48 protein-coding genes are annotated in these 50,795 nt (G+C 66.8%); 17 read left to right on the forward strand and 31 right to left on the reverse strand.

What is annotated here, in order from left to right; all coding sequences use genetic code 11:
* Nucleotides 1-469: 469 nt before the first annotated feature.
* From hglS to AC1DR7_RS15330, 10 genes are all read right to left on the reverse strand, one after another.
* On the reverse strand, nt 470-1,837 hold the full coding sequence (gene hglS, locus AC1DR7_RS15285; RefSeq protein WP_457318861.1) for a 2-oxoadipate dioxygenase/decarboxylase HglS: 1,368 nt from the start codon (nt 1,835-1,837) through the stop codon (nt 470-472).
* A gap of 199 nt (nt 1,838-2,036) precedes the next feature.
* Nucleotides 2,037-2,582 carry a hypothetical protein gene (locus AC1DR7_RS15290; protein ID WP_256775067.1) on the reverse strand — a complete coding sequence of 182 codons (546 nt, stop codon included), beginning with the start codon at nt 2,580-2,582 and terminating at the stop codon, nt 2,037-2,039.
* Nucleotides 2,583-2,613: 31 nt separating this feature from the next.
* Nucleotides 2,614-3,363, reverse strand: a complete 750-nt coding sequence (locus AC1DR7_RS15295; RefSeq protein WP_457318860.1) for an HAD family hydrolase — start codon at nt 3,361-3,363, stop codon at nt 2,614-2,616.
* 48 nt (nt 3,364-3,411) lie between these two features.
* A complete protein-coding gene (locus tag AC1DR7_RS15300; protein WP_457318859.1) occupies nt 3,412-3,825 on the reverse strand; it encodes a hypothetical protein in 414 nt (137 codons plus the stop codon).
* A 104-nt stretch (nt 3,826-3,929) separates the two neighbouring features.
* A complete protein-coding gene (locus AC1DR7_RS15305) occupies nt 3,930-4,349 on the reverse strand; it encodes an EF-hand domain-containing protein (RefSeq protein WP_256775064.1) in 420 nt (139 codons plus the stop codon).
* A 220-nt stretch (nt 4,350-4,569) separates the two neighbouring features.
* On the reverse strand, nt 4,570-4,947 hold the full coding sequence (locus AC1DR7_RS15310; RefSeq protein ID WP_256775063.1) for a hypothetical protein: 378 nt from the start codon (nt 4,945-4,947) through the stop codon (nt 4,570-4,572).
* Between the two features lie 58 nt (nt 4,948-5,005).
* The gene (locus AC1DR7_RS15315; RefSeq protein WP_457318857.1) at nt 5,006-5,740 is read right to left on the reverse strand and encodes a M15 family metallopeptidase; all 735 of its coding nucleotides are present in this window, start codon (nt 5,738-5,740) and stop codon (nt 5,006-5,008) included.
* Nucleotides 5,694-7,241: a serine hydrolase gene (locus AC1DR7_RS15320; RefSeq protein ID WP_457318855.1), complete on the reverse strand. Its 1,548-nt coding sequence runs from the start codon at nt 7,239-7,241 to the stop codon at nt 5,694-5,696. The genes AC1DR7_RS15315 and AC1DR7_RS15320 overlap by 47 nt, the downstream gene beginning before the upstream one ends.
* 13 nt (nt 7,242-7,254) lie before the next feature.
* Nucleotides 7,255-10,254, reverse strand: a complete 3,000-nt coding sequence (locus tag AC1DR7_RS15325; RefSeq protein ID WP_457318853.1) for a TonB-dependent receptor — start codon at nt 10,252-10,254, stop codon at nt 7,255-7,257.
* Nucleotides 10,255-10,297: 43 nt separating this feature from the next.
* Entirely contained in the window at nt 10,298-11,785 is a 1,488-nt protein-coding gene (locus tag AC1DR7_RS15330) for a transglutaminase-like domain-containing protein (protein ID WP_478052774.1), read from the reverse strand.
* A 137-nt stretch (nt 11,786-11,922) separates the two neighbouring features.
* Between AC1DR7_RS15330 and AC1DR7_RS15335 the strand changes: the two genes are divergently transcribed.
* From AC1DR7_RS15335 to AC1DR7_RS15360, 6 genes are all read left to right on the forward strand, one after another.
* Nucleotides 11,923-13,359: a C40 family peptidase gene (locus AC1DR7_RS15335; protein WP_457318055.1), complete on the forward strand. Its 1,437-nt coding sequence runs from the start codon at nt 11,923-11,925 to the stop codon at nt 13,357-13,359.
* On the forward strand, nt 13,356-14,462 hold the full coding sequence (locus tag AC1DR7_RS15340) for a dipeptide epimerase (protein WP_256775060.1): 1,107 nt from the start codon (nt 13,356-13,358) through the stop codon (nt 14,460-14,462). The genes AC1DR7_RS15335 and AC1DR7_RS15340 overlap by 4 nt, the downstream gene beginning before the upstream one ends.
* Before the next feature lie 135 nt (nt 14,463-14,597).
* Complete coding sequence (locus tag AC1DR7_RS15345) at nt 14,598-15,446, forward strand: MurR/RpiR family transcriptional regulator (RefSeq protein ID WP_457318053.1); 849 nt, start codon at nt 14,598-14,600, stop codon at nt 15,444-15,446.
* Between the two features lie 30 nt (nt 15,447-15,476).
* Entirely contained in the window at nt 15,477-16,286 is an 810-nt protein-coding gene (locus tag AC1DR7_RS15350) for a L,D-transpeptidase family protein (protein ID WP_457318052.1), read from the forward strand.
* Nucleotides 16,283-17,581: an APC family permease gene (locus tag AC1DR7_RS15355; protein WP_457318051.1), complete on the forward strand. Its 1,299-nt coding sequence runs from the start codon at nt 16,283-16,285 to the stop codon at nt 17,579-17,581. The genes AC1DR7_RS15350 and AC1DR7_RS15355 overlap by 4 nt, the downstream gene beginning before the upstream one ends.
* A gap of 107 nt (nt 17,582-17,688) precedes the next feature.
* Nucleotides 17,689-18,036 (forward strand): hypothetical protein, encoded by a 348-nt coding sequence (locus AC1DR7_RS15360; RefSeq protein WP_312236904.1) that lies wholly within the window; start codon nt 17,689-17,691, stop codon nt 18,034-18,036.
* 26 nt (nt 18,037-18,062) lie between these two features.
* Here the strand turns inward: AC1DR7_RS15360 and yiaA are convergent, their stop codons facing one another.
* A complete protein-coding gene (yiaA, locus tag AC1DR7_RS15365) occupies nt 18,063-18,500 on the reverse strand; it encodes an inner membrane protein YiaA (RefSeq protein WP_256775055.1) in 438 nt (145 codons plus the stop codon).
* A 176-nt stretch (nt 18,501-18,676) separates the two neighbouring features.
* Here yiaA and AC1DR7_RS15370 point away from each other — a divergent pair, with 176 nt between their 5' ends.
* Nucleotides 18,677-19,825 (forward strand): PQQ-dependent sugar dehydrogenase, encoded by a 1,149-nt coding sequence (locus AC1DR7_RS15370; RefSeq protein WP_457318050.1) that lies wholly within the window; start codon nt 18,677-18,679, stop codon nt 19,823-19,825.
* Nucleotides 19,826-19,879: 54 nt separating this feature from the next.
* On the opposite strand, the gene AC1DR7_RS15375 is transcribed toward AC1DR7_RS15370, so the two are convergent.
* From AC1DR7_RS15375 to folB, 4 genes are all read right to left on the reverse strand, one after another.
* Entirely contained in the window at nt 19,880-20,506 is a 627-nt protein-coding gene (locus AC1DR7_RS15375) for a hypothetical protein (protein WP_457318049.1), read from the reverse strand.
* Between the two features lie 148 nt (nt 20,507-20,654).
* A complete protein-coding gene (bglX, locus tag AC1DR7_RS15380; RefSeq protein WP_478076546.1) occupies nt 20,655-22,811 on the reverse strand; it encodes a beta-glucosidase BglX in 2,157 nt (718 codons plus the stop codon).
* A gap of 137 nt (nt 22,812-22,948) precedes the next feature.
* Nucleotides 22,949-24,223: a mechanosensitive ion channel family protein gene (locus tag AC1DR7_RS15385; RefSeq protein ID WP_457318047.1), complete on the reverse strand. Its 1,275-nt coding sequence runs from the start codon at nt 24,221-24,223 to the stop codon at nt 22,949-22,951.
* A gap of 26 nt (nt 24,224-24,249) precedes the next feature.
* Nucleotides 24,250-24,618, reverse strand: a complete 369-nt coding sequence (folB, locus tag AC1DR7_RS15390) for a dihydroneopterin aldolase (protein WP_457318046.1) — start codon at nt 24,616-24,618, stop codon at nt 24,250-24,252.
* Between the two features lie 399 nt (nt 24,619-25,017).
* Between folB and AC1DR7_RS15395 the strand changes: the two genes are divergently transcribed.
* Nucleotides 25,018-25,674, forward strand: a complete 657-nt coding sequence (locus AC1DR7_RS15395) for a hypothetical protein (RefSeq protein WP_457318045.1) — start codon at nt 25,018-25,020, stop codon at nt 25,672-25,674.
* 12 nt (nt 25,675-25,686) lie between these two features.
* Here AC1DR7_RS15395 and tsaD read toward each other — a convergent pair whose 3' ends face one another.
* On the reverse strand, nt 25,687-26,712 hold the full coding sequence (gene tsaD, locus AC1DR7_RS15400; RefSeq protein ID WP_256775048.1) for a tRNA (adenosine(37)-N6)-threonylcarbamoyltransferase complex transferase subunit TsaD: 1,026 nt from the start codon (nt 26,710-26,712) through the stop codon (nt 25,687-25,689).
* 167 nt (nt 26,713-26,879) lie between these two features.
* Between tsaD and rpsU the strand changes: the two genes are divergently transcribed.
* The 6 genes from rpsU (at nt 26,880) to AC1DR7_RS15430 (ending at nt 32,140) form a co-directional block, all read left to right on the forward strand.
* The gene (gene rpsU / locus AC1DR7_RS15405; protein ID WP_002808376.1) at nt 26,880-27,095 is read left to right on the forward strand and encodes a 30S ribosomal protein S21; all 216 of its coding nucleotides are present in this window, start codon (nt 26,880-26,882) and stop codon (nt 27,093-27,095) included.
* Between the two features lie 136 nt (nt 27,096-27,231).
* Nucleotides 27,232-27,678 carry a GatB/YqeY domain-containing protein gene (locus tag AC1DR7_RS15410; RefSeq protein ID WP_256775047.1) on the forward strand — a complete coding sequence of 149 codons (447 nt, stop codon included), beginning with the start codon at nt 27,232-27,234 and terminating at the stop codon, nt 27,676-27,678.
* 226 nt (nt 27,679-27,904) lie between these two features.
* Nucleotides 27,905-28,750, forward strand: a complete 846-nt coding sequence (locus AC1DR7_RS15415; RefSeq protein ID WP_457318044.1) for a YihY/virulence factor BrkB family protein — start codon at nt 27,905-27,907, stop codon at nt 28,748-28,750.
* Between the two features lie 63 nt (nt 28,751-28,813).
* The gene (dnaG, locus tag AC1DR7_RS15420; RefSeq protein ID WP_478076547.1) at nt 28,814-30,544 is read left to right on the forward strand and encodes a DNA primase; all 1,731 of its coding nucleotides are present in this window, start codon (nt 28,814-28,816) and stop codon (nt 30,542-30,544) included.
* Between the two features lie 50 nt (nt 30,545-30,594).
* Nucleotides 30,595-31,089 (forward strand): protein tyrosine phosphatase family protein, encoded by a 495-nt coding sequence (locus tag AC1DR7_RS15425; RefSeq protein WP_457318054.1) that lies wholly within the window; start codon nt 30,595-30,597, stop codon nt 31,087-31,089.
* 52 nt (nt 31,090-31,141) lie between these two features.
* Nucleotides 31,142-32,140, forward strand: coding sequence for a bile acid:sodium symporter family protein (locus AC1DR7_RS15430; RefSeq protein ID WP_256775045.1), 999 nt, complete (start codon nt 31,142-31,144; stop codon nt 32,138-32,140).
* A gap of 88 nt (nt 32,141-32,228) precedes the next feature.
* Here AC1DR7_RS15430 and AC1DR7_RS15435 read toward each other — a convergent pair whose 3' ends face one another.
* The 5 genes from AC1DR7_RS15435 to AC1DR7_RS15455 form a co-directional block, all read right to left on the reverse strand.
* On the reverse strand, nt 32,229-33,032 hold the full coding sequence (locus AC1DR7_RS15435) for a calcium-binding protein (protein ID WP_478052776.1): 804 nt from the start codon (nt 33,030-33,032) through the stop codon (nt 32,229-32,231).
* Between the two features lie 198 nt (nt 33,033-33,230).
* Nucleotides 33,231-34,121 (reverse strand): heme o synthase, encoded by an 891-nt coding sequence (gene cyoE / locus AC1DR7_RS15440; protein WP_256775043.1) that lies wholly within the window; start codon nt 34,119-34,121, stop codon nt 33,231-33,233.
* A 4-nt stretch (nt 34,122-34,125) separates the two neighbouring features.
* Complete coding sequence (locus AC1DR7_RS15445; RefSeq protein ID WP_478051356.1) at nt 34,126-35,334, reverse strand: COX15/CtaA family protein; 1,209 nt, start codon at nt 35,332-35,334, stop codon at nt 34,126-34,128.
* Between the two features lie 11 nt (nt 35,335-35,345).
* A complete protein-coding gene (locus AC1DR7_RS15450) occupies nt 35,346-35,930 on the reverse strand; it encodes a hypothetical protein (RefSeq protein WP_457318040.1) in 585 nt (194 codons plus the stop codon).
* 18 nt (nt 35,931-35,948) lie between these two features.
* Nucleotides 35,949-36,683, reverse strand: a complete 735-nt coding sequence (locus tag AC1DR7_RS15455; RefSeq protein WP_478051357.1) for an SURF1 family protein — start codon at nt 36,681-36,683, stop codon at nt 35,949-35,951.
* A 57-nt stretch (nt 36,684-36,740) separates the two neighbouring features.
* On the opposite strand from AC1DR7_RS15455, the gene AC1DR7_RS15460 reads away from it, so the two are divergent.
* The gene (locus AC1DR7_RS15460; protein ID WP_070208839.1) at nt 36,741-36,959 is read left to right on the forward strand and encodes a twin transmembrane helix small protein; all 219 of its coding nucleotides are present in this window, start codon (nt 36,741-36,743) and stop codon (nt 36,957-36,959) included.
* 40 nt (nt 36,960-36,999) lie between these two features.
* Here the strand turns inward: AC1DR7_RS15460 and AC1DR7_RS15465 are convergent, their stop codons facing one another.
* From AC1DR7_RS15465 to AC1DR7_RS15490, 6 genes are all read right to left on the reverse strand, one after another.
* Entirely contained in the window at nt 37,000-37,875 is an 876-nt protein-coding gene (locus tag AC1DR7_RS15465; RefSeq protein ID WP_478051358.1) for a cytochrome c oxidase subunit 3, read from the reverse strand.
* A 21-nt stretch (nt 37,876-37,896) separates the two neighbouring features.
* A complete protein-coding gene (locus AC1DR7_RS15470; RefSeq protein ID WP_478051359.1) occupies nt 37,897-38,490 on the reverse strand; it encodes a cytochrome c oxidase assembly protein in 594 nt (197 codons plus the stop codon).
* Complete coding sequence (locus AC1DR7_RS15475) at nt 38,487-38,621, reverse strand: hypothetical protein (protein WP_256775037.1); 135 nt, start codon at nt 38,619-38,621, stop codon at nt 38,487-38,489. The genes AC1DR7_RS15470 and AC1DR7_RS15475 overlap by 4 nt, the downstream gene beginning before the upstream one ends.
* A gap of 7 nt (nt 38,622-38,628) precedes the next feature.
* A complete protein-coding gene (ctaD, locus tag AC1DR7_RS15480; RefSeq protein WP_256775036.1) occupies nt 38,629-40,239 on the reverse strand; it encodes a cytochrome c oxidase subunit I in 1,611 nt (536 codons plus the stop codon).
* A 64-nt stretch (nt 40,240-40,303) separates the two neighbouring features.
* Entirely contained in the window at nt 40,304-41,242 is a 939-nt protein-coding gene (coxB, locus tag AC1DR7_RS15485) for a cytochrome c oxidase subunit II (protein ID WP_256775035.1), read from the reverse strand.
* 11 nt (nt 41,243-41,253) lie between these two features.
* Nucleotides 41,254-41,730 (reverse strand): DUF2244 domain-containing protein, encoded by a 477-nt coding sequence (locus tag AC1DR7_RS15490; RefSeq protein WP_256775034.1) that lies wholly within the window; start codon nt 41,728-41,730, stop codon nt 41,254-41,256.
* 275 nt (nt 41,731-42,005) lie between these two features.
* Between AC1DR7_RS15490 and putA the strand changes: the two genes are divergently transcribed.
* A complete protein-coding gene (gene putA / locus AC1DR7_RS15495; RefSeq protein WP_478052777.1) occupies nt 42,006-45,230 on the forward strand; it encodes a bifunctional proline dehydrogenase/L-glutamate gamma-semialdehyde dehydrogenase PutA in 3,225 nt (1,074 codons plus the stop codon).
* 94 nt (nt 45,231-45,324) lie between these two features.
* Here putA and AC1DR7_RS15500 read toward each other — a convergent pair whose 3' ends face one another.
* Nucleotides 45,325-45,969 carry a hypothetical protein gene (locus AC1DR7_RS15500; RefSeq protein WP_457319559.1) on the reverse strand — a complete coding sequence of 215 codons (645 nt, stop codon included), beginning with the start codon at nt 45,967-45,969 and terminating at the stop codon, nt 45,325-45,327.
* 353 nt (nt 45,970-46,322) lie between these two features.
* Nucleotides 46,323-47,666, reverse strand: coding sequence for an outer membrane protein transport protein (locus AC1DR7_RS15505; protein ID WP_256775031.1), 1,344 nt, complete (start codon nt 47,664-47,666; stop codon nt 46,323-46,325).
* A gap of 225 nt (nt 47,667-47,891) precedes the next feature.
* On the opposite strand from AC1DR7_RS15505, the gene AC1DR7_RS15510 reads away from it, so the two are divergent.
* The gene (locus tag AC1DR7_RS15510; protein ID WP_256775030.1) at nt 47,892-48,584 is read left to right on the forward strand and encodes a rhomboid family intramembrane serine protease; all 693 of its coding nucleotides are present in this window, start codon (nt 47,892-47,894) and stop codon (nt 48,582-48,584) included.
* A gap of 174 nt (nt 48,585-48,758) precedes the next feature.
* On the opposite strand, the gene AC1DR7_RS15515 is transcribed toward AC1DR7_RS15510, so the two are convergent.
* Both AC1DR7_RS15515 and AC1DR7_RS15520 read right to left on the reverse strand, forming a co-directional pair.
* Nucleotides 48,759-50,156 (reverse strand): S41 family peptidase, encoded by a 1,398-nt coding sequence (locus AC1DR7_RS15515; RefSeq protein WP_457319561.1) that lies wholly within the window; start codon nt 50,154-50,156, stop codon nt 48,759-48,761.
* A gap of 124 nt (nt 50,157-50,280) precedes the next feature.
* Nucleotides 50,281-50,795, reverse strand: a 515-nt coding sequence (locus tag AC1DR7_RS15520; RefSeq protein ID WP_478076548.1) for a murein hydrolase activator EnvC family protein, incomplete at its 5' end; no start/stop codon positions are given.

Here is a 50,795-nt window from a genome sequence, read left to right on the forward strand (position 1 = left end):
ATCCAGGTATTTTTTGCACACATCGATCCCGATTCCGCTCATGGGAAATCTCCGCTAGGCTGGATAGGTCGAGAGCTCCCCCGCTTGCCCAGTCTTATCACTTCGAGTGCTACCTCGAGCAACTGTTCGGGCGGACCAAGGGAGATTCCGGCGTGGGCGCCAAGCTACAAGTCGATCGTCGAGATCCAGGCTCCTACGGCGGCCCACGCCGGCTCTCGACGCCTACGCTGCCAGATTCCAAACAGATAAGGCTCCTGGGCAAAATAAAGGAGGAGGCCGCCACGCGGCCGGGGGACATTTGCGCCAGGGGCCTATCGGCCGCCACGGGGGCCTCACGCTCGCGACCAGCCCGATCGGCGACGCCAGCCCATCCAAACGGCCTGCACACCCGGCCACCCGCGTAGCGTCGTGCTCCCCCCTCATCAATCGCGGCGGATGCCACGGCGGTCGATCGGGATGCGCCCCTACCTCAGGCGGCGCGCAGGGTCGCCAACGATTCGGCCTGCAGACTGTCGTAGATGGCGAACTCGTCTTCGACCCGCATGCCCAACGCCTGCTCGAACGCGTCGCGGTTGTCATGCGCGGCATAGGCGCGCTGCTCTTCGCCGCCGAGGTTGGACTGGAAGATGCCTGCGGCGCTGACCGGCAGGAAATCTTCGTAGACGATCGGGTCGGCGCTGGCCAGGCCGGCGGCGATCAGCGCTTCGGCCGGCAGATCGCCGATGGCAGCCAGGTTGCGGCGGCCCGCATCGGTGAGGGCGTAGCGGTAATAGCCGAGGCCTTCGCGGCGCAGGGTGTCGTGGTCGTCCGGGAAGGCGGTGAAGGCGGCCGCCAGGCGCGTCGGGTAGTCCTGGCCGGTGCTGCCGGCGCCTCCGCTGTCGCGTGCCTGGGCCAGCAGCTGGTCGTACAGCGCGCGGCCCTTGGGGGTGAGCGCCAGGCCGCGTTGTTCGATTTCGCCGAAGCGTGCGGTGTGGGTGCCCGCAAAGGCCGCATCACCCGACGGGAAACGCACGGTCTCTTCCAAGGCCTTGAAGCTGGTCTGGCGCAGCAGGATCGGGCAGCGACGCGGCGGCGGGCCTTCGACCACGGCCTTGGCGTCGATACCCCGAGCGAGCATGCCGGCCTGGGCGGCATCGATGTCCAGGGTGCGCGGGGTGAGGTGGTTGATGTGCGGGCCGCGGAAGCTGACCACGTCGGCGATCAGGCGATGCGCGTCATGCAGCGCATGGTAGGTGGCCAGCGACACGGTGGCATCGCCGTGCCAGCGGAAGGTTTCCAGCGATTCGATGACGAAGCGACGGGCGTCGGTTTCGTCCAGGCCTCCATCGCGCTCGGCCTGCGCGATCAACGCCAGCGCGGTGTCGGTGAAGATGCGGCGCTTGGCGAGGATGCGTGCCGATTCGTCGCGCAGTGCGGCGTCGTCGATCAGCTCCAGCCGCAGCAGCGAGGTGAACACGCGGAACGGGTTGTGTGCGAGCGCCTTGGCCGTGCGCGGGCGGAACGCGGTGGAATGCACCGGCACGCCGGCCACCGACAGGTCGTAATAGCCCACCGGGTGCATGCCCATGACCGCGAACAGGCGACCGAGCGTGGCCAGTTCCTCGGCGGTGCCGACGCGGATGGCGCCGTGGCGTTCCTGGTCCAGGCGTGCGCGTTCGTCATTGCGGTCCAGCTGGGCCACCAGCGCCGGATCGGCGGTGAGGACGGCGTCGTTGATCTCGGCCACCAGGTCGACCAGGGTGCCGTAGAGCGGCACTTCGGTGCGGTACATGGTGGACATCGCCTGGGCGAACAGGCTGCGGATATCGTCGGGTGAAACGAAACGGTCGGCGCTCATTACGTACTCGGCAACGGATCACGGGGGAGGTGCAGCAATCGCGCATTGTCGCCGAGGCCGTGGGTAATCGCGATCTGCACAGCAGCAAAGGGGGGCGACGTGGGGCGGGTACGAACGGCAGCCACGCATGGCGTGGCTCTACCCGGGGTTGGGCCACGGGGTGTTGGGGATGCGGGGATGCAGGGGTCTGCGCGGTGGCTCAGGGGCCGGGGTCGGCGGCGGCAGCGTTGCGCTGGCGCTGGGCGCGGTCACCGAGCTGGCGCTGCAGGGTGGCGTCGAGTTTGATCGGGCGGTCCCAGTGGTCGTGGCTGGCGACGATGGCCTGGCGTACGGCGCGCCAGTGCAGGTTGGTCGGCGTGACCGGCAAATCGCTGACCACTGCCTCCCAACGCTTGGGCTCCCCCTCCTCCGGCGTGGCGCGGGTCCAGGCCTGCACGCTGTCGCGGCAGGAACGCGCGATCGCCTTGGCCCAGAAGCAGGCGAAGTAGATGTCGCCGGCCTGCCAGCCATGGGTATACATCAGCGCGGCAATGTAGCCGCGCGACACGCCGCTGTAGCGCGCCACCTCGTCCAGGAAACTGTCCGGGTAGCGCTCGGCGTAATGGTTGATGTCGCGCAACTGGCCATCGACCCAGGCATCGCCGGTGTCCACGACGTAGGCCTCGGACTTTTCGGCGGTCTGCTGCGCCGATGCGGCCAGGGGCAGCACGGCCAGCAGCAGCACCAGCAGCGTGCGCAGGATCATGACCACATACCTTTGCCGCGCTGCATGTCGGTCAGCCCCGGCTGGCTTTGGCTTGGATACTGCGCAGCGCCTGCGGCCAGTCGAAGGCGGTGGGCGCATCGACCATGCGCGGCTCATCGTCGGCTACGCCGTGCTGGGTTTCATGCGCCCAGGTCACCGCGTACGGGGTGTGGATGCCCCAACCGCCCAAGGTGATCACCGGCTCGATATCCGAGCGCAGCGAGTTGCCGACCATGCAGAAGCGCTGGATCGGCAGGTTGAATTCCTCAAGCACGCGCGCGTAGGTTTCCGGGTCCTTCTCGGACACGATCTCGATGCGCGGGAACAGATCGCGCAGGTTGGCCAGCTTGATCTTGGCTTCCTGGTGGAACAGGTCGCCCTTGGTGATCAGCACCACGGGATGATCGCGGGCGATCTCGGTGACCGATTCCCGCACACCGTCGATCAGTTCGACCGGATGGCGCAGGGTGTCATGGCCGATGTCCAGGATCTGCTGCAGGTCGCGCGCGGTGATCATCTGCCGGGTGATCTCGATGGCCGCTTCGACCATGGACAGGGTCATGCCCTTGACCCCATAACCGAACACCCCGAGGTTGCGCTGCTGCACTTCCAGCAGGTGGCGCGCGGTCTGGGTGTCGTGCACGTCGATATAGCGCGACAGGATGTCGAGGTAGTCCTGCTCGGCCTTGCGGTAGTACTCCTCGCTCTTCCACAGCGTGTCGTCACCGTCAAAACCGACCAGGCCGATGGCGCCGGTGGGCGCAGGCGTGGAGGTCATCATCGGGCAAGGATAGCAACAGCGCCCGGTGGACCCAATGACCGTGTCGGCTCAGTGGCCGAAGGGGCGCGGGCCGGCCCAGCCGAGCACGCCCGGGTGTGGCAGATCGATACGGGTGATCAGCCAGTCGCCCGGGCCGCGCCAGCTGAGTTCACGGTAGCTGGCCGCCACGTGGCCGCTTTCCTGCCACCACGCCATCAATGCGGCGGGCGACTCGGGATCGTGCGGCTGGTACTGGAAAGGCAAGCCGTGCGCGTTGAGGTTGGTCAGCGCCGCGCGCAATGCCGGATTGGCCCAGCGCGGGCCGTGGTCATCGAAGGCAACGGTGTCGAAAACGGTGTCGGCCTGTCCGCCCGCGACCAGCACGATCTGGCCGGGCCGCAGATGCGAGACACGCTGCGGCGCCCGTTCGCCCGGCGCAGGGAAATACACATCAAAAGGAAGCCGACGGCCGGGATGTTGCATGCGGCCATCATAAAAGAAGGGCGGCCGTAGCCGCCCTTCCCCCTCACTGCCGTTCACCGGTGTCCAGCGGTGTTGGGCCCTTGCCTGCACGTTGACGCGATGGATCAGTTACCCGGCTGCGCGCCGCTGCCACTGGCGGCCTTGCCCTGCTGGGCGGCCACGTACGACTTGTACTCATCCGGCGAAAGCTCGCCGTCCTTGTTGCTGTCGGCCTGATCGAACACCTGTGCCAGGCCCGCATTGACCTGCGCCTCGGTCTTGCTGATGGTGCCGTTGCCGTCGGTGTCCACGCTGGCCCAGGTCTGGCCACCGCCACCGTTGGCCTGCTGCGACGCCTGCGCCGCAGCGCCCGCTGCCGAATCTGCCGCCTGGCCGGCCTGCGCAGCGGCCTGCTGGGCCTGCGCGGCCTGGTTCTGTGCCTGCGCGGCGCTCTGCTGGGCGGACTGGGCCATCGCCGGAATGGCCAGCACACTGCCTGCGGCGACGATCAGGGCGATCAGGGGCTTGCGGTTGCGAATAGTCATTTGGGTGGTCTCCTTTGGGGATGTCGCACGGTTCGTTGTTTCCGCACGACTTCCACCCTGCCAGCCCGTTTGTGAATCGACATTGCGCCGCAATCGGCACCCGCACACGGTCTTAACCACCTGCGCGCAGGCGTCGATTACCGCAGTGGTTAGGTGTGGGTGAGTGCGGAGTAACACACGCATTCAACCGGCCCGGATTTAACCGGATGCAAACGAATTGTCAGGTGTCGCTGGCGTTTTTTTCGCCTGAGCGCGAACTGAACAGAAGCCACCCTGCCGCAACACCGAACAGCGCACCGGCCACTTCCAGCACCACCCGCGAGCCGAGTTCGTTCGGATCGTGGACGGTGGCCAGGAACAAGCGCGCATACAGCGGCGACTCCAGCCGCATGATGCCCATGTAGAACAGCTTCCACGCGTCGATGCCAGCCGAGGCGATCACCGCGATCACGCACGCCCAGCCGATCGCGTGCCCGGCGTTCCAACCAACGGCGCGGCACAACCGCTGCCACAGCGCATACACCAGCAGGCCGACCAGCAGCGCGATAAGCCCCGCTTCCAGCGTTCCGAGCAATCCAAAGTGCAGCGGCAGGTTCATCGTGATCCGGGCGGTCGGTGAGCGCACAGTGTAGCGGCCCACCTTGCCGCCACGGGGGTCAGCGCACGGGGACGTCGTAGGCGGTGTGCGGGTCCGGCTCGGGCGTGAGGGTGTAGTGCCACCATTCCTGCGGGTAGTTCTCAAAGCCCTGGCGGCCCATCACCTGGCGCAGCTTCTGCCGATTGAGATACTGCTGCGGGGTGACATCGGGCGCATCGGTATGCGCACGCGGACCGAAGAAGTCGAAGTCGGTGCCCATGTCCAGCGCGGTGCAGGTGCCGCTGCGGCAATCCACCAGCGTGAGGTCCACGGTAGCGGCGCGACTGTGCCCGGAGGTCTGGGCGATGTAGCCGCCGAGCAGCGCCGGCTTGTCCAGGCCCGGATACTGCTGGGCCTTCCGCGACTGTTCCAGCGGGTCGTTGGTCCAGTCCACGAAGGCCTGCACCGACTGCGCGGGGCGATAACAGTCGAACAGCCGCAGGCCGTATCCGTCGGCACGCAGGTCCGCTTCAACCTTGGCCAGCGCGGTGGCCGCAGGCTTGAGCAGGTAGCACTTGGCGGCGTCGTAGCCGGGCACGCGGCGGCCGGTGAAATTGTTGGCCCCGGCATAGCGCAGGTCCAGGTCGATATCCGGGGCGAGGCTGCGGATGTCGACCATGCCGGCCTGTTCGGGGGTGCGTACCAGCGCGATCCGCACCGGCTGGGCGGCCGCGCCAAAGGCGACGAACAGGGCGATCAGTGCGGTGCTAGAGGCAATCGCCGATACGGGTGAACTGCAGGTCCTGGTAGTCATAGCTGAAGTCGATATCCGGGTCGATGGCACGCAACGTAAGCGTTGTCGGTGTGCCCGGCTCAACCTGCAGCCAGGGTTCGGCGTCCGACCCGAGGGTATCCCACTGCACCAGCCAGCGGCTACCGAGCTGCATCACCCGGCCCTGGAGCCCGGGCGACTTGTCCACGCTGAAGCGGAGTTGCCCACCCTGCGGGCAAAGGCTGGCCTGCCCCAGCCACGGGTCGCGGTAACGGCCCTGCCAGGCGCGGGGAGCGCCCGGGCCTGCCGGGCGCCGCGCGCGGGTATCGGGCCGCACCTGGCCGGCGTCGGTGCGTTGCTGCTGTTCCTGCCGCAGCAGGCGTGCGTAATCAAGGACACCGCGAGCCTGCGCCGGCGCGGTGTAGTGCTTCAATGCGGCCTGCATCAGCGCGGTGCGTGCATCCTCGGCATCACCGTTGATGAGGATCACCACGCCCACCTTGCGGTCCGGCAGCAGCGCCAGCGAGGAGTACATGCCCGACAGCGTGCCGGTGTGGGCCACCTTCCACTGCCCGTCCATGTCCGACAGGCGCCAACCGTAGCCGTAGGCGTAAAAGTGCGCGTTGTCCCACTGCCGTTGACGCGCACCGAGCGGCATCGGCATGTGCGCGGTCCACAGCGCGCGCCGTTGCGCGGCGCCCAACCAGCCCGGCACCACGGTCGGGTCCAGCAGCACCTGCATCCAGCGGGTCATGTCCTTGAGGCTGCAGCGGATGCCACCGGCGGCCATCGAAGGCAGGTCCGGGCTGGTATCGCCATCGGCCTGGACCACGACGTTGCGCCCGTCGCGACGGGTATGCGGCTGGGCGACGTTGCCGACGTGGGCCACCGACCACGCACCGACCTGGCAGCGGTCCATGCCCAGCGGCACGAACACTTCCTCGCGCAGCAACTGGTCATACGGCTTGCCGCCGGCGGCGGCGGCCACTTCACCGGCCACCACATACATCAGGTTGTCGTAGGCGTAGCCGCTGCGGAAGCTGGTGACCGGCTTGAGGTGCGCCAGCCCGGCGATGATGTCCTGGCGGGTGAAGGTGTTGGGCTCCGGCCACAGCATCAAGTCGCCGGCGCCCAGCCCCAGTCCACTGTTGTGGATGAGCAGATCGCGCACCTGCATCTGCCGGGTGACCCAGGGATCGTGCATGCGGAACTGCGGCAGGTACCTGATCACCGGATCGTCCCAGCGCAAGGCCCCGCGGTCGACCAGCCGCGCCAGCAGTGCGGCGGTCATGGCCTTGCTGTTGGAGGCGATCTTGAACAGGGTGTCGGGGTCGATGGCCTCGCCACTGCCGCTGCGTCGCTCGCCAGCCGTGCGCTGGTAGACCACCTGGCCGTCTTCAACCACCGCCATCGCCAGGCCCGGCAGCGCGTACTGCTGCCGGGCCTGGTCGAACATCGGATCGAACGCGGCCGGTGACGCCGCGACGGTGCCGGTGGCCATTGCCAGCCCCACCAGCACCGCCGTCCACGTCGCCTGCGTCATGCCGGCGATGCCATCAGTAGTTCCAGGTCACCGTGAGCTGCGCATACCGTGGCGACTGGAAGCCGGTGCCATAGCCATACAACGGATTGGGCGTCCCGATGCTGTCCTGCGGCTCATAATCCTGGTCCACCGAGACGATGCGCTGCTGGTTGAGCACGTTGTAGACCGCCAGCTTGACGTTGATATCCAGTGGCACCGGGATCTTGTAGGCCACGCTCATGTCCAGGTCGTAGGTCCAGGGCGTGCGGCCGTCACCGCCACGCGGGGAATGCCCGAACACCCGCTCGGACGGCACCGTGGCCTGGCAGTTGGAGACGCACACGTAGTAGCTGTGGAAGTCGGTGGCGTCGAACGGGTTGCCGGCACCGAAGCGGGTGATCGGGCTGCCGGACTGCACGCCCAGCGTCGCGGCGACCGTGAGGTTCTCGGTCAGCGCATAGCTGCCGCGGAACTTGAACTGGTGGCGGCGATCGTTGGCCAGATAGCCGTAGCCGCGATAGTTGACCCACGGATTGTCGAAGTTTTCGGTGCGACCGGCATCGGCGAAGTCGGTGTCGGAGTTGACCGGTCCTTCGGCGTTGCCGCGGCCATAGGCCAACGTGTAGGACGCATTGAAGCCCCACGTGCCGTCCCATGCACGATCCACCTGCAGCTCCAGCGCTTTGTAATCGCGCTTGGGCGTGACCCACCCGCGCTGGCCGACGTAGTTGCCGTCGTCGTCATACAGCGCCCAGCCTTCGCGGGCCGTGTCGATATCGATCCAGGCATCGTTGCTGCCGTCGCAGTTGCTGTCGCCCCATACGGTGTTGGTGCGGCCGGGATTGCCCATGATCCAGACGCCGTCGATCGCCCCGCACTGGCCGGTCGCGGTGATGTTCATGTCATCGATGGCGTTGTGCAGGCGCCGGTAGGTGACGCTGGCGCCGACCGACCACGATGCACTGAGCATGTGCTGGAAGCCGAGGATGGCTTCATCCTGGTAGACCGGATCCATGTCGCGGTTCACTTCGGCGCGCAGGTCCGGCACGCTGCCGTCGCCCTGCGAGTTGTCCACCGGCCCGATCTGGCCGCCCAGGTTGGGGACGTTGTTGGACGCGCCGCTGTAACCGAGGAATTCATACCAGGTGCGCTCGTCCAGGAAGCCGCCGGCCTGCTTGATGTTGATCACGTTGGCCACGGGCAGGAAATAGCGCCCCAGGTTGCCGAATACCTTGGTGGTGCCATCGCCGCGCACGTCCCACGAGAAGCCCAGCCGGGGCGCGATCATGTCGTCGATCTTGATGTAGCTGTCGCCGTCGCCGCCCTTGTTGTCGAAGCCTTCCAAGCGTGCGCCGATGTTGAGCAGGACGTTCGGCGTGACCTGCCAGTTGTCTTCAAGGTAGTACGCCGAGTTGATGGTCTCGAACGATCCGGCCACTTCGTAGCGGCGGGTGCGCGCGACGAGTCCGCTGGCCGGCACCACGCCGCCGTTGAGGGAGCTGCCCGGGGTGCGGTAATAGATGTCGTAGCGCAGTCCACCGGGGCCGGGGTAGGCACGCTCGTAGTCGGAGGTGTTCTCTTCGCGGTCCAGGCCGAAGCGCAGCAGATGGTTGCCGAGGGTCCATTCGAAATCGGCGCGGGCGGCCTTGCGCGTATCCAGCGCCGATTCCAGCTGCGAGCTGCTGGTGCAGCTGCGGTCGCCCTGCAGGTCGGTGGGCACGCCCTGGCTGGCGGTGCGGTTGTCGAACACGCGGTTGCAGTTCTCATCCATGAGGCTGCTCTGGGTGCGGTTGCGCTTGTTCTCGCCGTACATCAGCTTCATGGTCAGGTCGTTGCTGACCTGCCAGCTGTAGGTACCGGACCAGTTCTTTCCACCCACCGTGTTGTAGACCTGGTTGGTGCGCTCGCCCACGGCCAGGCCGGTGTCGTAGTCGTAGCGGTAGACGTCGGTGACGGTATCGCTTTTGTCGGAGAAGCCGAACAGCGACAGCATCTGGTTGTCGGTAATCTGCCAGTCCAGCTTGCCGCCCCAGAACGGATCGTCGGCGGTGCCACGGTTGAGCACGGTGCCGGCGTCATTGGTGGAGTTGGGGGTGTAGTCGCGCGCTTCGTACATGCCGAAGAAAAACAGCTTGTCCTGCACCAGCGCACCGGAGGCGAACACGTTCAGCGCGCTGCGCGAATAGTCATCGCGGCGGGCGGTGATGTAGCGGCTGCCGTCGCCGTCGTAGCGGTCACGTGCCTGCGACTGCCACGCACGCGGCTCCAGCACCAGTTCCGCGCCGGCCTTGAAGTCGTTGCTGCCCGAGCGCGTCACCGCGTTGATGACCCCGCCGGTGCTGCGCCCGAATTCCACCGAGTAGCCCCCGGTCTTGACCTGGAACTCCTGGTAGAAGGAGAACGGCACCGAGGAGAAGCCGACCCGGTTATAGAAGTCGGTGACGTTCAGGCCGTTGATGTAGACGGTGTTCTCGGCCACCGAGGAGCCGCCGAAGGAAATGCCCTGCCCGCCCAGCGATCCCTTGCCCTTCACCGCCCCCGGCGCCAACAGCGCCACCGCGGTGATGTCGCGGTCCACCGGCAGCCGCGAGAGTTCTTCGCGGGTGATGTTGGTGGCCGATTCGGTCGACTTCACGTCCACCATCGACACCACCTGCGGCGCACGCACCTGCACCGTGCCCAGCGTGCTGACACCGCTGACCGGCACGTTCACCGTGGTGGCGCTACCCAGGCCGACGTTGACCTGGCCAACGCGCGCCGGGGCCCCGCCGGCAACGGCCACTTCCAGCTCGTAAGTGCCCACTGGCAGCAACGGGATGCGGTAGCTGCCATTGGCCTCGGCCCTCACCGAACGCACAAATCCCGTGGACGGATTGCGCACGGTGACCGTCGCGTTGTCCAGGCGTTGTCCCGAATCGGTGACCAGCTTGCCAACCACTGCGCCGTCCTGGGCCATCGCCATGGGCGCGACCGAGCCCAGGCAGGCCCCCAGGGCAACGCAGAGCGCGGCCCGCTTCAATCGATGTGCATTCATTCCCTGCTCTCTCCTGCAGATATGGAATCGTGGGTACCGCCGTTTACCGCGTTGCCCCCAGTGGCACCACGTGCGACTGGGAGTCGTAGTTCCATTGATCGAAGTACAGGTTGCCGCCGGCCCACTCGACCTCACCGCGCTGCGAGTCCACCGTGTCCGAGCGCGGATGGCGCTTTGCCGGTTGCAGCGGCTGCTGGAAATCGTCGTTGAAGGCGATGCGGTAGGCATCGAGCCCGCCGAAGTAGAAATCGCGCAGTGCCGGCTGCGGGCTGTCCAGGCGCCCGGTGGTGACATCCATCGGCACCCAGCCATACGGCGCCAGGTACAGCGCGCCCCAGTCGTGCAGGTTGTTGTAGCCGACCGCGTCATCGGCGTAGACCATGCCCGACTGCCAGCGCGCGGGGATGCCATTGAGGCGCAGCAGCGCGATCAGCAGCAGCGTCTGTTGGCCACAGTCGGCGTGGCCGGCGTGCAGGGCGTAGTCGCTGATGTTGGAGATCGTGGAGTATTCCCGTGCGCCGGCCCAGGGAATCTGGTCCACCGCATCGAACAGTTTCTGCGCGATGCGGTACGGATTGGTTTCAGTACCGACCACGCGCTGCGAGAACGCGCGCAATGCCGGGGTGAACAGCACATGCGGCGCGCGTTCGGCCAGGAACGGCTGCAGTGCCGGGTCCTTCGGCGTGGGCAGAACCTTGGCCGGATCGATCGGGACATGCCGGGCGTACACGGTGACCGCGTAGCGGATCTCGAATGCGGTAGGCGTGCCGGCCACCGCCGTGCGCTCCAGGTAGGCAGTGCGCTGCAGGGCGCTTTCCGGCGCGATGCGCGCTCCGGTCGGGGTACTGGTGAGCCACTGGATATCTTCCTGCTGGCCGGCAATCGCGCGCGGATACGGAATCCAGGCACGGACGGACGCACCCGCAGGCACAGCATCGGCCTTGACCACCAGCGACTGGGTTACCTCCACGCGGCGCGGCACCACGCTGGTGGCACCACTGGCGCGGGCAGCGGCGACGATTTCTTCGTGGTGGGGGCCGAGCATCTCGAAGGGCCCGTCGGTCGGCAGTGGCACATCCGGCGCGCGCCGGGCGCGTGCTTCAGCGCTGATGCGGAACAGGTTGGATGGCGCACGCTTGAAGTAGCGGCGCTGGCCATCGATATCCAGGTGTTCGATCAACCCGGCCGCATCCCAGCGCGCGAACTCGTCATCGCGCAGGTCCGGGATCTGCCGGCGCAGCAGCGCCTTGGCCGCGTCGGCATCCAGGGTGAAGTCCAGTTGCATGCGGCGCATGCGCTCGCGCTGGAAGGTCAAGTCGTGGCGGGTGGCAGCGCTGAGCGTGGTGTCGTGCAGGGCCGCATCGATCTGCGCGGTGGCGGTGGCGAACGCACCGCGGTCGATCTGCGCGATCACCTCCGGCAGCGAAGCGCCGGCCCATGCGCACAGCGGCGGCAGCGCCAACAGCAGACAGGCTGCGGCGCGCCAGCGGGCGAAATGGAGCAAACGCGGTTTGCGTGCAGCGAAATCCACGGCGACACTTCCCAGGTGCGGGTGGTAATCGCTGTGTAACACGGGCCCGATGGGCGGTCAATAATTTATTCTTGCTTTCGATGAAAAAAGGAATAAATATTCCTGACGCTTCCGAGGAGGGTGACCGCTTGAGGATCCTGGCTTCCCCCAACCGCCCTGCGCGGCCGTCCTGGCTGGCCGGCGCACTGCTGGCCGCCCTGCTTGCCACCGGTCATGCCGCTGCCGAGGCGCCACGCCGCGCGGCCGACGCCGACTTCGGCGGCGTCATCGGCCTGCGCGAAGCCTATCTGGCGCCCGGCTTCTGGGCCCAGCGCGCGCCCAACGCCGACCAGCCCATCCTGGACCGCGCCGGCATCGCCGCGCAGAACGCACGGATGCGTGCCGAAGACCGCTCCATCCACGACCTGCGCGCCTTGCCGACACAGCTGCCGCGGGCACAGGTGCTGGCCGCGATCGAAACCCTGTCGACCTGGCCGGCCAAACCGCTGTACGGCGCGGACGGCCAGGGCATCAGCGCCGCCCAGCGCGGCGCCACCGTGGCCAACCTCGCCCTGGACGCGGTTCCGGCCCAGCGTCCGCTGCAGTACGGCCTGGTCACCCACCGCGCCGCCCTGCGCGCGTTCCCGACCACGCTGCGGGTGTTCACCACACAGGGCGATACCGATATCGACCGCTTCCAGGAATCGGCGCTGTTTCCGGGCGATGCGATAGCGGTGCTGCATGAGAGCGCCGATGGCCACTGGCTGTTCATCACCAGCGAGCGCTATTCGGCATGGATCGAGAAGCGCTTCGTCGGCCTCGGCGATGCGGCCACCGTGCTCGGTTACGCCCAGCGCGGTCCGTACCGTGTCATCACCGGCGCTACCGCCTTCACCGCCCCTACCCCGGAGGAGCCCCGCGTGTCGCGCCTACAGTTGGACATGGGCGTGCGCCTGCCGGTGATCGCCGACTGGCCGCAGGACAAGACCGTCAACGGCCAGCAGGCGCATGCCGCTTACGTGGTGCAACTGCCGGTGCGCAACGACGACGGTGGCCTGGCGCTGGTACCGGCGCTGCTGCCGCGCGCGCAGGACAGCGCCGCCGATTACCTGCCCCTGACCCCGCGCAACCTGATCACCCAGGCGTTCAAGTTCCTCGGCGAACGCTACGGCTGGGGCCACGACTACGACACCCGCGACTGCAGCGGCTTCGTCTCGGAGATCTACCGCAGCTTCGGCGTGCTGGTGCCGCGCAACACCAGCGCCCAAGCGGTCAGCCCGGCGCTGGACCGGATCGCCTTCGATCCAAAGGACGGCCAGGCCAAGCGCACCGCGGCGGTGGAACAGCTGCAGGTCGGCGACCTGGTTTACATCCCCGGGCACGTGATGGTCACCCTCGGCCATCTCGACGGCCGCACCTGGATGATCCACGACACCGCCGGGGGCAGCTGGTTCGGCGCCGACGGCACCCGCGTGCAGGCCCATCTCAACGGCGTGTCGGTGACCCCGCTGGAGCCGATGATGGCCAGCGACACCGTCAGCTACATCGACCGTATCACCAACATCCAGCGCATCCGGCCACAGACCCCTGAATGAAGATCACCGACATCGAACTGGGCATGCTGCGCGTGCCGCTGAAAACCCCCTTCAAGACCGCGCTGCGCACCGTGGACACCGTCGAGGACGTGGTGGTGCTGGTGCGCACCGACAGCGGCCACACCGGTTACGGCGAGGCCCCGGCGACGGCGGTGATCACCGGCGACACCCACGGGTCGATCATCGAGGCCATCAACAGCTTCATCAAGCCGCGCCTGATCGGCCAGGACGTGGCCAACCTCAACCGCGTGTGCGCGCTGATCCAATCCTCGCTGGAGCGCAACACCAGCGCCAAGGCCGCAGTGGAAATCGCGGTGTACGACCTGTGGGCGCAGCTGCACAACGCCCCGCTGTACCGCATGCTCGGCGGCGGCGATCCGGTGATCACCACCGACATCACCATCAGCGTGGACTACATCGACAAGATGGTGGCCGACTCGCTGTCGGCCATCGACCGCGGCTTCGAGTCGCTGAAGATCAAGGTCGGCAAGGACATCGGGCTGGACATCGAGCGGGTCAAGGCGATCCATGCGGCGGTGCAGGGCCGGGCATTGCTGCGCCTGGATGCCAACCAGGGCTGGACCGCCAAGCAGGCGGTGCACGCGATGCGCGCACTGGAAGAGGCCGGCGTGGTGCTGGAACTGCTGGAGCAGCCGGTCAAGGCGGCCGACATCAGTGGGCTGAAGTACGTCACCGACCGGGTCAACACGCCGGTGATGGCCGATGAGAGCGTGTTCAATCCCGGCCAGGTGGTCGACCTGATCCAACAGCGCGCGGCGGACATCATCAACATCAAGCTGATGAAGACCGGCGGGCTGTCCAATGCGATCCGCATCGCCGACATCGCCGCGATCTACGGCGTGCCGTGCATGATCGGCTGCATGATCGAGTCGAGCATCAGCGTGGCCGCGGCCGTGCACCTGGCGGTGGCCAAGAGCGATGTGATCACCAAGGTCGACCTGGACGGCCCCTCGCTGGGGCAGTTCAACCCGGTCACCGGCGGGGTCAACTTCAACGAATCGGAGATCACCATCAGCGACGCACCGGGACTGGGCATCACTGAAGTGCGGGGGCTGGAGATGATCACGCCGCCGCGGTGGTGACCGTCTGCATTACTGCGGTAGAGCCACCCCATGGGTGGCTGCTCTTCGCGCGATCCTGTCCTGTGCAGCCGACCAACGGTCGGCTCTACCGGCCGCATTGCGTATGCTCTCCCCAACGGACCTGATGCCCTTTCCATGCCGCCCCTGGTGAAAATCCGCTCCGAGCGTGACCACATGTCGGCGATCGAACGCCGCATCGCCGACTTCATCCTCGACAACGCCCACCTGCTGCGCGATTACTCGTCCCAGCAGCTGGCCAGCGCGTTGGGGATCAGCCAGTCCAGCGTGGTCAAGTTCAGTCAAAAGCTGGGCTTCAAGGGCTATCCGGATCTGAAGTACTCCATCGGCGAGGCGGTCGCCCGCGCCGGTAGCGATCCCCAGTCACGCCCGCCTGCACCGGCCGATGCCAACGATTACGCGCAGATCGCCGAACGGCTGCGGCTGAGCAAGGCCGCCGCCGAACAGGAAACCCGGCTGGCCAATCCGCAGGCCGACGTGGAAACCATCGTGCAGCTGATCGACGCCGCACCCAAGCTGTTCGTCTACGGCCTGGGCGATGACGGCCTGTACGCACGCGAATTCGCCATGCGGCTGTCGCTGCTGGGCATGCTCACCGTGCACCACGCCGACCCGATCCTGATGATGGCCAACCTGTCGGCCGCGCGCGCCAACGATGCGATGCTGGTGTTCTCCGAATTTGGCAAGCTGCCGCAGCTGTTTCAGCTGTCGCGGCAGTTCCAGGACATGGGCGGCAAGGTGATCTCGATCACCCGGCACAGCGCCAACCCGCTGCGCGCGCACGCCGATGCCTCGCTGGTGGTGTGCGCGCACGACCCAGCGCCGCACGTGGCGCAACTGCTGTACCGTGCCTCGTTGCAGTCCCTGCTGGACTTCGTCTTCGTGCTGTTGTGCCACGCCAACCCGGACCGCCACCGCCAGCTCGGGGTGAACCTGGAACGGATCGAACACCTGATCGACACCTGATCGACACCTGGTCTTTTGGAGTCCGCCACGATGCTGCCGTTGTTCCGCTCCGTCTTCGCCGTCGTGCTGGCCGCCAGCGCCCTGCCTGCCACCGCGCTCACCCCGGCGGTGGGCCCACTGCAGGACCACCACCAGATGATCGTGGTCACCACCGAGGGCTGGGACGCCACCCAGGGCCGGTTGCAGGCCTATGTGCGCACGCCCAAGGGTTGGGCGCCCCACGGCGACGCATTCGAGGTGGCCGTGGGCCGCAACGGCAGCGCCTGGGGCGTGGGCGTGCTGCCGGCCCAGGGCGCTGCCGCGCATCCGCCCGGCGACCCGATAAAGCCCGGGGACCCGGTAAAACAGGAAGGCGATGGCCGCAGCCCGGCCGGCATCTTCAGCATCGGTCCGGCCTTCGGCTATGCGCCAAAGATCACCACGGCCCTGCCCTACCAGCCGATGCAGGCCAGCAGCTACTGCATGGACGTCCCCGATTCGCCGTACTACAACCGCATCGTCGATGCCGAGGTGGTGGGCACCGACGCCGTGGAAGGCTCCACCGAACCGATGCGGCTGGACCTGCACAACAAGGGCGATGCGCGCTATCGGGAGGGCTTTGTGATCGAGCACAACCCCAAAGCCGAACCGCGCCGCGGCAGCTGCATCTTCGCCCACCTGTGGCGCACGCCCGGTGAGCCGACCGCCGGCTGTACGGCGATGCAGCCCGAGCACATGCGCAGCCTGCTGGCCTGGCTGGACCCGGCCCAGCGCCCATTGTTCGTGCTGCTGCCGCGCGCGCAGTACCAGCAGCTGCAATACGACTGGAATCTGCCGGCACAACAGGACAACACGCGATGAGCACACCGGCCGATCCGCAACTGGAACGCGCGGTCAGCCGCTGGCAGATCGTCGGGCTGTCGATCAACGATGTGATCGGCAGCGGCATCTACCTGCTGCCGGCCGCCACCGTCGCCCTGCTCGGCCCCTTCAGCCTGTGGGGCGTGGTCGCGGCCGGCATCGTGGTCGCGCTGCTGGTGCTCTGTTATGCCCAGGCCGCCAGCTACTTCGACGAGCCCGGCGGCAGCTACCTGTATGCACGTGAGGCGTTCGGTCGGTTTGCCGGGTTCGAGATCGGCTGGATGATCTGGCTGACCCGGATCAGCTCGGCGGCAGCATTGAGCAATGCGCTGGCCGATGCAGTGGCGCGGTTCTGGCCGTGGGCCGGGCATGACCTGGGCCGGGTGGCGATCATCGTGGTGTCGCTGGGCTTTCTCACCGCCGTCAACGTGGCCGGGGTGCGCTCGGCCGCACGCACCGGGGTGATCCTGGTGATCGGCAAGCTGGTGCCCTTGCTGCTGTTCGTGGCGATCGGCGCGTTCTACGTGGACATGGACCTAGCCTTCTCCGGCGTGCGCCCGGACCCGCATGACCTGCAGCGCATGGGCGAGGCCGCGTTGCTGCTGCTGTATGCCTACGCCGGGTTCGAGAACATCCCGGCCGCTGCCGGTGAGTACAAGAACCCGCGCCGCGATATTCCGTTCGCGCTGATTACCATGATCGTCAGCGTCACCGTCATCTACGGGGCGGTGCAGCTGGTCGCGCAGGGCACCCTGGCCGGCCTGGCCAGTTCGCCGACGCCGCTGGCCGATGCGGCCTCCAGCTTCGGCGGCGAGGCGCTGGCGCTGATCCTCACCGTCGGCGCCACCATCTCCATCCTCGGCACCAACAGCAACACGATGATGATGGGGCCGCGCTTCCTGTTTGCGCTGGCCCGCGACGGCTACGGCCCCAAGCTGCTGGCGCAGGTGCATCCACGCTTCCGCACGCCAGCCGCGGCGATCATCACCCAGGGCCTGATCGCGCTGGCATTGGCACTGTCCGGTTCGTTCGTGCAGTTGGCACTGCTGTCGATGACCACGCGCCTGTTCGCCTACATCGGTACCGCCGCTGCGGTGCTGGTGCTCGCACGGCGTTTCCGCGACCGTCCCGGTGCATTGAAACTGCCCGGCGGCCCGCTGATCCCTATCCTGGCGCTGTTGCTGTGCGTGGCCCTGTTCGTCAGCGCCAGCTGGCAGAACATGGCCGCCGCCGGTATCGCCTTCGTGGTGGGGGCGGTCATCTACAAACTGCCGCGCAAGGAACCGCTGGGCTGAACCACGCCTGCGCAGCGAATGGCACTTGATCTGTCATTCACTCCACCGGTCCGCTGCGTTAACCGGCGTCTGGCTAGGCTGGAACCTCACCCAACCGGAGCTACCACATGCCTACTGATTATCAGATTCCCGGCCGGGTGCCGGAAGACGGCGTGCCGCGCCAGGCCGTGTCGGACTACTGGCGTGAGCGCTTTCCGAGCGAGCCGTATTACGACAACACCCAGTTCTTCGACGACTACGAGCCGGCTTACCAGCTCGGTCACCACTCGCGCGCCGATGATGTCATCCGCGCCTACGAGCAGGTGGAAGCCGAATTGCAGACGCGCTGGGCGCAGGAACACGGCAAGAGCAAGCTGACCTGGGAACAGGCGCGCAATGCGGTGCGCCGCGGCTGGGATGAATCCACCGCACTGCGCCAGGCCCATCTGGACAAGGGCGTGCCGCGCGGTACCTGAGGCAGCGCGCGACACGCCTGACAGCGTTACTCGCCGCTGGGCAGCGGCGGAATCGCACGCGCATCGGCACCCGCGGCCATCAGGTCGCGGGTGTTTTTCTGCACTGCCACCGCGCCAAACAGGCTCAACGCGAAGGCCATGCCGTAGAAGCCTTTCTCGCTCAGCAGCAGCGTGGCGTTCCACAGCCCCACCAGCAGCAACAGCAGAGACACCAGCAGCGCAAACCAGCACAGCGCGTAGTACAGGCCACTGACCGGAATACCTTCGACGCGATCGCGCACGCTCTTCTGCAGCGAGACGGCCGCGAACAGCCCGAACAACAGCAGGGTCAGGTAGTAGCCCTTTTCGTTGAGCACCATTTCCGCGTTGAACAGACCGACCAGATAAGCCGCCGCGCCCAGCAGCAGCGCCGCCCACGAGGCGGCGATGAACGCCGGGGAGGGTTTATGCACCTGTTGCTTCATTGATCCAACTCCATTTGATGGCGGCATGCCGCACCTGCCACCCCACGGGCGGCCCGCGGCAACGGTAGCCGATCCGGGCCCGCGCGCCTACCGGGGATGACGTATGGTCCACGCCGCGTTGATGGGCATGCTGTACAACCATGGCTGGCCATCGCATCCCCCTACGGAGATCCCCAATGACCCGCAAGCTCCTGCTTTCGCTCGCCGTCACTCTTACCCTGCCGCTGTTCACCACCGCCTGCGTGGCCGCCGACAAGGCCGCCGCCCCCGTGCTGGAAAAGGCGCAGTGGCCCTTCGCCGCCACCGAAGTGGCCAAATTCGACGAGCCTTGGGCGATGAGCTTCCTGCCCGACGGCAGCCTGCTGGTCAGCGAGAAGGCCGGCACGTTGAAGCACGTGGACCTCAAGACGGCTACGCGAGCCGACATCCGCGGCCTGCCCAAGGTGGCCTATGGCGGCCAGGGCGGGTTCGGCGACGTGCTGCCGCACCCGCAGTTCGCCCGCAATCAGCTGCTTTACGTCAGCTATGCCGAAGCCGGTGAAGGCGATACCCGGGGTGCCGCGGTGGCGCGCGCGCGTCTGGTCCTGGGCGCCGATGGCAGCGGCACGCTCAAGGACCTGAAGGTGATCTGGCGGCAGACGCCCAAGGTGGACGGCAAGGGCCATTTCGGTCATCGCCTGGCGTTCGGCCCGGACGGCAAACTGTGGATCACCTCCAGCGAACGCCAGCAGTTCGATCCGGCCCAGGACATGGCCAGCAACCTCGGCAAGATCGTGCGCCTGAACGACGACGGCAGCGTGCCCGCCGACAACCCGTTCGCCTCGCAGGGCGGCGTGGCCGCACAGGTCTGGTCGCTGGGGCACCGCAATGCACTGGGCATCGCCTTCGATGCGCGCGGCAAATTGTGGGTGCACGAGATGGGCCCGGCCGGCGGCGACGAACTCAACCTGATCGAGCGCGGCGCCAACTACGGCTATCCGATCGTGTCCAACGGCAACCATTACGACGGCCGCGATATTCCCGACCACGCCACACGCCCCGAATTCACAGCGCCCAAGGTGAGCTGGACCCCGGTGATTTCGCCGGCCGGTTTCATCATCTACAGCGGGACGCAGTTCCCGCAGTGGAAGGGCAGCGGCTTTATCGGCGGGCTGTCGTCCAAGGCGCTGGTGCGCGTGGCCTTCGACGGCGACAGCGCGCATGAAGCCGAACGCTTCAACATGGGCGAGCGCATCCGCGAAGTGGAGCAGGGCCCAGACGGTGCGATCTGGCTGCTGGAAGACGGCAAGAACGGGCGCCTGCTGAAGCTCACGCCCAAGGCGTGATCCTGACATGCCCGCCCTCCCGGTCCTCGAGGCCGGAAGGGCGGGCAGGGCCGGTCAATCCTGCACGGTGATGACCTTGACGTCCGAGCGGGTGCAGTCCTTGTCCAGGCACTTGCCGCCGATCCAGACCTGGCCCTTGCCGATCATCGCGCCTTCCCAGTTCACGAACAGCCCATCGAAGGTCTGCGCGGCGATCGCCTTGGCGATCTCCGGGGTGACGATCTGGCTGTATTCGCGCTTGAACGTGGCCGCATCGGCCACCTGGCGTTTCTTGCCGCCCACATGCACCAGCAGCGGATAGCGCATCAATGCCGCCACGGCATTGGTATCGTTGGCGGCGACACCGCGCTGCAGGTCGTTGAACAGCGCCTCGTACGCGTCGGCGTCGCCGAGCAGTTTTTCAATACGCTGGCGGGCATCGCCCTCGCCCTCTTCGGTGTCGATCGCATCGGACGCCTCGGGGCTGCCATTGGGCGGTGCCTGGGTGGCGGCATCCGGCGCAGGTTCGGCACCGGCATTCACCGCATCCGGCGACAGGCCGGCGGCCGGCACGTCGTCCCCGGGCGTGGCGGTGGTCGCCGGTGGCGAGGTAGCCGGTGCAGCGGCGTCCGCCGTCGGCGGCGCCGGCTGCGAACAGGCGGCCAGCAACAGGGTGGGTAACAGGATTCGGATCACACGCATGCTCGGCTCCGTCGATATCGCGAGGGCGCCAGCGTAACCGCGTTTACGTCAGCCGCCGATGATGACGAGTCCACCCGCCTGCCGCCGGGACGGCAGCCGCCGGCGACGACCAACGTAGAGCCGACCGTTGGTCGGCTGCTTCTGCGCGCTAATCACGCGTCCAGGCAGGGCAGCCGGAGGCGCACACCCACAACTCGAACTGGCCCGGTTCGGCACGGAACACGCCATCGCGACCGGTGAAGCCCAGCGCGTGGCGATCCAGCGTGAACTGCACCTCGGTGCTCTGGCCGGGCTGCAACGCTACCTTGCGGAAATCCTTCAGCTCACGCACCGGCCGCACGCGGCTGGCCACGCGGTCGTGGATATACAGCTGCACCACTTCTTCGCCGGCCACCGCACCGGTGTTGGTCAGCGTGGTGGTGATGGTCAGGGTGTCGTCCCAGCCCAGCGTGTCGCTGCTCAGCTGCGGCACGCCGTAGCCGAAGGTGGTGTAACCCAGGCCATGGCCGAACGGGTACAGCGCCTCGTTGGGGATCTCGCGCCAGCGCGCCTTGAACTCGGACATGGTCGGCAGTTCCGGGCGACCGGTGCGCGGATGGTTGTAGAAGAACGGCTGCTGGCCGGACACCTGCGGGAAGCTCACCGGCAGGCGACCGGACGGGTTGTAGTCGCCGAACAGCACATCGGCCACCGCATGCCCGGTCTGGGTGCCCAGGTACCAGGTGATCGCCACGGCGTGCGCATTGCGCACCGCGCCCTGCAGTGCCAGCGCGCGACCATTGCGCAGCAGCACCACCAGCGGCTTGCCGGTCATCGCCACCGCTTCGGCCAGCGCCTGCTGCGCGGCCGGCAGCGTGATTTCCACGCGCGACTGCGCTTCACCGCTGTAGCGCTGCGGTTCGCCCAGCGCCAGCACCACCACATCGGCGCGCAGTGCAGCCGCCACGGCCTGCTCGATGCCGTCCTGCACGGCCACTTCCAGGTCGCAGCCGGGCACGATTTCCAGCAGCGACGCATCGCCGATCGCCTCACGCACGCCGGTTTCCAGGCTGACGTAGCGCGACTTGTCGCCGAACAGGGTCCAGCAGCCTTCGATGTTGTCGCGGTCCTGCACGAACGGGCCGATCAGCGCGATCTTCTGCCCGGTCTTCTTCAGCGGCAGCACCGCGTCGGTGTTCTTGAGCAGCACGATGGAACGGCGCGCGGCATCGCGCGAGAGTTCATCGTGCGCGGCGATATGCGCGGTGGACGCTTCACGGTCCAGGTCCAGCGACCGGTAGGGGTCGTCGAACAAGCCGATGGCATCCTTCAGGCGCAGGATGCGGCGCACCGATTCGTCCAGCGTGGCCATCGGCACCTCGCCGCTTTCGATCAGGCCCGGCAGGTGCTCGGCATAGAAGCCGCTCTGCATGCTCAGGTCCAGGCCGGCGGTGAAGGCCTTGGCGGTGGCATCGCGGTCATCGGCGGCATAGCCGTGCGCGACCAGCTCCATGTCGGCGGTGTAATCGGAGATCACCACGCCCGGGAACTTCCATTCCCCGCGCAGGATGTCGGTGAGCAGTTCGGCATTGGCACTGGCCGGCACGCCGTTGATGTCGTTGAAGGAGGACATCACCGTCAGCGCGCCCGCCTCGAAGGCGGCCTGGAACGGCGGCAGGTGCACATCGCGCAGGGTCTGCGGCGAAATGTCGACCATGTTGTATTCCATGCCGGCCATCACCGCGCCATAGGCGGCGAAATGCTTCGGCGTGGCCAGCAGCGCATCGGCGGCACGCAGGTCCGGGCCCTGGAAGCCACGCACACGGGCGGCGGCGAACGCACAGCCCAGCACCACGTCTTCACCGGCGCCCTCGGCACCGCGGCCCCAGCGCTGGTCACGGGCGATGTCCACCGCCGGCGCGTAGGTCCAGTGCAGGCCGGCAGCGGTGGCTTCCACCGCGGTGGCGCGGGCGGTGCGCTCGGCCAGGTCCGGCTCGAAGCTGGCCGCTTCGCCCAGCGGGATCGGGAACACGGTGCGCATGCCGTGGATGACATCGGCGGCCAGGATCACCGGGATGCCCAGGCGGCTTTCTTCCAGCGCGACCTGCTGGATGCGCCGGCCGGCTTCCACGCCGACGCCGTTGAACAGCGACCCCACCTTGCCCTCGCGCACCTGCTGCAGCACCTGGTCGGCGTTGAGCACGTTGGCTTCCGGATTCACGTCCGGGGCGAACGGCCGGACCATGTCGGCGAACACACCCAGCTGGCCGACTTTTTCTTCGACGGTCATCTTGGCAATGAGGGTTTCGATACGATCGGCGGCCACCGGCTGTCCTTATGAAAACGTTTACAAGGCCGGGATTCTAGCGTTCCCGGACCCGTTGTGAATGATTTTGGCGTTCATTTTTCTTCCCCCTGGGAAGAACCCCGTTGCCGCGAGCACGGCAACGGGGGCTCAGGAGCTTACTCCGGCGAGGCCAGACGCTGCTGCCCGGCCATTAACATCGCATCGCTGGATTCCTGGAACACCCGCAGGCCAAAGGCCGGCAAGGTCGCCAGCAGGTGGTCGAACACATCGGACTGGATGCCCTCGTACTCGCCCCAGGCGGTGGTGCGGGTGAAGCAGTAGATCTCCAGCGGCAGGCCCTGGGTCGTGGGCTGCAACTGCCGTACCAACAGCGTCATGTCCGTATGGATGCCCGGATGCTGCTGCAGGTAGCGCTCCACATACGCGCGGAACGTGCCCAGGTTGGTGACCCGGCGCGCGTTCACCGCCGCCACGCCCTTGGCCTGCAGCCCGGCGTTCCACTGCTGCAGCTCGGCCTGTTTGTCGCGCAGGTAATCGCCCAGCACCGCGAACTGCTCCAGCTGCACCAGCATCGGCGCATCGACGAAGCCGACGCTGTGCTGGTCCAGGTACAGCGCGCGCTTGATCCGGCGCCCGCCCGCTTCCTGCATGCCGCGCCAGTTCTTGAACGACTCGGTCACCAGCTTCTTGGTCGGGATGGTGGTGATGGTCTTGTCGAAGTTCTGCACCGTGATGGTGTGCAGGGCGATATCGATGACATCGCCATCGGCGTTCTGGCTGGGCATCTCGATCCAGTCGCCCAGCCGCACCCGGCCATCGCCACTGATCTGCACGCTGGCCACCAGCGACAGGATGGTGTCCTGGAAGATCAGCATCAGGACCGCGGTGGCCGCGCCGAGGCCGGTGACCAGCGGACCAAGCTTGACCCCCAGCAGGGTGGCCACGATCGACAGGCCGGCAATCACGAACACCACGATCTTTACGACCTGCAGGTATCCCTTGATCGGCTTGTTGCGCGCGTCCGGGCGGCGCTCGTACAGGTCATTGGCCGCATCCAGCGCATGCGACACCGCCAGCGCCACCGTCAGCACCGCCCACGCCCGGCAGGCGCCGATGACGAAGTCGACCAGCTCCACCGGCAGGTCCGGCACGATGCGGATGCCGGCGGCGATCACCATGCTCGGCACCACGTTGGACAACCGCGAGATCACCCGCAGGTTGTTGCCCCCTTCGTTGCCGGGGTTGTGCCCGGGCAAACGGTTCACCAGCTTGCGCAGGCCGCGCAACAGCACCTTCTTGGTGACGAAGTTGGCCAGCCAGGCCGCCAGCGCCAACACGGCCAGCACCAGCAGGGTGTAGGCCCAAGGCCAGGGTTCCAGGGTCTGCTGCACACTGTCCAGCCACCGGGTTGCCACTACCGCATCCAACATCGTGTATCGATCTCCGTTCCGGGTTATCAGGGGGTTGCCAGATCCTGCGCGCTGCGCTCGATGATCACCCCGACCGCGCGCGCGCCGCGCACCGCACCGGGCTTGCTCAGTTTCAGGCGCAGCCATTGCACATTGAATTCACGCAGCACGATCTCGGCGATGCGCTCGGCCAGTGTTTCGACCAGGCCGAAGTCGGACTCGCGCACGAACTGGTCGATCCGCTTGCTCACCGCCTTGTAGTTGAGCGTATCGGCGATGTCGTCGCTGGCAGCCGGGCGGCGGTTGTCGAAGCCCATTTCCAGGTCGAAACGCAGGGTCTGGCGGATCCGCCGTTCCCAGTCGTAGATGCCGATCAGGGCATCGATCTCGAGCCCTTCGATGAATACCTTGTCCATAGCCATGCCACGTGGAAGATGTCGGACATGGTAACGGGCCGGCCCGGAACGTGCCGGGAACCGGGGGCAGGCGCCGTGGTGCAGCGCCCGAGGTGGAAAAGACAAAGGGCCCCTTTCGGGACCCTTTGCTTACCTCTTGTCCCCGGGGGGAGATGGGATTCCCATCCGCGAGTCCCGGTGGCGCGTAGGCAGAAAATTACGGGGCCGGCACGACCACGTCAACCTTTGTTGACGCAAAACGGGACGGGGCGCGTTGTTTGCGATGCGTCAATTGAACGCGGCAATCGAATGATGAAAAACGGTAGTCAGAACAACCACACGACGGCCGGATTCCCGATGCCCGGCATCTGGCCACACTCGTAGCCTCGATCGTCAGCAGGGACCAGGGATGCCGTGACCATGCAGATCGAGGATGCCGTGAAGCGGGCGCTGTCAGCCGACCGGATGGGGACGTACGAGAACGCCGTAGCCAGCCTCGATGTCCGCAGTACCCCGCTTGAACTGTACGTGTGGAATGCCCACATCTCCGCCGCTTTCCTGATTCCGCTGCACATCGGTGAAGTGGTCATCCGCAACGCGGTTTCGGATGCACTGACCCGGATTCATGGACCACGCTGGCCGTGGGTGCAGGGCTTCGCCGACAGCCTGCCCAGTCCAACCAGCGGCTACAACCCACGCCGCGAGCTGCAGCGCGCGGTCGCACGCTGCAGTCACGGCACCCCGCAGCTCATTCCCACGCTGAGCTTCGTGTTCTGGCAGAAGATGTTCACGCAGCGGTTCGACGTACGGGTGTGGTCGCGTTGCATGGGGACCGTACTTCCCGGCGCCAACACCGCTGCGCCCCGGCATGTCACCCGCGCACGCATACACAACGATCTGGAGCAGATCCGGCGGCTGCGCAACCGCATCACCCATCATGAACCCATCTTCGCGCGCGCCCTGGGCGAAGATTTCGCCGCCATCCAGCGGCTAGTGGCACTGCGCTGCACACGCACCGCCGATTGGATGGCCGGGCATGAGGCCGTGACCCCGCTGCTGCGCAATCGCCCGCCCTGACCGGCGGCGTAGTTACACCGCCGGCAGCGTCGCCATGTCCCAGCGCGGGGTGACCTGTACCTGCGGCGGGTTGTGCTGGCCGGCCTGCAGGCGCAGGGCGCCGGCGAAGGCGATCATGGCGCCGTTATCGGTGCACAGCGACGGGCGCGGGAAGCAGGCGCGGCCGCCACGGCGGGCGGCCATCTGCTGCAGCTTGGCGCGCAGGCGCTTGTTGGCGCCCACGCCGCCGGCCACCACGATCACATCGGTGCCGGCCGCATCCAGCGCGCGCTCACACTTGATGGCCAGCGTGTCGACCACCGCGTCTTCAAAGCCACGGGCGATGTCGGCGCGGGTCTGTTCGCTCTGGTCGCTGTCACGCCAGGCCAGCAGCACCTGGGTCTTCAGGCCGGAGAAGCTGAAATCCAGCCCAGGGCGATCGATCATCGGGCGGGTGAACTTGAACCGGCCCGGGGTGCCGCGCTCGGCCAGCGCGGCCAGCTGCGGTCCGCCCGGGTACGGCAGACCCATCAGCTTGGCGGTCTTGTCGAAGGCCTCGCCGGCGGCGTCGTCCAGGGTCTCGCCAAGCAGGCGGTACTGGCCGATCCGGTCCACGGCGACCAGCTGGGTATGCCCACCGGACACCAGCAGGGCCACGAACGGCGCCTGCGGCGGGTCGTCTTCCATCAGCGGGGCCAGCAGATGCCCTTCCATATGGTGTACGCCGACCGCCGGCACCTCCAGCGCCCAGGCCAGCGACCGGGCCACGCCCGCCCCGACCAGCAGCGCCCCGACCAGCCCGGGGCCGGCCGTATAGGCCACCCCGTCGATATCGGACACGCCCATCCCGGCGTCGGCCAGGGTCTGGCGGATCAGCGGCAGCAGCTTGCGCACGTGGTCGCGGCTGGCCAATTCAGGCACCACCCCGCCGTACTCGGCATGCAGGGCGATCTGGCTATAGACCGCATGGGCGCGCAGTGCGTCCGGGCCGGCCAGGTCGGTGTCATACACCGCCACGCCGGTCTCATCACAGGAAGATTCGATACCAAGGACTCGCATAACGCGTATTATGGACCGCTTGAGGCCCCGGCAGCGTTACCGCCAGCCCACCCGACACCACCTGTGGCCAAGAAGTTCGCCGGGGTGGGTTGCAACTTCTTTTGCCGCCGCTATAATGTGCGGCTCTCACCGGGTGTGACCCGGTTCTACTGTGTCCCGGAGATTCCATGCCCAGCGTTAAAGTCCGCGAGAACGAGCCCTTCGAGTTTGCGCTCCGTCGCTTCAAGCGCACCTGCGAAAAGGCCGGCGTGCTGGCCGAAACCCGCAAGCGCGAGTTCTACGAAAAGCCGACCCAGGAGCGCAAGCGTAAAGCTGCTGCTGCTGTGAAGCGTCAGCTGCGTCGCTCCTCGCGCGACGTCACCAAGCGTCAGCGCCTGTACTGATCTACGCAACTTCGATGCGGCAGGCCCTGTGTCTGTCGCGGCGGAGCCGAAGCCGGAACGCGCGAGCGTTACCGGCTTTTTGCGTTCCAGCCTGTCGGGGTCCCTCCCCGCTCTTTTGACCGATACGAGGTGTTCCATGAGCCTGAAACTGCAGCTCACCAACGACATGAAGGCCGCCATGAAGGCCGGCGAGAAGCACCGTCTTGGCGTCATCCGCCTGATCAACGCCGCCATCAAGCAGCGTGAAGTGGACGAGCGCATCGAGCTGGACGACGCCGCCGTGCTGGCCGTGCTGGAAAAGATGGTCAAGCAGCGCAAGGACTCGGTCAGCCAGTTCGAAGCGGCCAACCGCGAAGACCTCGCCGTGATCGAGCGCGAGGAAATCCTGGTGATCGACCAGTACCTGCCGGCCAAGCTGGGCGAAGCGGAGATCGTGGCCGCCATCCAGGCCGCCATCGCCGAAACCGGTGCCGCCAGCCCGGCCGACATCGGCAAGCTGATGGGCGCGCTGAAGCCCAAGCTCGCCGGCCAGGCCGACATGGGTCTGGTGTCCAAGCTGGTCAAGCAGCAGCTCGCGGGTTGATTGGCCGAGGTGGCGACCCACGGTCGCTGCCTCCCGCAACGCCCCGGTCGGTGCGCGCACAACCGCGCCCACCGACCGCACGTTTCACCCCGCCTTCGACCCTGCCCTGCTAAAAAAAGGCATGTCTTCGCTGCCGCCTCCCCCTGCATCCGAGCCCGCGCCCCACCACCATGGTGTGCCGCCGCGCCTGCACAAGTACGTCGACCGGCTGCAGCGCAGCTTTCCGATGGCTGTGGGCAAACGTTTCGTCGATATCGACGTGCTGACCCAGGCCGCCTCGGTCTCGTTCTATGCCCTGCTCTCGATGGCCCCGCTGCTGGTCCTGCTGCTGTGGCTCACCGCCTCGTTGTACCCGCCGGCACAGCAGGCGCTGATTGCGCAGATCAACGATGTGGCCGGCAGCAGCGCGGCCACCGTGGCCGATACCGTACTCAAGAACGCCGACAATCAGCCCGACGTGGGCTCGCTGGCCGGGGTGTGGAGCACGCTGCTGCTGTTCATCGGTGCCACGGCGGTGTTCGCGCAGCTGCAGAACGCGCTGAACCTGATCTTCAACACCAGCGGCGAGCGTCTGGAGGGCATCGTGGCGTGGCTGCGCAAGCGGGTGTTCTCCTTCGGCGTGGTGCTGGCGCTGGGCTTCCTGCTGATCCTGTCGATGACCGCCACCACCATGCTGCAGGTGGCCTTCGCGCAGCTGCCCTCGGTGCTGCCGGCGATCGGTTACCTGACCAGCCTGGCGCTGTACACGGTGGGCTTCGCCTTCCTCTACCACTACCTGCCCGACCGCCGCGTGGCCTGGCGCCAGGCCTTCATCGGCGGGGCGATCACCTCCGGGCTGTTCGCGTTGGGCCGGTATGCGATCGGCCTGTACATCGCCACCGTCGCCCCGGGCAGTGCGTACGGTTCGATGGGTGCGCTGGTGATCTCGCTGGTGTGGATCTATTACGCCACCGTGGTGTTCTTTGTCGGCGCGCTGATGACCGCGGTGATCGACGAGCGCCTACGCGCCCGTTTTCACCTCGCCCAGGCCGGTATCGCCGCACCGGACCCGGGCGCAGCGACCGGCAGCTAGTAGACTAGTCCGACCCCCGCTTCCGTGCATGGCCGCCATCGGCCCTGCTCTTGCCTGCTGCCCATGGCCCGTATCCCCGACGCATTCATCGACGACCTGCTGGCCCGCTCCGACATTGTCGAGGTGGTGGGCAGCCGCGTTCCGCTGAAACGCCAGGGCAAGGAATATGCAGCACGTTGTCCGTTCCATGACGAGCGCTCGGCATCGTTCACGGTCTCCCCGACCAAGCAGTTCTATCACTGCTTCGGCTGCGGCGCGCACGGTACGGCGATCAGTTTCCTGATGAATTACGACCGCCTCGAATTCCTCGATGCGGTCGACGAGCTGGCCAAGCGCGTGGGCATGGACGTGCCGCGCGATACGCAGCCGCGTACCGCCCAGCAGCAGGACGACAGCCGCGAGCTGTATTCGGCGCTGGATGCGGCCACGCGCTTCTTCCAGAAGTCGCTGGAGGAAAGCGACAAGGCGCGCGCCTACCTGGACCAGCGCGGCGTGGACGAGGAGAACCGCGCGCGGTTTGCGATCGGCTACGCGCCCGATGGCTACAGCGCGTTGAAGGACGCGCTGGGCAAGGACGAGCGGCGCATGAAGCTGCTCGACCGTGCCGGGTTGTTCTCCAAGAACGACCGCGGGCATGTCTACGACAAGTTCCGCGACCGGGTGATGTTCCCGATCTTCGACCGCCGTGGCCGGGTGATCGCCTATGGCGGCCGGGTGATGGAGAAGGACGACGGCCCCAAATACCTCAACTCGCCAGAGACCGCACTGTTCCACAAGGGCCGCGAGCTGTACGGCCTGTGGCAGGTGCGCCAGGCCAACCAGAAGATCGAGCGGTTGATCGTGGTCGAGGGCTACATGGACGTGGTCTCGCTGTTCCAGTACGGGGTGACCCAGGCGGTGGCCACGCTGGGCACGGCGACCACCCCGGAGCATGCCGAACTGCTGTTCCGCAACGCGCCGGACGTGTTCTTCTGCTTCGACGGCGACGCCGCCGGCCGCCGCGCCGGCTGGCGCGCACTGGAGTCGGTGCTGCCGCGCATGAAGGATGGTCGCCAGGCCTTCTTCCTGTTCCTGCCCGATGGCGAAGACCCGGACACGATCGTGCGCAAGGAAGGCAGCGAGGCCTTCGACGTGCGCCTGAAGCAGGCCACGCCGCTGTCGCAGTTCTTCTTCGACGAGCTCACCCGCGAGGTCAACATGGCCACGCTGGATGGCAAGGCACGGCTGGCCGAACGGGCCAAGCCGATGCTGGCGCAGATTCCCGACGGTGCCTTTGGCGACCTGATGAAGCAGCAGTTGGCCACGTTGACCGGACTGGGTGCCCGGCCGGGCGCGGCCACGCCGTCCGGGCGTCCGCCCTCGCGCCCGATTGCCCCGACGCAGCGGCGCAGCCTGGTCCGGGCCGCCATCGCGATCCTGCTGCAGCAGCCATCGCTGGCGATGACCCTGGAAGGCCACCACTTCGACGGCCTGCGCCTGCCTGGCATCGAGCTGCTGACCGAACTGTTGACCCTGGTCGAACAGCGCCCGGACATCACCACCGGCGCGCTGCTGGAGCATTTCGAGGGCCGCGAAGAACAGGCGTCCCTGCAGAAACTGGCCGCCCATACCCAGCCGGGCGATKAGGCGATGTGGACCGAGGAACTGCACGATGCGGTGGCCCAGCTGGAAAAACAGCTGATGCGGCAACGCATGGATGAGCTTCAGGCAAAGCAGAGCCAGCAGGGCCTGGACGATACTGACAAGTACGAGCTGCGCGAACTGCTCAAGGCGCGCAGTACCATCCGCTTCTAGACGACGGAGCAGCCGTGGCGTCCCCCACCGTGAATCCCGCTGCATCGTTGTTGCGTTACTGCCGCCCTTGCGTTGTCGCCTGCCTGCTGGCGCTGGCCCTACCCGCCTGGGCCGGGGAGCTGCCCTTCGCGCAGCCACAGCCGCAGCTGTACACCGCCGGCCAGCCCAGCGCCGTCCAGTTGCAGCAGGCAGCCAAGGCCGGGGTCACCACCGTGATCGACCTGCGCCAGCCCGATGAAGATCGCGGCTTCGATGAAACCGCGGCCGCCGAACGCCTCGGCCTGCGCTATGTGCGCATCCCGGTGGCCGGTGCTGCCGGCCTGACCCAGGCGAACGCCCGCGCGCTGCGCACCACGCTCGCCCAGAGCACCGGCCCGGTGCTGCTGCACTGCGCCTCCGGCAACCGTGCCGGCGCGCTGCTGGCGCTGCTGCAGGCGCAGGACGGGGCAACCGTCGAGCAGGCGCTGGAACTGGGCCGCCGCGCCGGCATGACCTCGCTGGAAGCACCCACCCGCGTACTGCTGGAAAAGGACGCGGCGCGATGAACCCACGTGTCCTGTCCCACCTTCTTCCCTGCTCTACAGGAGCCTGCCCACCATGACCCGCTGGTGGTCGCGCCTGCGACCGGACACCTTCACCCTCGCCCTGCTCGGCACCGTGCTGCTGGCCTCCTTCCTGCCGATGCACGGCGCGGCGGCCATGGTGCTCGACGATGTCACCGACGTTGCCATCGCCCTGCTGTTCTTCCTGCACGGCGCGCGCCTGCCACGCGAATCGATCATGGCCGGTGTGCTGCACTGGCGCCTGCACCTGACCATCCTGGCGTGCACCTTCGTGCTGTTCCCGCTGCTGGGGCTGCTGTTCAAGCCGCTGGACGGCTGGCTGCTTACCCCGGAGCTGTACATCGGCGTGCTGTTCCTGTGTGCGTTGCCGTCCACCGTGCAGTCCTCGATCGCCTTCACCTCGATAGCGCGCGGCAACGTGCCCGCCGCGGTGTGCAGCGCCTCGCTGTCGAGCATCCTCGGCGTGTTCCTCACCCCCTTGCTGCTGGCGCTGCTGGCCGGCACCGAAGGCGGCATGCACAACCCGGTGCAGGCCATCGCCAGCATCATGCTGCAGCTGTTGGTGCCGTTCGTGGCCGGCCATCTGCTGCGCCCGTGGATCGCCGGCTGGGTGGAGAAGCAGCGCGCGCTGCTGCGTTACACCGACCAGGGCACGATCCTGCTGGTGGTCTATTCCGCCTTCGGTGAAGCCGTCAGCGAAGGCCTGTGGAGCAAGACGCCGCTGCTGTCGCTGCTGACCGTGGCGGTCGTGGCCGCCGCGCTGCTCGGCATCGCGATGCCGCTGATCCGCTTCATCGCCCGCCGGTTGGGCTTCAACCGCGAAGACGAGATCACCATCCTGTTCTGCGGGTCCAAGAAGAGTCTGGCCACCGGTGTGCCCATCGCCAAGGTGTTGTTCGCCGGCGGCAGCCTGGGCGCGATCGTGTTGCCGATCATGATCTACCACCAGATCCAGCTGATCGTCTGCGCGATGATCGCCCAGCGCTATGCGCGCGATCCCATTGAGCCGGCGCCAACCGTCCGCCCGGAGTGAATCGCGCCACGTTCGCGGACATGCCTTCGTCAGGGTCGTTTTCCAAACGACTGCCGATACCGTAGCTCGGCGCGATGTCAGCGTGATCTCAGCGGTCGGCCAGGGTGGCAACGCTCAAGGCGGGCATCCATATCCACAGGTCGTACTGGCGATCCGCTTCTGTATATTCTGTCGCCGCGCGCGGCGGACGCTCGATCAGCGGCACTGCGCGGCACGGCCGAAAACACGCCCAGAAATGGCCGCGCAGCGCTTCCAGACGCACGCTGTACAGCGGCAGGTCCAGCAGGTACGCGGCCATCGTCTTCTGCATGTCTGGGGCCGCATCGACCGACCGGGTGCGCATGGCATGCACGTTGCCCGTCAGCACCAGCATCCGTGCATCGGCAGGCAGCGCACTGAACTGCTGGCGCAGGTGCGTGGCCATGGCCGCATCGCGCTGGTCACTGCTGGTGGAGGTGCCGGTTTCGTTGTCATAGCCGGCCACGCCCACATCGCGGCCCTGGGCCCGCAACACACGGACCGCCTCGATCAGCGCGAGCATGTCGCGGCTGCGCCGGCCGTCATGCTGATCGTCCTTCACCACCCAGAACGGCGATGTGCGCAGCGTCGCGCGCGCGTCTTCATCGCCGTCCGAGCGCAGGTAGCGGGCCAGTGCGACGTTCTCGCTCATCGGCAGTTCCAGCGCCAGCCGCACGGCCGATGTGTTGCGGCTGTAGCGCTCCATCAGGTCGGCCACCAGCAGCGGCGTTTCGGCGGTGCCATGGTATTCGCCGAGCACGACCAGGCGGTGGTCGCCGGCGTGCCGCATGATCTGCGTGACTGTCTCATCGGGTGCAGGCGCGGCAATCGCCGCGCTGCACAGCAGTGTCAGGGCCAGTACTGCGCTTCGCATCCATCGTTTCATGCCGTCACGTCCTGTTCGGTCATGACAGCAATGGCGACGTTCGCGGGAAATTCAATGTGTCGCGGCGCACGGATTGAGGTGTCACGGCCAATGGTCGTGACCTACGGCGGGTGAAGGCGTGGCAGCCATCACCGCCCCGGCAGGTACCGACCGTTGGTCGGTACGGCGCCCGCGCTATCTGCTCCCTTACAACCAGGGCAGCATCCAGTGGTCCACCATCAGGAACGCGAACAGCGCCATCAGGTAGACGATGGAGTAGCCGAACATCTTCATCGAGAACAGCTCGTCCGGCGGGTTGAGCATGCGCCAGGCGTACCAGAGGAAGACCGCGTTGAGCACGATCGCACCGCCCAGGTAGAACATGCCGCTCATCCCCACCACGACCGGAAGGATGCTGACGACGGCCAGCGCGATCGAATACACCATGATCGACTTGCGCGTGTAGACCACGCCATGGGTCACCGGCAGCATCGGGATCTCCGCCTTGGCGTAGTCCTCGCGACGGAATATCGCCAGCGCCCAGAAATGCGGCGGGGTCCAGATGAAGATGATCAATACCAGCAGCGACGCATACGCCCAGTCCCACGGGCCCTGCATGCCGGTGATCGCCGCCCAGCCGAGCATCGGCGGCGTGGCGCCGGCGAGGCCACCGATGACGATGTTCTGCGAGGTCGCGCGCTTGAGGTACACGGTGTAGATCACCGCGTAGCCGATCAGCGAGGCGAAGGTGAGCACCGCAGTGATGACGTTGACCCAGACCACCAGGATCGTCATCGACAGCGCGATCAGCAGGCCGGCGAACACCAGCACCTGCCACGGCTTGACCTTGCCCACCACCAGCGGGCGCCACGAGGTGCGCGCCATCTGCGCATCGATGCGCGCATCCAGCAGCTGATTGATCGCCGCCGCGGCCGAGGCGGCCAGCCAGATGCCGAGGAAGCCCAGCGCGCCGTCCAGCGCCTGCTGCGCGGTCGGCAACCCGGGGATGGCCAGGAACATGCCCACCAGCGCGGTGAACACGATCAGGGCGACGACCTTGGGCTTGGTCAGGTCCCAGTACTGACGGTAACTGGCCATGCCGTCAGCCTGCCTGCACGGCAGACGCCGCGGCGCCGGTCTTGCCGTCCGCATCCGGCGCGCGCAGGCGCGCCAGCAACGTCACCAGCACGAACAGCAGTGCCACGGCGCCACCGCTGTGCGCGACCGCTACTTCCAGCGGCACCGCCAGCTTGACGTTGAGGATGCCCAGGGTGATCTGCAGCACAACCAGCAACCCCAGCGCGCTGGCCCAGCCGCGCATGCTGGGCAGCTTGAACAGGCGCACCGACAGCCACAGCAGATACACCGCCACCACGATCGCCATCATCCGGTGCGCCAGCTGGATCGCGATCCGCGAGGCGCCATCAAGCACGCCCCCTTCGTAGTCCACGCCGATGCCACGCCACAGCGTGAAGCCTTCCTTGAAATCATGCTGCGGCCACCACTGGCTGACGCAGCGCGGGAAGTTGTCCAGCGAAGCGCTGCCACCGCCGCACGCCAGCGCGGCGTAGTTGGCACTGACCCAACCGCCCAAGGCAATCTGCAGCACCAGCACGGCCACGCCGAGGCGGAGCAGCGACGTCAGTTTTGGTGCTTCCACCAGCGTGATCGGCATGTGCGTCGCGCGCCAGGCCATCCACACCAGCAGACTGAACATCAACATGCCGCCGAGCAGATGGCCCATCACCACAATCGGCTTGAGCAGCCAGGTCACCGTCCACATGCCCAGCAACGCCTGGAAGATCACCACCGCCAAGGTCAGCAAGGCGGCACGGGCCAGGTCGATGTTGTTCCAGCGCAGCGCGGCGATCAGCAGGATGGCCTCGCCAAGGATCGCCAGGATGCTGGCCGGCACGTGCATGCCCATCATGTAGAGCGGTATGCCGGTAGCCACCAGCACGCACGCGGTCACCACCGCGGTGCTGCCCCAGCGACGACGACGCGTGGCCAACAGCGCCAGGGTGAGGATCTCGATGCCGAGCGCGCCGGCCAGGAAGCGGTGGACCTGCTCGCGCCACGCCTTGTGGGTTTCCAGCGGACGGATCTTGGCCGCTTCATGGCCCACCACGTCGGCGGCATGCTGCGGCCAGGTGACCCGGCCATAGCAGGTCGGCCAGTCCGGGCAGCTCAGGCCCGCATCGGACAGGCGCACGAACGAACCGAACATGATCGTGCTGGCGGTCATGATCAGCGCAAACCACGCCAGACGGTGGAAATTGCGGTGCAGCACCGGGCGTGCGGGAAGGCTCATCTAAACGGAACTCACTTCAGTTTCAGCAGCGTGGCCAGGTCTTTGCGCAGACCAGCCATATCGAATCCCGGTGCGTAGCGCATGATCACGAAACCGTTGGGGTCGATCACATACACCGGCGTGCCGGCGGCGTCATCCACGGCGGGAAGGGCAGAACGCAGGGCCGACTGGTCGCGCAGCGCGCGCAATGCGGGCAAGCCCTGGACCTCGGCCGGCGGCGTGCCCAGCCACAGGATCTCGACATTATCGGCGTTATGCCCGAACAGCTGCCACACCTTGCCCAATCCCTGCGACAAAGTGACGCACTCGCTCGTACAGCCTGCAGACGGGACCACCAGGATGCGCCAGGTGCGTGCATCGGGATTCCATGCATACACCGTGCCATCGGCCAGTAGTGGCGGATGCTGGCGAAGGTCCACGGGCGGCTGCAGCAGCTGGCCGCTGTTGCGGTGCGCGGTGGGCTGCCAGCCGGAAAAGCGCAGCACGCCGGCCAGGGCCATCGCGCCGAAGAACAGCGCGAACAAGGCGATCAACGTCCAGCGGCCGCGTGAGCGCGAGGGCAGCCGATCCTGGGAAGTGGCATTCATAGGCGGCATTTTCTCATGTTGGGACGCTCAGCGCCGGGAACCGGCGGCGGGGCGGCGACGTTGGCGGAATTCCAGGACCAGCGCGACCACCAGCACGGTCAACGCCAACCCGAACCATTGCACCGCATAGCCGAGATGGCGGCTGGGCGGCAGCGTGTTGGGCAGCAGCTCCAGATCACGCGCATAGCCACCGGGCAGGGCCGGATCCAGTCGCAGCACACGCTGCGGCAGGCTGTGCGCCGGCAGCGTGAGCGCGGTGGCGAGGGGGTCGGCCGGCATGCGATTGGCCAGCCATACGCCAGGCTGGTCGGTGGCCGACAGCACCGGCCCCAATGCCAGCCCGGTGGCCGGGGCCGGCGCCAGCAGGCCGGCCACGTGCGCTGGCCCGGCCAGCGCTGGCAGATGCGGCAGAAGCCGGTCCGGCGGCATCGGCACCCAGCCCCGATCGACCAGCACGCGCGCACCGTCGTCGCTGCGGAACGGCTGGTAGACCTTGATCCCGGCGCGGCCTTGCCGGGTCTGGTTGTCGAGCAGGATCAGGCCGGGCAGGAACGTTCCCTGGTCCTCGATCCAGCGCAATACCGGCGGGGCGGCCAGTGCCTGGCCCAGTTGCATGCTCTGCGCGCGTGCCGGCACCTGCTGGGCCAGCAGCGCCTCTTTCTGGTGCATGCGCTGCAGTTGCCAGCGGCCGAGCTGGCAGAAGCACACGATCACCACGACCGCCGCCACCCAGCCAATCAGGCGTGTGTGCTTGCGCATCATGACAACGGCGACCAAACGCGGTGATATAGGCGTACCCGCCCTGCCATCGAGCCGCGCATGAATGATTCGTTGAAGACCCTGCTGGTAATCGCGTTTCTGATCGTCATCGTCTGGAATCTGGGCGCCGGGCTGTATTACCTGCTGGTCGATCGCGGCCAGACCAAGCGCACCGTCAATGCGCTCACCCGCCGCATCGCGGTGTCGGTGGCGCTGATCGCGCTGGTGGCCATCGGCATCTACACCGGCTGGATCAAACCCCACGGCATCGGCGGCTGAAACCGCACCCGCGTCGGTGCGGCACGGTGTCGCCCCGACGCTACAGCACGTAGACGAACAGGAACAGCATCAGCCACACCACGTCCACGAAGTGCCAGTACCAAGCAGCCGCCTCGAAACCGAAATGGTTGTCGCGGGTGAAGTGCCCCTTGGCCGAACGCAGCCACATCACGCCGAGCATGATCGTGCCGAGCAGCACGTGCGCGCCGTGGAAGCCGGTGAGCATGAAGAACGTCGAACCGTAGATGCCCGAGCCCAACGTGAGGTTGAGTTCCTTGTAGGCGTGAATGTATTCCTCGGCCTGCAGGGTAAGGAAGAACACGCCCAGTACGACGGTCAGCCCCAGCCAGATCAGCAGCTGGCGGCGATGGCCAGCCTTGAGCGCGTGGTGGGCGATGGTCAGGGTGACGCCGGAGGTGAGCAGGATCAGCGTGTTGATCAGCGGCAGGCCCCAGGCCGGAATGGTCTGGAAGTAGCCACCGATCGCGCCCGGGCCATTGGTCGGCCACGCCGCCGAATAGCCGGTCCACAACAGCTCGTTGGTCATCACCCGGTCGCCCTCACCGCCCAGCCACGGCAGGCCCAGGTTGCGGGTGTAGAACAACGCGCCGAAGAACGCACCGAAGAACATCACTTCGGAAAAAATGAACCAGACCATGCCCATGCGGAACGAGCCGTCGACCTGGCGGTTGTAGCTGCCGGCCTGGGATTCGCGCACCACATCGCTGAACCACCAGAACAGGGTCAGCACCAGCATCGCGATGCCGGTGTAGAAGGTCCACTTGCCCCAACTGGAATCGTTGAGCCAACTGGCCACGCCAACCATGGTCACCATCATCGCAATGGAACCGATGAACGGCCATTTGCTGTGCGTGGGCACGAAATACACGGTGGCATCGGGACTTTGCTGGGCCATGGTCTCAGGATCCGGTGCGTATCAGGGAGCGGCGTGCGCGCCAACCGGCACCGCAGCGGCGGCGGGCAGCTGCGCGGACAGCGCGTCGTTCTTGTAGAAGGTATAGGACAGGGTGATGGTCTTGATGTTGGCCGGCAGGTCCGGGTCGACGATGAAGCGCACCGGCATGTCGCGCTTCTCGCCGGCCTGCAGGGTCTGCGCGGTGAAGCAGAAGCACTCGGTCTTGCTGAAGTAGCCCGACGCCTTGGCCGGTGCCACCGACGGTACCGCGCTGCCGACCAGCGCGCGGTCGCTGTCGTTGCGCGCGAAGTACAGCGCTTCGTTGAGCTCGCCGGGCACCACGTCCATGGTCAGTTGCTCGGGATGGAACGCCCAGGGCAGCTTGGAGTTGACCCCGCCATCGAATTCCACCCGCACGGTGCGCTTGCCGGTGGTGACCGCGCCGCCGGCAGCCGCACCCGGACCACGCTCCAACCGCACGCCGAACACCTTCTCGCAGGCGATCCGGTACAGCGGCACCAGCGAGAAGGTCAGCACGAACACCGCCAACGCCACCCCGATCAGGCGGGGCAGCCCCGCCGTGCGCGAGGGAGTGGCCGGGCGGACCTCGCTCATCGCCCGATCACCCCGCTGAGGATGAAACCGACATACACCGCCACCGCCACCAGCCCGACCTTCCAGGCGGTGCGCTGCGCGCGGCGACGTTGCAGGGCCTGTGCATCCAGGGAGTTCGAAGGGGAGTCCATGTGGGCCTCAGTGGGTCACGTCGTCGTGGGCCAGATCACCCGGGCGGATGGTCGGCGGCGTGGTGAAGGTATGTGCCGGCGCGGGCGAGGGAATCGTCCATTCCAGTCCACGTGCGCCTTCCCAGGCGCGGGCGGCGGCCTTCTCGCCGTTGCGCAGCGAGGCCAGCAGGATCGCGGCCATCATGAAGGGCGTGGCGAACATGCCGAACGCACCGATCGAGCTGATCATGTTCCAGTCGGCAAACGCCACGCTGTAATCGGGGATGCGCCGCGGCATGCCGGCCAGGCCGAGGAAGTGCTGCGGGAAGAACAGCAGGTTGACGAACACGATCGACCACCAGAAATGGAACTTGGCCCACTTCTCGCTGTACATGCGTCCGGTCCACTTGGGCCACCAGTAGTACACCGCCGCGATCAGCGCGAACACCGCGCCGGTCACCAGCACGTAGTGGAAGTGCGCCACCACGAAATAGGTGTCGTGGTACTGGAAGTCGGCCACCACGATGGCCAGCATCAGCCCGGAGAACCCGCCGATGGTGAACAGGATGACGAAGGCCACCGCCCACAGCATCGGCGCTTCGAAGGTGAGCGAGCCGCGCCACATCGTGCTGACCCAGTTGAACACCTTCACGCCGGTGGGGATGGAGATGAGCATCGTGGCGAACATGAAGTAGATCTCACCGCCCAGTGGCATGCCCACGGTGAACATGTGGTGGGCCCAGACGATGAACGACAGGAACGCGATCGCCGCCACTGCATAGACCATCGCCTGATAGCCGAACAGCGGCTTGCGGCTGAAGGTGGGGATGATCTCGCTGACCACGCCGAACGCCGGCAGGATCATGATGTACACCTCCGGGTGGCCGAAGAACCAGAAGATGTGCTGGAACATCACCGGGTCGCCCCCGCCGGCCGCGTTGAAGAAGCTGGTGCCGAAGAACTTGTCGGTGAGCAGCATGGTGACCGCACCGGCCAGCACCGGCATCACCGCGATCAGCAGGAACGCGGTGATCAGCCAGGCCCAGCAGAAGATCGGCATCTTCAACAGGTCGATGCCGGGCGCGCGCATGTTGAGCACGGTGGCGATGATGTTGATCGCGCCCATGATCGAACTGATGCCGGCCACATGGATGGCGAACACGCTGAAGGCCACGTTGTAGCCGCCCTGCAGCGACAGCGGCGGGTACAGGGTCCAGCCACCGGCAGGCGCGCCACCGGGCAGGAACAAGGTGACCAGCAGCAGGCTGAAGGCCACCGGCAGCAGCCAGAACGACCAGTTGTTCATGCGCGGCAGGGCCATGTCCGGCGCGCCGATCTGCAGCGGGATCATCCAGTTGGCCAGGCCGACGAAGGCCGGCATCACCCCGCCGAAGATCATCACCAGTGCATGCACGGTGGTCATCTGGTTGAAGAACTCGGGCTTGACGAACTGCAGGCCCGGTTGCATCAGCTCGGCGCGGATCACCACGCTCATGGCCGCGCCGATGATGAACATGATGAAGCTGAAAAGCAGGTAGAGCGTGCCGATGTCCTTGTGGTTGGTCGAGAACAACCAACGCTCCACAAAGCTCTGCTGATGCCCGTGGTGCCCGTCGTGGTCAACTGCGGAATGCGCCATCGCAACTACACCTCACTGGATCCGGTGGTACCCGCGCCTGCCGGTTGGCAGGCGCGGCTCGATTTCAGGCGTTGCTGTCTGCCGGGGCTGCAGCGGCAGGTTCCGGCGCAGCCGCCGGAGCCGCCTCGACCGGGGCCGGTGCCGGTGCGGCCGGAGCAGCTTCCGGCGCCGGGGCCGGTGCAGGCTTGCGCGAGGCCAGCCACTTCTTGAAGTCTTCCTTGGACACCGCCTCGACCACGATCGGCATGAAGCCATGGTCCTTGCCGCACAGCTCGGCACACTGCCCACGGTAGACGCCGGGTTTTTCGATGTTGGTCCAGGCTTCGTTGATGAAGCCGGGAATGGCGTCCTGCTTCCAGCCCAGCGCCGGCACCCACCAGGCGTGGATGACGTCGTCGGAGGTGATCACGAAGCGCACCTTGGTATCCACCGGCAGCACCAGGCGGTTGTCCACCTCCAGCAGGTAGTGCGGATGCGATGCCAGCGTGGGCACCTTGCCGCTCTGCCGGACCCGGTCGGACTCGCGGTCCAGGCGACTGGTGAAGGTCACGTCCTCGCCCAGGTACTCGTACTTCCACATCCACTGGTAGCCGGTGACCTTGACGGTCATTTCCGAATCGCGGGTGTCGTAGAACTTGATCAGATTGGCCGTGGCCGGCCACGCCATCACCACCAGGATGATCACCGGGATCACCGTCCAGACGATTTCCGCCTTGGTGTTGTGGCTGAAGGTGGCCGCGACGGCGCCCTTGGATTTGCGGAACTTGAAGATGGCATAGAACATCGCGCCGAACACGAGGATGCCGATGATCGTGCACACCCACAGCGAGAACAGGTTGGATTCCCAGGCCAACCGCGAGCTCTGGGTCACCCCCTTGCCCATGTTCAACTGCCACGGTTTGGGGTCGGCCGCCTGGGCCCACGCCAATGCGGGCGCCAGCAGCGCGGCCCCGCTTGTTGCTGTCTTCCCGAACGTACTGCCCCACTTGATGCGTTGCTTCATTGCCTAGACCCTTAGCGTCGTCGGTTGCAGCCATCGCTGGCCGCGAGCAAGCCTTCTAGTTTCTGAGCCAGTGCCCTGCGTTCGGCCGGTGCGAGGAAAGCCCCCACTTCCACCTGCCTGCCACTGGACGCCAGCCGGACCCTCCGCTCGTCGGCGATCAGGCGTACCCAATGCGGGTGCGCGCTGAACACCGGCGAGTGCCCGGGTGCGGGGATGACCTCCACACACGCCGGAACCACCCGGATTTCTTCCTGCCGTTCTCCACTACGCCACACACTACGCAGTGCCGCTGCCAGCAACAGGCTGTACAGCAGCGCGAACAACGGGGCGAACACGTTGCCGGCCAGCCAACCCAGGCCGGCCGCCAACCCCATCCCCCCGCACAACACAGCAAACAACAGGACGAACTGCCGGGCATCGAGCGCCCGTGGGGGACGCAGCCGCAGTCGCGTCCCTGATCCGTCCGGAGCTGTCAGCACCTCGATCATGTCGCAACCGCGTTTTCCTGCCGCGGGAAACGTCTCGATGGTAGCCCTGCACTCGCGACAGTAGCAAGGGTCCATTCACACTTTCAGGAATGGTGCAACACAGCATGGACATCGGCGGCGCTTTTGCCGAAATCAGCACAAATTATGGCGACCCCGGCTAGTCCGGCGAATCCCTTTGTATGAAAGGCTATCGCCGCTATGGACAGCACGCCTGAATTTGCTTGCCGAGCTCAAAAAGCGATTAAAATGGTCAAGTTTTCCACGAGCCGACCGGCATGACCGCACCCTCCGCACCGATTCCTGCCCCGGCCCCGGCCGGCGCTCTCCGTCCGCCGCTGCTGTCGCCCGAGCTGCCGACGCCTCCCCCCGCGTTTCGTCAGGCCATCACCGATGCCTGGATGAAGGACGAGGCCAGCCATGTGCGCGAACTGCTGGAGCAGGCCCGCCTGCCGGCCGCCGAGCAGGCGCAGGTGCAGGCCGTGGCCGCCGACCTGGTCGCGCGCGTTCGCGTGCGCGCCAAGGACCAGGGCGCGATCGAAGCCTTCATGCGCCAGTACGACCTGGGCAGCGAAGAAGGCGTGCTGCTGATGTGCGTGGCCGAAGCGCTGCTGCGCATCCCCGACCAGGACACCGCCGACAAACTGATCCGCGACAAGCTCGGCGATGCGGACTGGAAAAAGCACATGGGCGGCAGCGATTCGGTGCTGGTCAACGCCTCCACCTGGGGCTTGATGCTCACCGGCCGCCTGGTGCAGATCAACGATGCCACCCGCGCCGACGTACCGGGTGCGTTCGCACGTCTGATCGGCCGCGTGGGCGAGCCGGTGATCCGCCTGGCCGTGCGCCAGGCGATGAAGATCATGGGCCACCAGTTCGTCATGGGCCGCACCATCGACGAAGCGCTGTCGCGCTCGCACAAGGGCGACAACGCCAACTACCGCTACTCGTTCGACATGCTCGGCGAAGGCGCGCTGACCATGAAGGACGCCAAGCGCTACCTGGAAGACTACCGCCGCGCGATCCACTCCATCGGCGGTGACCACAAGGCACGCGGCGGGCGCCCGGACGGCGACGTCAACGCTGCGCCGGGCATCTCGATCAAGCTCTCCGCGCTGTACCCGCGCTACGAGCACGCCAAGCGCGCGCGCGTCATGGCCGACCTGGTCCCGGGCGTGCTGGAACTGGCGCAGCTGGCCAAATCCTATGGCATCGGCTGCACCGTGGATGCCGAGGAAACCGACCGCCTGGAGCTGTCGCTGGACATCATCGAAGCGGTGGTCACCGGTGCCTCGCTGGTGGGTTGGGAAGGCTTCGGCGTAGTCGTGCAGGCCTACCAGAAGCGCACGCCGTACACGATCGATTACCTGGCCGATCTGGCCCGCCGCATCGGTCGCCGCCTGCAGGTGCGACTGGTCAAGGGCGCGTACTGGGACGCGGAAATCAAGCGTGCGCAGATCGACGGCCTGCCGGCCTACCCGGTGTTCACCCGCAAGCAGAACACCGACGTGTCCTACCTGGCGTGCACCAAGCGGTTGTTCTTGCATGCCGATGCGCTGTACCCGATGTTCGCCACGCACAACGCGCACACCATCGCCGCCGTCAAAACGATCGCCAAGGGTGGCCAGTACGAGCACCAGAAGCTGCACGGCATGGGCGATGACCTGTACGCCGAAGTGGTGCCGGCCGATCGCCTGAACGTGCCGTGCCGCGTGTACGCACCGGTCGGTTCGCATGAAGACCTGCTGCCGTACCTGGTGCGCCGCCTGCTGGAAAACGGCGCCAATTCCAGCTTCGTCAACCGCATCACCGACGACAGCGTGGCCATCGGCGACCTGATCCGCGATCCGGTCGAGGCGGTGTCCTCGTTCGCCTCCATTCCGCATCCGAAAATCCCGCTGCCGGTCGATCTGCTGCGCAGCCAGAACCATGACAGGAAGAACTCCATGGGCGTCAATCTCGCCAACGACAACGATCTGCGCGCCCTGGCCGAGCAGCTCAACGCCGCCGTAAAGCCTTGGCACGCCGCACCGCTGGTGCCCGGCGCCAGCCCGACCGGCGCGCTGTTGAACGTCACCAACCCGGCCGATACCCGCCAGGTCGTCGGCCAGTGGCAGCCGGCCGACAGCGCCACCGTCGAAAAGGCGCTGGCCAATGCCGTCGCCGCGCAGCCGACGTGGAACCGCACCCCGGCCGCCAGCCGCGCGGCGATCCTGGAACACGCCGCCGACCAGCTCGAAGCGCGCCTGCCCGAGTTCATGGCGCTGTGCGTCAAGGAAGCCGGCAAGAGCCTGCCCGACGGCATCGCCGAAGTGCGTGAAGCGGTCGACTTCCTGCGCTATTACGCCAAGCAGGCGCGCGAGCAGTTCGGCCATGCCGAAAAGCTGCCCAGCCCCACCGGTGAGTCCAACGAACTGCAGCTGCATGGCCGCGGCGTGTTCGTGTGCATCAGCCCGTGGAACTTCCCGCTGGCGATCTTCCTGGGCCAGGTGGCCGCTGCGCTCGCCGCCGGCAACAGCGTCATCGCCAAGCCGGCCGAACAGACCAACCTGATCGGCTACTACGCAGTAAAGCTGCTGCTCGAGGCTGGCGTACCCGAAGGCGTGGTGCAGTTCCTGCCCGGCGACGGCGCCACCGTCGGTGCCGCGCTCACCGCCGACCCGCGCGTGGCCGGCGTGGCCTTCACCGGCTCCACCGACACCGCCCGCGCGATCAACCGCGCGATGGCCGCACGCGATGCCGCCATCGGCGTGCTGATCGCCGAGACCGGCGGCCAGAACGCCTTCATCGCCGACTCCTCGGCGCTGCCGGAACAGCTGGTCAAGGACGCGATCGGGTCGGCGTTCACCTCTGCCGGCCAGCGCTGCTCGGCCGCGCGCGTGCTGTTCGTGCAGGACGACATCGCCGACAAGGTGATGACCATGCTGTCCGGCGCGATGGCCGAACTGAAGGTCGGCGACCCCGGCCTGCTGTCCACCGACGTGGGCCCGGTGATCGATGCCGACGCGCTGCAGATCCTGCAGGACCACGCCGTGCGCATGGAAAAGGAAGCACGCCTGATCGCCGCCGCCGAACTCAGCGAAGCGGCCGCGCATGGCACGTTCTTCGCCCCGCGTGCGTACGAACTGAAGAACCTGGACCAGCTGCACAAGGAAATCTTCGGGCCGGTGCTGCACGTGATCCGCTGGAAGGGCGACCAGCTCGACGCGGTGATCGACCAGATCAACGCCACCGGCTACGGGCTGACCCTGGGCGTGCATTCGCGCATCGATGAAACCGTGGATCGCATTTCCTCGCGCATCAATGTGGGCAACGTGTATGTCAACCGCAACCAGATCGGTGCGGTGGTCGGCGTGCAGCCGTTCGGCGGCCAGGGTCTTTCCGGTACCGGGCCGAAGGCCGGCGGTCCGCACTACCTGCTGCGCTTTGCCACCGAAAAAACCGTCACCGTGAACACCACCGCGGCCGGCGGCAATGCCTCGCTGCTGACGCTGGGCGATTGATCCACGGCGTCATCTGTTGAACAAAAAACCCCGCGAAAGCGGGGTTTTTTGTGGGTTTCATCTGGGTCAACGAATGGCCCGTCAGCGGCCGGCGTTACGGGGCGTCGATCGACTCGATCTCATCGCGCATGAACAGTTCTTTGCCCATGTAGCGCTCGAACTTGATGCGGCCGAAGCCGGCCGCGTACCAGCCTTCGATGCGGTTGTCCTCGAAGGTCGCGCTGACGTGGCAGGTGTCCTTGAAGGTGCGCGGCTGACCATCGATCTCCACGTCGACGTCTTCGAAGCCGACGAAGGTGTAATCGGAGAAGCCATCGAAGTCGAGCGGTTCGACGGTGTCTTCGACGTGATGGGTGCGCTCGCCCTTCCCGGTGTACTGGAAGCGGTCGCCCGGCTTGGCTGTCTGCGGGAACGTCGGCGCGGGCTTGAAGGTGTCGGTCATCACCGGCTTGGACGCATCGCCACCCCAGGCGGAGATGCCATAACGGTCCTGGCCGAGGAAGGCACGCCCGCTGGCATCGAAGTAGCTGGCAGTACCGATACCGCCGCCTGCGCTGTTGACCTTGATCGCGTGCTGGCCGGCGAAGGTCGACTTTTCGATGGTCAGCGTTTCATCGGCGGTGGACCAGGTCAGGCCCGGGGTGAGGGTGAAACACGCGGCGAAGTCGGCGGCGCATGCAGGGGCGGACAGTGCGGCCAACCCCAGGAAAAGGGTGGAACGAAACGCGAGAGGCGACATGTACAGATCCTTGTCAAAACAGCATGACCCACCGTGCGGGGGCGGTGCGGAATTGTACGCGCTGCGTCTGCGTGGACGGCGCCTGAAACGCGCAGTGCCACCGCTGCCATGGGCCAACCTCGTGGCAGAATCCGGCCATACGCACTGCCCTGCTCCCGGCCTTGCTACTGGTGTCGATGCCCGGGCACATGGCGATCGGACGTTCATCGCGCAGCTGCGGCAGGGGCGGCGCGAAGCGGCTCGGCGATCAGGGGCGCATCGGCTGGGCAGCCATCGATCTGGGCACGCACAAACAGAAGGCCCCGCTTTCGCGGGGCCTTCTGCCATTCAAACAACCGGTGCGGCTAGGTCGATCAGAACTTGTAGTTGAACGACGCGGCCAGCACGTCGCCGCGCACCTTGTACTTGCCGGTGAGCGAGTTGCCCTGGTTGTTGGTGGTGCCGGCGATGTTCACGTCCGGATCCTTGGTGAACAGATGGGTGTAACCGAAGTTGTATTCGATGTTCGCCGACGGGGTCCAGCCCACGCCCAGCGACAGCCACTTGCGGCTGGTGTCGGGCACGCGCACGTCGCGGTGGGCGTTGGTGGTCGGGGTCTGGTCCAGCGCGACACCGCCGCGCAGGGTGACGGTATCGCTCAGCTTGAAGTCGGTACCCAGCGAGACGAAGGTCGTATCGCGGTAGCCGAATTCCAGCACCGAGTCCGGCTGCGCCGAGGCGTAGTCGATGGTGACCTGATCGAACGCGGTCGACCAGGCAGTGCGGGTGACATCACCCATCACGGTCCAGCGGTCGTTGACGTTGTGGGTCACGCTCAGGGTGGCCGAGGCCGGCAGGGTCAGGGTGGCCTTGCCCGAGGTGCTGGTGAAGCGACCCGGCTGTGCCACGGCCAGCACGGCAGCGGCGTTGGCCGGCACGTCGAAGGTAGCGTCGCCACCGGTGATCTTGTGCTCGACCTTGGACCGGTAGCTGATACCGATGTGGGTGTTCTCATCGGGGCTGAACAAGCCACCGACGGTCCAGCCCACGGCGTTGTTGTCGCCTTCCACGGTCAGCTTGCCATCGGCGCTGCCCGGGGCGAAGCCCGGCACGCGCGACTGCGCCAGCGCGGTGCCGAAGTCGATGTTGTTGCTCAGTTCGATGGTCAGGTGTTCAACGAACACCGACGCGCCGAAGGACACGTACGGGTTGACGTCGTAGGAGGCGGCAAAGCCCAGGTCGATCGCCTTCAGGTCGGTCTTCAGGCCGCTGTAACGGCCGACCCACGCGTTGTCGTACTGGGTCTTGAAGCCGAACGGAGCGGTCAGCGACACGCCGAAGTGGGCCTGTTCGCCGATCGGCATGTGGAAGTACGCAGCCGGGACCGGAGCGATCATGCCTGCGTCGCCGCCGTCACCGCCGGTCTGCGGCTGGCCGGTCGGCTTGCGGCCAGTGCCGCTGAACTTGGCCGAGAAGCTGATGGCGCTCAGGTCACCCTGGATCTGGGTGCCTTCGAGCTGGCGCATGCCAGCCGGGTTGACGGCGATGATCGAGGCGTCGCCCTCGGCGCTGCCGGAACCGGCAAAGGCGCGGCCGAGGCCCTTGGCGCTGTTTTCCTTCAGCTGGAAGGCGGCAGCGTTGACGTGGCCGACGGCCAGGACACCGGCAATGCCGACGGCCAGGGCGGTGACGCGGGCAAGCGTGGAAGCGGTATGCATGTTTGGTTCTCTCCGGAATTGCGGTGATGTTTGGCAACGTGCGCCTGCGTCGTCCCTGCCTTTCGGTGGAGACAACGCGCCGGATTCCCCTCCCGACATACGACGCCGTATTGGAGTATACCCAGACCGGTTAATGAAACAATAACGGACTGCCCCCTTGTGGCTATTCAGGCTGAACCCGTCAATGCCCCATCACGGGCGTCGCCGCGCTAGGCTAGCGCACCCATGTTCGTGTCGATCCCCTCCCGCAAGAAGTCCGCCTTCCGCTGGGCTACCCCGCTGCTGTTCGCCGCCCTGTGGGTGGCGTTCCTGTGGTCGATCTCGCGTCCGGACGATGCCCGCCGCAGCCTGTGGCTGGACTGGGGCGCCCTGTCCACCGGCCTGACCCACCCGCTGGACTGGTGGGCCACCCTGCAGGACGGCAGCGTGCTGCGCCTGTTCACCGCCCTGTTCCTGCATGCGGACTGGTCGCACCTGCTGGGCAACCTGGTGTTCCTGCTGATCTTCGGGCTGCCGGCCGAGCGCGTGCTGGGGCCGTGGCGGCTGATCCTGCTGTTCCTGGTGGGCGGGGCCATTTCCAACCTGACCGCGATCTACACCATGGGCAGCCCGGATCAGATCATCATCGGCGCCAGCGGCGCGGTGTCGGCGCTGATCGGTGCCTACCTGGCCCTGTTCCCAGGCGCGCGGCTGGGCGTGGTGATCCCGCTGGGCCTGTTCCTGGAGTTCGTGCGGGCGCCGGCCTACCTGCTGATCGGGGTGTGGGCGGCGCTGCAGGTGGTGTTCGCCTATATCGGCCCGAGCTTCGGCATGGTGGCCTGGTGGGCGCACATCGCAGGCTTCGTGTTCGGCCTGGCCTACGGGGTTTATGTGCGCGCGGCGATCGCGCGTCGGCTGCGCAAGCGCCACGGGTTCTAGGCCGCGCCGACGCATGACGCGTTGGCCGGCCACACGTCCGGTCGGACGCACCGGGTAGTGCCGGCCGCTGGCCGGCTCCACGGATAGTCGGATCAACCCGGGTAATGCCGGCCGTTGGCCGGCGCCTCATGCGGTTGGGTGCATGCAGAGCCGGCCAGCGGCCGGCACTACCGGTCAGGGTTTGGCCGGCGTATCCAGCGGCTTTGCTTCCGGCTTTGCTTCCGGCTTCTTCTGCGCGGCTGCCTTGGCGGCCTCTGCCTTCTGCTTTGCCAGCACCGAACCCGGCTGCTTCAACTCGGCCAGCGCGTCGTTGATCGGGCCGTCGCCCGGCAGCACGTCGCCGGCCTTGTAGCCGTCGCCGCCTTCCTCGTCACCGCGGAGGTGGCCCGGCAGGGTGGCTTCGCTGTAGTCGGCCAGGCTGGCCGGCAGGGCGTCGTCACCCGGCTGCCTCTCCGGCTGCAGCAGCACGTCGGGCACGATGCCGGTGGCCTGGATGGACTTGCCGCTCGGGGTGAAGTAACGCGCGGTGGTCAACTTCACCGAGTCGCCGTTGTCCAGCGGCAGCACGGTCTGCACCGAGCCCTTGCCGAAGGTACGGCTGCCGACCACGCGCGCACGGCCGTTGTCGCGCAGCGCGCCGGCCAGCACTTCGGAGGCGCTGGCCGAACCGGCATCGGCCAGCACCACCACCGGTGCGCCCTTGAGCAGATCGCCCGGGGTGGCATCGAAGCGTGCATCGCTGATCGAGATGCGGCCCCGGGTGCTGACGATGTTGCCCTTGTCGAGCAGGTCATCGGCCACCTGCACCGCCGCGGTGAGCAGGCCGCCGGGGTTGCTGCGCAGGTCAAGCACCACGCCCTTGAGCTTGCCGCCGGCCTGCTGCTGCAGCTGGCCGACATGCTTCTGGAAATCGGCGCCAGTGTCGGCCTGGAAGGTGCTCAGGCGGATGTACCCATAACCCGGCTCCAGCATGCGGCTGCGCACGCTGGTCACACGGATGGTCTGGCGGGTGACGGTAACGTCGAACGGCTTGGCCCTGCCTTCGCGCACCAGGGTCAGCACCACCTTGCTGCCGGCCTTGCCACGCAGCGGCTCGGTGGCCTGGATGGCACTGATCGGCTTGCCGTCGATGGCGATGATCAGGTCGCCGGCGCGGATCCCGGCGCGGGTAGCCGGGGTGTCGTCGATCGGCGAGATCACTTTGAGGCTGCTGTTGTCCGGCTGCTGCTGCAGCTCCACGCCGATACCGTCGTAGGCGCCGGTGGCCTGTTCGTCGAAGGCCTCGGCGTCTTCCTTGTCGAAATAGGTGCTGTGCGGATCCAGGTCGAGCAACAGGCCACGGATGGCCGATTGCATCAGCTTCTTGTCATCCACCGGGTCCACGTAGGCGGCGCGGACCGCGTTGTAGACCGCCACGTAGCGCCGGATTTCCTCCAGCGGCACTTTCGATGTCACCGCCTCTTCGCTGCTGGCGGCATCGCTGGCGCTGCTGGCAGCCTCGCTGGTCTGCTGCGCCCAGGACACAGCGGGCAACAGGGCCAGCAGCAAGGTGGCGGAACGGGCTACGCGCATGAAGCACTCCAGGTCGGCGGGGGACGGAAAACACGCACTGGGTGCGTCGCCCGATTATGCGCGAAGCGACGATAAATTCCCGTTGAACCCGGCGCGCATGGACAGCGCGCCGTTGGGCTGGGTGTCAGCGACGCTGCAGCCAGCTGCCCGGATCGACCGGCTGCCCGTTGCGGCGCAGCTCGAAATACAGCGCGGTCACGCCCTGTCCACCGGAGTTGCCGACCTTGGCCACCGGGTCGCCCTTCTTCACCGTGGCGCCGGCGTCGCGCAGCAGGGTGTCGTTGTGCGCGTACAGGCTCATGTAGCCGTTGCCATGGTCGACGATCAGGATCATGCCGTAGCCGGTCATCCAGTCTGAGAACACCACCGTGCCATCGGCCACGGCAGTGATCGTGCTGCCGGCAGCGGCGCCGATCAGCACGCCGCTGCTGGTGCGCCCATCGGGCAGCTTGCCGCCGTAGCGGGCCAGCAGGTTGCCCGACAGTGGCCAGCCCAGCCCGCCCACCTTCGGCGGCGGGGCCGAGGCCACGGCCGGCGGGGTCTTGCCCGGGCGCGGCGGCGGACGGGTGCCGTTGGCAGCCGCGGCTTTCTCGGCCTTGTCGGCGGCGGCCTTCTCCGCGGCCGCGCGGCGTGCGGCGG

Source organism: Stenotrophomonas sp. P5_A9 (assembly GCF_056400525.1).

Bases quoted from the DNA above. Each gene is read 5' to 3' on its own strand.
- AC1DR7_RS15415 (WP_457318044.1), top strand. From the start codon at position 27,905: ATGGCTGTGGGCAAACGTTTCGTCGATATCGACGTGCTGACCCAGGCC.
- AC1DR7_RS15340 (WP_256775060.1), top strand. From the start codon at position 13,356: ATGAAGATCACCGACATCGAACTGGGCATGCTGCGCGTGCCGCTGAAA.
- yiaA (WP_256775055.1), bottom strand. From the start codon at position 18,500: ATGAAGCAACAGGTGCATAAACCCTCCCCGGCGTTCATCGCCGCCTCG.
- cyoE (WP_256775043.1), bottom strand. From the start codon at position 34,121: ATGGCCAGTTACCGTCAGTACTGGGACCTGACCAAGCCCAAGGTCGTC.
- AC1DR7_RS15345 (WP_457318053.1), top strand. From the start codon at position 14,598: ATGCCGCCCCTGGTGAAAATCCGCTCCGAGCGTGACCACATGTCGGCG.
- AC1DR7_RS15325 (WP_457318853.1), bottom strand. From the start codon at position 10,254: ATGAATGCACATCGATTGAAGCGGGCCGCGCTCTGCGTTGCCCTGGGG.
- AC1DR7_RS15360 (WP_312236904.1), top strand. From the start codon at position 17,689: ATGCCTACTGATTATCAGATTCCCGGCCGGGTGCCGGAAGACGGCGTG.
- AC1DR7_RS15300 (WP_457318859.1), bottom strand. From the start codon at position 3,825: ATGCAACATCCCGGCCGTCGGCTTCCTTTTGATGTGTATTTCCCTGCG.
- AC1DR7_RS15505 (WP_256775031.1), bottom strand. From the start codon at position 47,666: ATGCATACCGCTTCCACGCTTGCCCGCGTCACCGCCCTGGCCGTCGGC.
- AC1DR7_RS15515 (WP_457319561.1), bottom strand. From the start codon at position 50,156: ATGCGCGTAGCCCGTTCCGCCACCTTGCTGCTGGCCCTGTTGCCCGCT.
- hglS (WP_457318861.1), bottom strand. From the start codon at position 1,837: ATGAGCGCCGACCGTTTCGTTTCACCCGACGATATCCGCAGCCTGTTC.
- AC1DR7_RS15510 (WP_256775030.1), top strand. From the start codon at position 47,892: ATGTTCGTGTCGATCCCCTCCCGCAAGAAGTCCGCCTTCCGCTGGGCT.
- AC1DR7_RS15320 (WP_457318855.1), bottom strand. From the start codon at position 7,241: ATGACGCAGGCGACGTGGACGGCGGTGCTGGTGGGGCTGGCAATGGCC.
- AC1DR7_RS15435 (WP_478052776.1), bottom strand. From the start codon at position 33,032: ATGCGAAGCGCAGTACTGGCCCTGACACTGCTGTGCAGCGCGGCGATT.
- ctaD (WP_256775036.1), bottom strand. From the start codon at position 40,239: ATGGCGCATTCCGCAGTTGACCACGACGGGCACCACGGGCATCAGCAG.
- AC1DR7_RS15500 (WP_457319559.1), bottom strand. From the start codon at position 45,969: ATGTCGCCTCTCGCGTTTCGTTCCACCCTTTTCCTGGGGTTGGCCGCA.
- AC1DR7_RS15460 (WP_070208839.1), top strand. From the start codon at position 36,741: ATGAATGATTCGTTGAAGACCCTGCTGGTAATCGCGTTTCTGATCGTC.
- AC1DR7_RS15385 (WP_457318047.1), bottom strand. From the start codon at position 24,223: ATGTTGGATGCGGTAGTGGCAACCCGGTGGCTGGACAGTGTGCAGCAG.
- AC1DR7_RS15475 (WP_256775037.1), bottom strand. From the start codon at position 38,621: ATGGACTCCCCTTCGAACTCCCTGGATGCACAGGCCCTGCAACGTCGC.
- AC1DR7_RS15470 (WP_478051359.1), bottom strand. From the start codon at position 38,490: ATGAGCGAGGTCCGCCCGGCCACTCCCTCGCGCACGGCGGGGCTGCCC.
- tsaD (WP_256775048.1), bottom strand. From the start codon at position 26,712: ATGCGAGTCCTTGGTATCGAATCTTCCTGTGATGAGACCGGCGTGGCG.
- AC1DR7_RS15315 (WP_457318857.1), bottom strand. From the start codon at position 5,740: ATGACTACCAGGACCTGCAGTTCACCCGTATCGGCGATTGCCTCTAGC.
- AC1DR7_RS15290 (WP_256775067.1), bottom strand. From the start codon at position 2,582: ATGATCCTGCGCACGCTGCTGGTGCTGCTGCTGGCCGTGCTGCCCCTG.
- putA (WP_478052777.1), top strand. From the start codon at position 42,006: ATGACCGCACCCTCCGCACCGATTCCTGCCCCGGCCCCGGCCGGCGCT.
- rpsU (WP_002808376.1), top strand. From the start codon at position 26,880: ATGCCCAGCGTTAAAGTCCGCGAGAACGAGCCCTTCGAGTTTGCGCTC.
- AC1DR7_RS15445 (WP_478051356.1), bottom strand. From the start codon at position 35,334: ATGAGCCTTCCCGCACGCCCGGTGCTGCACCGCAATTTCCACCGTCTG.
- AC1DR7_RS15310 (WP_256775063.1), bottom strand. From the start codon at position 4,947: ATGAACCTGCCGCTGCACTTTGGATTGCTCGGAACGCTGGAAGCGGGG.
- AC1DR7_RS15455 (WP_478051357.1), bottom strand. From the start codon at position 36,683: ATGATGCGCAAGCACACACGCCTGATTGGCTGGGTGGCGGCGGTCGTG.
- AC1DR7_RS15410 (WP_256775047.1), top strand. From the start codon at position 27,232: ATGAGCCTGAAACTGCAGCTCACCAACGACATGAAGGCCGCCATGAAG.
- AC1DR7_RS15375 (WP_457318049.1), bottom strand. From the start codon at position 20,506: ATGCGTGTGATCCGAATCCTGTTACCCACCCTGTTGCTGGCCGCCTGT.
- folB (WP_457318046.1), bottom strand. From the start codon at position 24,618: ATGGACAAGGTATTCATCGAAGGGCTCGAGATCGATGCCCTGATCGGC.
- AC1DR7_RS15395 (WP_457318045.1), top strand. From the start codon at position 25,018: ATGCAGATCGAGGATGCCGTGAAGCGGGCGCTGTCAGCCGACCGGATG.
- AC1DR7_RS15355 (WP_457318051.1), top strand. From the start codon at position 16,283: ATGAGCACACCGGCCGATCCGCAACTGGAACGCGCGGTCAGCCGCTGG.
- AC1DR7_RS15465 (WP_478051358.1), bottom strand. From the start codon at position 37,875: ATGGCCCAGCAAAGTCCCGATGCCACCGTGTATTTCGTGCCCACGCAC.
- AC1DR7_RS15370 (WP_457318050.1), top strand. From the start codon at position 18,677: ATGACCCGCAAGCTCCTGCTTTCGCTCGCCGTCACTCTTACCCTGCCG.
- AC1DR7_RS15490 (WP_256775034.1), bottom strand. From the start codon at position 41,730: ATGATCGAGGTGCTGACAGCTCCGGACGGATCAGGGACGCGACTGCGG.
- AC1DR7_RS15305 (WP_256775064.1), bottom strand. From the start codon at position 4,349: ATGACTATTCGCAACCGCAAGCCCCTGATCGCCCTGATCGTCGCCGCA.
- AC1DR7_RS15430 (WP_256775045.1), top strand. From the start codon at position 31,142: ATGACCCGCTGGTGGTCGCGCCTGCGACCGGACACCTTCACCCTCGCC.
- AC1DR7_RS15450 (WP_457318040.1), bottom strand. From the start codon at position 35,930: ATGCCGCCTATGAATGCCACTTCCCAGGATCGGCTGCCCTCGCGCTCA.
- AC1DR7_RS15295 (WP_457318860.1), bottom strand. From the start codon at position 3,363: ATGATGACCTCCACGCCTGCGCCCACCGGCGCCATCGGCCTGGTCGGT.
- AC1DR7_RS15350 (WP_457318052.1), top strand. From the start codon at position 15,477: ATGCTGCCGTTGTTCCGCTCCGTCTTCGCCGTCGTGCTGGCCGCCAGC.
- coxB (WP_256775035.1), bottom strand. From the start codon at position 41,242: ATGAAGCAACGCATCAAGTGGGGCAGTACGTTCGGGAAGACAGCAACA.